Here is a 55036-nt window from a genome sequence, read left to right as displayed (position 1 = left end):
CCTCGCTTGCGGCTCCCTCCGCATCGCGATCCCGAGCCCCACCGAGAGCGCGGACCTCGGCACCCGTTCGGAACTGATCGCGCACAGCATCGCCTCCGTGCTGGAGACGCGGGAGGGGCATCGCTTCGAGGTGGAGGGCGACGATCCGAGCGTGGTCGAACGCGCCTGTTTCTTCGGTGAGACCGAAGCAGGCGAGTTCCTGTTCTGGGACGTGGTCGTCGGTGCGGACCAGACCGAGCGCCGGGAATACGAGATCTGGGTGATGGGCGCCGATCTCGAATCGGTGCGGTTCGGGGGCGCCGACCTCCCCGATCTCATGCGCCGGCTTCAGGGTCCTGCCGTGCGCGGCATTCTCGGCATGGGCGCCGAGCCCCTGCCCTCCAGCTTCCTGGGTCAGGTCTCGTGACGGAAGACGAGGTCCGGGCGTTCGTCGCGGCGTCCGCGGGCGGCCAGCGCCTCATCGGGATCGATCTCGGCACCAAGACGATCGGGCTCGCCCTGTCGGATGTGGGCCGGCAGATCGCCTCGCCCCTCGAGACCATCCGCCGGGTGAAATTCACGCCCGACGTCGCCCGCCTGCGCCTCCTGTGCGAGGCTCACCAAGTCGGCGGCCTCGTCATGGGCCTGCCCCTCAACATGGATGGCAGCGAAGGGCCGCGCGTCCAGGCCACGCGCTCCTTCGTGCGCAACATGAAGCCCCTGCTCGACCTGCCGGTGCTGTTCTGCGACGAGCGCCTGTCCACGGCGGCGGTGACGCGGGCGCTGATCGCGGCGGACGCCTCGCGGGCCAAGCGTGGCGAGGTCGTGGACATGCTGGCGGCGGCCTACATCCTCCAGGGATGCCTCGACCAGATCCGGGGTCTGCTGGGGGACGAGGAGCGCGAGGAGCGCGACGCGTACTGAGGGGAGCGGCGCGTCACGCCGCGGCCGGCGGCTCGTCGTCGCCGGGCTCGACCGGCGAATTGAGGATGTCCTCCAACTCGTCCACCAGCATGTCGATCTGGTCCTGGCTCGCCAGCACCTTGAGGGTCTGGCCGCTCTCGGTGGCGAGGGCGAGCTCGATTCCCGCGCCGGAGCGCGTGGCCAGGATGCGGGCGAGTTTGTGCGTGGCGCTCATGCGGGTCTCCCGTTCGGCTCAGTGTTGGATAGGTTCGGCGGCCAGCAGGGCCACCGCCACGGCCGGGCCACAGGTGGAGGCCCAGTCGGCGCCCTCCTCCGCGAGCGACGGCGCGATGAGGTCGGTGAGCGCCACGGCGGGGCGTCCCAGGCGCCGGGCCAGCCGCTCGGCCAGGAACCGCCCTGCCCCGCAGACCACGAGGGGCGCATCGGCCGCGATGTCGGGGCGCGACAGCAGGATCGCCGCCGCGTCGTGGAGGGGACGCAACTGGCACTCGGCGAAATGCGCCGCGAGGGCACGCCAATCGGCCGAGCTTCCCTCAGCATGGTCGCGGCCGATCATCCGGGCGAGGCGGATCTCGGTCTCGGGGATCGATTTGCCCTTCATGTCGGCGCTGTGCTGCTGGTCGGCCCCCTCGGGCAGGTCGCCGGTGAGCCGGTAGACGTCGGCCGTGGTGGCGAAGGTCTCGGCCATCAGGCTGGTGCGCCGGCCCTTGAACGGCGCGGAGGCCGTGAAGGCGAGGACGGGCGTCCGCACCACGCCGGAATAGACCAGCTCGCCCGTCTCCAGGCGCTCGGCGTCGCTGTAGCCGGTGGCGGCAGGACGGCCGTCCACGATGGGGATCAGGTCGGCGGTGGTGGAGCCGATATCGACGAGGAGCGCGTTCGCCGCGTGGCGGCCGACCAGGGCCGCCGTGGCGTGCCAATTGGCCGAGGCCACGTCGAGGGCGGCGCCCGTCGCCTCGCCAGGCGGGAGGAGCCCGGCCCGGCCACCATAAATCCGCACCGAACCGGCGAGATTCGCCCTCGCCCAGGCGGAGAGCTGCGCCACGCCATCGGTGCGGTCGGAGAAGCAATCGGTGAGTTCGCCCGTCATGGTCACCACATGGTCGGCCTCTCCGCGCGCCCAATCGGGCAGCTGCGAAAACGTCTCGTCGAGGGCGGGCAGGCCGCGCCAGAGACGGCAGGGTGCCTGCACCACCGCCTCGACCCGGCCGTCGCGAACCAGGGCCGCCTTGACATGGACCCCTCCGAGATCCCAGCCGATCACCGGGTTGTGCGTGGATGCGGCAGGCGTCACGGGCAGGTCCGTACAGGGAGGAACGGGATGAAGGACGGGTTTCGGATCGTTCCGGTGATCGACCTGCGCCACGGAGAGGTGGTGCGGGCCAGGGCCGGGGATCGCGCCTCCTATGCCCCGATCGTGACCCCCTTGGCAAAGGGATCGTCGCCCGGGGATGTCGCGCAGGGGCTGGTCGCCGCGATCGCCGCCCGCATCCTCTACGTCGCGGATCTCGATGCGATCATCGACGGCAGGCCTCCCGATCTCGGGAGCCTCGCGCAGGTCGCTCGCGCCTGTCCGGGTGTCCAGCTCTGGGTCGATGCGGGATTCTCCGGCGGCCCCGGCGTCGATGCGTTCCTGGCGGAGGGGTTGGGGCGTCCGGTGATCGGCAGCGAGAGCCAGCACGATGCCGCCCTGGTGCGGGCGCTCGGAGACCGCGCGGTCTTCTCCCTCGACAGTCGGGGCGCGGAGCGGATGGGGCCGGCGGAGCTCCATGACGAGCCGGCGTACTGGCCCTCCGAGGTCATCGTGATGACCCTGAGCCGTGTCGGTGCCGGGACCGGGCCGGACCTCGACCGCCTGTCGGAGATCCGCGAGATGAGCCCCGCGACGCGACTCTACGCGGCGGGCGGGGTGCGCGGGCCTGCGGATGTCGCCGCGCTGGAGGAGATCGGCGTCACGGGTGCCCTGGTGGCGACCGCGATCCACGACGGGACATTACGGAGGTAGCGGGCCGGAGACACAAAAAAACGAGGCGGCCGGAGCCGCCTCGTTTCATGTTTCATGTTTCATCGTCCGAGGAAGATGGAAGCCAGTCGCTGGAGCAGGCCCCGCGGTGCGGGCGGAGGCGCGCTCTGCCCAGGACTGTCCCCGATCTAAGCGTTCGACGCGAAGGGGTGCGAAGCGGAGTTGCGCTGCTCGGTGGCGTAGGCAGCGGTGGGCTCGCCCTTGACGGCGCGCTGGATCGACAGCTTCACGGCGTCGTAGTTGTACTTCTGGATCTTGGCGTCGTCGGCAGCTTCCCAGTGAATGAACACGCCGACCAGGATGAACAGGTCGTCGGCTTCGTCAGCGGGGATGATGCCTTCGGCAACGGCGTCCTGCACGGCCTTGGCAACGCCGTACTGGGCGGGGCCGAACATCTGGACGGCCTGACGGGCGTCGTTGATGGTGACCTTGTTGAACATCAGGGTGTTCGGCTTGCAGGGCAGGTTCGGCGCGATGACCGCGAGCAGGCTGGTGAAGCCGTGCTTGTTGTTCACGAGGCCGTTGCAGAAAGCCGTCTCGGCCGGCGAACCGCGCGGTCCGATGATGAGATCGATGTGGGCGACCTCGTTGCCATCGCCGACGAGAGCCTCGCCGACCAGAACTTTGTTGATCTTCGCCATGTGGGGTTTCTCCCAGGAGTCTTGAAAAAGCATGACCGCCCCGTAATTTGGCGCGGCCGAAAGCCATCCTTGTTCACGGCGTCCAGCCCCAATGGGACCGGACCGGTTTGCCCGGATCGCGGCGCGGACCCTACTCTGGGGTCTCTGCCGGAACAACCCTGCAAGGGGGGCGGATTCGAGCAAAATCTTTGCCGAACGGGGGCTTGAACGCGCCACGGCATCGATTATGGCGCCCCCCGTCGCCGCCGGAGGGCTGGATTCATTGGGTTTAGGTTTCAGCCGCCAGCAATCGGTCGGCGAAGAGGGTGGCCACCGTCATGTCCGCGCTGGTGCCCGGATTGAGGTTCCGGCCTTTCCACGAACGGTCCCGCACCAGGAGCTCGGTGACGGGGTGGTTGGCGAGATCGAGGGAGAGAAGCTCCGCCGCCTCGGCGCGCAGGGCGTCGGCGCGGGCCGCGCCGTGCTTGCGCGCCACGTGGCTGTCGGGAACGGCCGCGAGGTAGCCGAGGAACACCGCCGTCGTGCTCCAGGGGGGCGTGAGGCCCTTGCCGCGCGCCTCCGCCAAGGCGGGCAGGCCGATGCCGAAGATGTCGGCGAAGCCGGTGACGTAGGCGCGGGCGATCCGGTCGCGCGGGGCCGCCTCCGCCATGGCCGCGACGAGGCTTGCCGGGGCTTCCGGTCCGGTCACGTCGTGGCGTTCGGCCCGGCCGAGGCCGCCGGGATTGGCGGCGCGAATAGCGGCGAAGACGTCGGCCGCATCCGCCGCGTCGAGGGTATCGAGAACGTGGCTCAGCGCCCTGCGCAGAGGGCCGCCGCGCTCGGCGGCGAGCGCCAGGGGCGCGCACAGGAGGAGAATGCCGAGATTGGTGTTCTGGCCCACCGCGCCGAGGGTCGCCTCCATGGCGGTGCGCACGCGCCGGCCGATTCGCGCGCCGGGTTCCGCCAGATGGGGCGCGGAGACCTCCGCGCTCGTGACGAAATCCGCCACCGCCATGCGATGGCCGTCGCCGAAGACATGGACGTTGCCGGGCTTCAGGGCATCGAGCTCGGCCAAGCAGCACGCCCTGTAGGCCGCGGCGATCACGTCGGGCGAAAGCCCGCTCATCCCGATGCCGCCAGGAGCCGGGGGGGCCTTGCCGCCCGCACGGCGTTGAGGAAGCCCCGGGCCACGGCGGCCGCGACGTCGACCTCGGTGACCTGTTGCAGGCCCGACCAGGCCGGCATGGAATTGACTTCGAGGACGAGGTAGCCGCCCTCCCCGTCCTCAACGAGGTCGATGCCGGTGTAATCGACACCGATGGCGGCCGCCGCGCGTTCGGCGAGTTCGGCGGCCTTCTCCGGCATCGCCCAGGGCAAGGGCCGGCCTCCGCGATGGACGTTGGTGATCCAGCCGTCGCCCTCGCGGATCATGGCGGCGATGGCCCTGCCCTCGCAGACGAAGACCCGGTAATCGCGCCAGAGGCCGTCGTTCCGCGCGATGTAGCGCTGAAGATAATAGACCCGCGACACGGCCTCCTCGTCGGGCAGGTCTTCCGGCCGTTCGATGAGCTGCAAACCCTCGCCCTGTGAGCCGAAGAGCGGCTTGAGCACCAGCGGCCGGCCCGGTCCCGCCTCGCGGGCGACGCAGGCGGCGGCGGCCTCGCGGCTGGAGAACACGAAGGTGTCGGGGGTGGGGAGGCCGGCCCTGGCGACGAGGAGGCTCGTCATGGCCTTGTCCACCGAGCGCTCGATGGCGCCAGGGGAGTTCCAGACCGTGACCCCGGAGGCCACGAGGGCGTGGAGCACGCCGAGCCGCATGGTGGTGGCCTCGAAGGTGCCCCCGGCGATGGTGCGCAGGAGGACGCCGTCGGGCAGGCCGTCCGCGAAGCCCGGCACACGAAGCGGCTCGCCCGCGCCGGTGACCACCGCCACGTCGGCGAGCGAAAACAGCACCGGCTCGGCGCCGAGATGTTCCAGGGCGGCCCTCAATCGGGCCTTGTGCCAGTTGCCGTTGTCGGCCGCGAGCCCGATGCGCATGGATGTGGTCTCACACGGTGATCCGGTCCCGGCCCGGCCGGGATGACAGGCGTTCCCCTCGCCCCGCTTGCGGGGAGAGGGTCGTGACGACCTCGTCGTCGGCACGGCGAGGCGGCAGCCGAGGGTGAGGGGGCGTTCCCGGAAGAGCCTCGTTCGCAGAGACCCCCTCACCCTCGCTCCGGCTTCGCCCCCACTCATCGCAGGCACGACAAGGTGCCCGCGATCCTCTCCCCGCCCGGCGGGGAGAGGGGCTGGCGCTGCGGCTTTTCCGTTCAGATCAGCTGAAGGAGGCGTCCACCAGTTCCGGCATCAGCCGGCCACCGCGGAAACTCTTGCCGGTGGTGACGGAGGTGACGATGACCTCGGCCGGGCTGAAGAGCGCGCCGTCGATCTTGTAGAAATCGCCGTTCACCCGGCCGAAGATGTCGGCGAAGGGGGCGCCGTGGTCGGCCGAGGTGGTGGAGGGCAGCTGCTCGGCGAGTTGCTTGGCATCCGCCTCGTCAGCCTCGACGAAGAGCTGCACCCGGCCGCCATAGATGATGGCGTCGTTGGTGCGGCCCATGGCCTGGATGAAATCGGGATGCTGCGGCGAGAGCGGGGCCGAGCCGATTCCGTCCACGATCTTGTGCAGGTCGAAGCCCACGGTGTGGGCCTTGTGGAGGGCGACTTCGAGGACGCGGGCGACGACCTGTGTCGCGCCGGCCAGCGACTGGGTCGGGGCGTAGATGAAGGTCAGCGCGTCCGCCGACAGGCCGCAGGCCTCGGCGACCTTGGCGATGACGGAGGCGGGCGGTCCGCCGGCGGCCTCGAGCACCAGGGCGGTCCGGCTGGCGGAATCGCGGTAGCCGAGTTCGGTGTAGAGATCTTCCACCACCGAGACCGCGCGGCCGGGGCCGGAGCCCAGGGCGAAGAAGCCAGAATCGCCGGTCTCGTCGGCCAGAGACCAGCCGGCATACTGGCTGCCGAGGCAGGCGAGCACCGGGTCGGCGGAATGCACCACCACGGAATAGGGCCAGGCCGCGATCGGCCCGGTGGGGACGATCGACACGGTGCCGAGGCCGCCGAGGCAGATCTCGGCGATGCGCCGGCCGGCCTCGATGGAGCCGCGCACGGTGGCGCCGGCATCGACCATGCGTGCGCCGTTCTCCGTGGTGACGGCAAGGCGCAGGGCCTCGGCATCGGCCACCAGCTTCTCCACGAGGGGATTGGTGAGGGCGTTTAGGCTCGGCGTGGTCCGGAGCGTGGCGGGGGGATGGGTGGTCATCGGGCTTCCTCCGTCGGGGCGAGCAGGGTCCGCAGAGTGGCGGCCCGGACGCGCAATAGGTCTCGGGTGGCGGCCGAGTCCGGGCCTGCGGCGAACACGGTGCAGAGGGGAGCATCGCGTGGCACGCAGGTGCCGGATTGTGGGCGGTCGCGAACGAAATCCGGCCAGTCGAGGGGCGGCATCGGCGCGTAGCCGGCTGCCGCGTAACAGATTTCCGTGGCCGCCGCATCCACCGGTGCGGGTTCGATTCGCGGCAAAACGCCGAGGCTCGCGTCGATATGCGCGGCCAGGAGCGGCGTGTCGCGGCGGTCGAGGACGTCGAGGGTGGCTCCCGGGCGCGGGTTGATCTCGGTGAGCCACCACCCCTTCTCCGAGACGAGGAGGTCGGCGCTGGCGAGCCCGACGAGCCCGGTCTCCGCGACGAGTCCGGCGATGACCGCCGTCACCTGGGAGAGGGTCGCGGGCGACAGGGCCGGCGCCTCGTGGGCGGCGCGTTCCAGCGCCCCGGCATAGCGGAAGGGGCGTAAGGGAGACGGCGCGCTCCATTGCTCGGTGACCGCCACGATCGCCGCCTCGCGCCCGTCGGCGAGGAAGGCGACGGCGTGCGCCGTGCCGGCGACCCGCCGCTGAAAATAAGCGCCCGTCGGTGCCCTCCCCGCGCCGGCGAGGCGGATATGGCTGCCGCCGGACCCGCCGGAGCGCTTGAGCAGCCAGTCCGAGCGATCCGTGACGGCCTCCGACGTTACCGCCGGATGCGGGATCGCGAGGCGTTCGCATAGGGCCGCGAAGGCGAGCGGATCCTTCAGCACCCGGACCGTATCGGGGCTGGCGCCCAGAAGCCTGTGGCACCGGCCGATCCTCGCCATCAGGTCGGGCGCATTCTCGAAGCCGCTGCCGAGCACGATCCCGATCGGTGGCTTGTCCGCCATGGCGGCCAGGGCATCGAGCCCGGCGAGCACGCCCTCCCCCGCCAGCCCGTCGCCGAAACGACCGTCGGCAGGGCGATAGCCTTCGGCGAGGGTGAGCGTGTCGGCATCGCCGAAGAGGTCGAGGACATAGGGGCGCAGGCCCGACCGGCGCGCGGCCTGCGCCAGGGCGCGCCCGGACTGGGCGGCGATGAGGATCGCGTCGCCCCGGGGCGGCGGCCGTTCGGATGATGCTGCCATCGCGGCGATCGCTCGGGATCACTCCTACGCTGCTGTCACCACCCTGCCTCGTCCTGAGGCGACGAGCGAAGCGAAGGCCTCGAAGGAGGCTTCCAGTTAGCTCGGCGAAAGCTGGAGGCCTTCTTCGAGGCCCGCTTTCGCGGACACCTCAGGATGAGGTCATGGGCGGGATCGAGCTGGCGGGTGAGTGCCCGTCAGCCGGCCACCTCGACGGCGACCTTGTAGGCGTCGCGGAAGTCGAGGCAGAGGGGCTCGCTGGCGGCGAGGATCTGGCGGAACAGGCGCGACTGGGTCTGGTACTTGACGTTGCCGACCGCCAGCGCGCCGATGCCGATGCCCTTGCCGGTGGGCAGGGCCACGTCCTTGGCGTTGACGTCGATCCCGGCGATGCCGGCGGGCGGCACCGCGTTCACGTCGGAGGCGACCAGCAGCTTCGGCGCGGATTCGAGATCCGTCGCCGACAGGATCGGGACGCCGGCCGGGCCGGCCGAGAGGATCACGTCGGCCTCGGCGATGGCGGCGCGGCGCGCCTCGGCGGTGGAGCCGTCGACGGCGCCGACCTCGATGCCGAAGCGCCATTTCATCGTGAAGGCGATCTTGCTGACTCGCTCTTCGCCGTCATGCCCGACGAGGACGGTCTTGGCGCCTTCCAGAGCGCCGATTACCGCCGCCACATAGGCCACGACGCCGGCCCCGCCGAAGATGACGATGCGCTTGCCCTTCAGGTCGGTGCCGAACTTCGCCTTGAGGGCGCGGGTCACCTCGGCGACCATGGCGGCACCGGTGGTGAAGGACCCGGCCGGATCGGCGACGATGTGGTTGGCGAAGGGCGGCACCAGGGCTTTCTTGGCCCGGTCCATCATGTCGAGGGCGTCCTCGGCGTTCTTGCCGCCGATGAAGATGGTCGTGCGGGCGCCATCCTGGGGCGAACGGGAGAAGATCGAATCCTGCACCAGGGAGGTCACGTCCGGCAGGGTCACGTCGGTATAGGTCGCGATCGTCTCGAAGCCGGCATCCACTGCCATGTTCACGTCGAACGGGCTCATGTGCTTGAGGGGCGTCAGCATATGCAGAATCGAGCGGGCCATCGTGTCTCTCCCTCCGCAAGTGTCCGGCGCCATCGCGGCGCCGCCTCTCGCATGTGTACTGTCGGAACCGGCCGGGCCGGCTGCGTCAAGCGTCGCTGATGCGCTTGTTGTCTTAAAGTGGCGTGACCGAGGCGCCGGTATTGCGACCGCGCGCGATCACGAAACGCAAAGGCCCTGGCCGGTCGAGGGACGCCACGAGGGCGCGTGCCTCCGCTTCGGACGGCACCAGGGCGAAACCCGTCGGCCCCCACGAGCTCTGGCCGTAGCCGGCGATTCCCTGGGCGGCGATGGCGGCGAGCGCCTCGGCCACGGCAGGGCTGGCGTAGCGCCCGCCCTGGTGAGGCGCGAAGTGATCGCCGATGAGGCGCTGGATCGTTGTGATGCCGGCGCCGAAACCATCCGGTTCGGCGGTGGCTGCCGCCGGCAGGACCTGCATCAGCACGATCCGGCAGATCGCGGCGGCCTGCTCCTCGGGAAAGCGCGGGAGATCGCGAAACGCCTCGACCTCGCGGGTGCCATGCACGCCGGTCATGCTCTCGTCGAGGATCAGCACGATCCGCCACGCCTCCGGATAGGCGAGGCGCGCGATCAGCGGCGGCGGGCCGTTGCTGGCGTCACGGCCGCCATCCACGATGAGGCCGCCCTGGGTGAAGGCGGCCAGACCCACGCCCGAGCGGTTGCCGCGATCGAGGGCGTCGGCGAAGGCGTCGGGCGAGAAGGGGCGACCGTCGAGGGCGGCGAGCGCCGCCGCCACGCTGAGGGCGAGCTGCGTGCCCGAGCCGAAGCCGGCATGGGCCGGGATCGCCTCGTCCACCCGGATGGAGGCCGCTCCCCGAAGGCCGAGATGGCGCGCCGCGACCTCGGCATAGGTGCGGGCGCGGGCCGCCTCCGGCCCGATCACGTCGAGGGCGGGGGCCGCACGCGCGATGAGATCGATGGAGGGGGCGTCGACGGCGAGCCCGATGCTGCCGAAGCGCCGGCCGAGGCCCCCGTGCAGATCGAGGAAGCCGAAGTGAAGCCGCGCCGGTGCGCGCACCCTCACCGCACGGGTCCGTCCCGCCGTCTCGGCCGGCCGTTGATCCGGGATCTGGTCCACGTCGACCCCCTTCATGCGATAAGCCTTCATCCCTGCGCCGCGCGGGCCACGAGCCGAGCCGATCCGCCCCGGCGAGGCCTGACCGGAATTGCGACCGCATGGCGCTTGCCGGCGCGGGCTTCTCCCACGGAGGGCGGATCGGTCGCAAGCGTCGCCATACCATCAATCGTCGGGCTTCCGCAGGCCGGGGCTCCACCGGATGCCGGGAAGGTGCGGCGTGGCGGGACGGCAGAAGGGAGTCGACGGCGGTCGTTGGGGGGTTGCTTGCGGCGCCTCCGCGATGCAAACGTGCCGGCCCACTAGGAATGGACTGGCGCAGTCCCGCCGTGTGCGACGCTGAACACAGCGCGTGCCGGGCCCTCGTTCTCCAAGGTGTAGGCATGGCTGCCTGGGTAAAGGGTGGTGCGGCGGACGTGAGCGCAGCGGTGGAGGCCGCCGCCACGCTCCTCGCCGCAGCGAAGACTCCGATCGTCACGGGATTGAGTGCGGATACGAGCGCGGTGCGGGCGGCCTATCATTTGGCCGGACTCATCGGTGCCTCCGTCGATCCCGTCGGCGGCGACGGCCTCTATGCGGAGCTCGGCCCCCTCAGCCAGTTCGGCAATCTCAACACCACGCCGGCCGAGGCGATCGGCCGGGCCGATGCGGTGCTGATCGTCGGTTTGCGCCCGTGGGACAGGCCGATCGTGCAGGAGATCGCCGCTTCCGCGCCGGTGCGCGGTCGCGCCGCCGGTTCCGAGCGCACGCTGCTCTCCCTCGGTGGCCCCGGCGACGGCGCCACACGGCACGTCTCCTATCCGGCCGCGGCCGGCGGTCTCGCCGTCTCGGTGGCGCATCTGCGCGCCTACGTGAAGGGCAACCTCGCCGGCGAGGCGGCCTATGCCGATCTCGGCCGGCGCCTGACGACGGCCCAGTACGGTGTCGTCCTCTACGATGCCGCCGAACTCGGCGATCTCGGCGTCGAGATGCTGCAGGGGCTGGTGCGCGATCTCAACGATCTGACGCGGTTCTTCGCGCTCTCCGTCTCGGATGGGTTCCAGGGCCGCGCCGTGACCCAGCTCGCCTCATGGACCACCGGCCAGCCGCCGCGGGTCGGCTTCGGCCGTGACCTGCCCGAGCATGATCCCTGGCGGTTCGACAGCGCGCGCCAGGTGGCCGCCGGCGAGGCCGATGCCGCGCTCTGGCTCGCCTCCCTCCCCGCCCCGCGCCCTGACTGGCTCGCCGGTCTACCCTCCATCGCCATCGTCGGTGAAGGAAGCCCCGATGCCACGGGCGACGTCGCCGAGATCGTCATTTCGGTGGGCGTGCCCGGCGAGACCGCAGGTGGCGCCCTGTGGAACGAGCGCCGTGCGGCGATCACCTATTCACCTCCGGTTGGCCAGCCGGCCGACCTGACTGCGGCCGGTGTGCTCGCCGCCATCCAGAATCGCCTCACGCAGAAGAAGGGCGCCTCATGCTGATCCTGATCCAGGGCGGCCGGGTCGTCGATCCCACCGCCGGCCGCGACGGCGTCGGCGACGTCTGGATCGAGGACGGCCGCGTCGTGGCCCCGTCCGAGCGCAACCCCGACAAGACCATCGACGCCTCTGGCTGCGTCGTGATGGCGGGCGGCGTCGAGGTGCATTCGCACATCGCCGGCGGCAACGTGGTGATGAGCCGCCTGCTCCTGCCCGACCTCTATGTCAGCGAAGCTGCGCCCGAGGGCCATCCCTTCGCCCATGCCGGCGGCTCGGCCGCCTGGATCGGCGCGAACTACGCGCGGATGGGCTACACCATCGCCGTCGAGCCGGCGATGCCGCCGACGAACGCGTTGGCGACCCATCTCGAACTCGCCGACATCCCCCTGCTCGACCGCGGTGCACTCACCGTGATGGGCAACGACGACCAGCTCCTCGACTTGCTGCGCCAGCGCGAGGGCAAGGCGGCGGTGCGCGACCTCGTCGCCCTGTCGGTGGCGACCTCGCGCGGTCTCGGCGTCAAGTGCATCAACGCGGGCGGCGCCTCGGCCTTCAAGGACGGGATGCTCAATCTCAGCCTCGACGAGGAGATCCCGGTCTACGGCCTCTCCACCCGCAAGATCATGAACGCCCTCCTCGATGCGGTGGAGGAGATCGGCGTGCCGCATCCGCTGCATGTCCATGCCAACAACCTCGGTATTCCCGGCGCCGACGATTCCTTCGTGGCGACGATGGAGGCGGCGGAAGGCCGGCGCATCCACTTCGCCCATGCGCAGTTCTACGCCTACGGCGCGGTCGATCCGGCCAATCCCGGCACCGGCGGCTTCCGTTCGGCGGCCGAGCGCATCACGGAGGCGATGGAGAAACACCCCAACGCCACCTTCGACGTGGGTCAGGTCGCCTTCGGCCAGACGGTGACGATCTCGCTCGACGTCATCCGCCAGTTCGCCGGCCGCAAGGGCGCGAACCCGAAGAAGTGGATCATCACGGCGGGCGACGCGGAAGGCGGCGGCATCGTGCCGTTCCTCTACAAGCCGCGCGGCCCCGTGAGCTCCCTGCAATGGGCGATCGGCCTCGAACTGATGCTGCTCTCGGGCGACCCCGAGCGCACTATCCTCACCACCGACCACCCCAATGGCGGCCCCTTCACCGAATATCCGCGGATCATCCATCTGCTGATGGACAAGGAGGAGCGCGACCGCGAGATATCCTCCCTGCACAAGGTCATCGCCGAGCGCTCTGGCCTCTGCGGCATCGAGCGGGAATACACCTTCTCCGAAATCGCCCAGCTGACGCGCTCCGGCCCGGCCAAGCTCCTCGGCCTCGCCGATCGCGGCCACCTGCGCGAGGGCGCGCGCGCCGACGTCGCGATCTACCGCGACGAGAAGAACCGGACCGCGATGTTCGCCCGCGCCAAACTGGTGCTCAAGGACGGCCACGTCATCGTCGAGGATGGCGAGATCGTCGATTGGCGCGCGGGCCATACCCTGGAATTGACGGTGGAATCCGACAAGGCGATGGAGACGCGCACCGACGCTTATCTCGATGCCCGTTTCGGTGCCGGTCTCGACAGCTTCACCGTGCCGGACGAGGCCTTCCCCGTGAGCGATGTGTTCGAGGACGTGGCATGTCGAGCTTGAGAATGATGCCGGGCCTGATGACGACGCCTCGCGTGGGTACGGTGACCGAGCATGACTGACCTGACCCTCAACGGCATCCCGGTGATCGACACCTTCGCCGAGGCGTTCGACGTCGCCGGCACGGCGCTGATCATCACCAACGACACCGCCAAATGGGCGATGATCGCCGCGGTCACGATGACCGGATTCGCGACCTCGGTGATCGGCTGCGGCGCCGAGGCCGGGATCGATTGCGAACTCTCGCCGGAGGAGACTCCGGACGGACGCCCCGGTGTGCGGGTGCTGCTGTTCGGCTTCGAGCCGAACGGCCTCAAGGACCAGCTCCTCAAGCGCGTCGGCCAGTGCATCCTCACCTGCCCCGGCACGGCCTGCTATGCGGGTGTCGACGGGCCGCACAAGATCAAGCTCGGCGGCGCGATCCGCTACTTCGGTGACGGCTTCGCCGTGGCCAAGCGCCTGACCGATCCCGTCACCGGCAAGGCGCGGCGCTATTGGCGCGTCCCCGTGATGGACGGCGAGTTCCTGTGCGAGGATTTCGTCCGCGCGGTGGATGGCGCGGTGGGCGGCGGCAACCTGCTGTTCCTCGGGCGCAACCATGCCGAGACCCTCAAGGTCGCGGAGATCGCCGTGGATGCCGCTCGTTCGGTGGCCGACGTGATCCTGCCCTTCCCCGGCGGCATCGTCCGCTCCGGCTCGAAGGTCGGCGCGCGCACCAAGGGCATGATGGCCTCCACCAACGACGCCTATTGCCCGACCCTCAAGGGCCGGGCCGGCTCGGAACTCGCGGCCGAGGTCGGCGTGGTGCTCGAGATCGTCATCGACGGGCTCACCTCGCGCTCGGTGGCCGAATCCATGCGCGCGGCGCTCCACGCTTCCACCGAAGCCGGTGCCGCGCACGGGCTCGTCGCGGTGACGGCGGGCAATTACGGCGGCAATCTCGGCCGCCACCATTATCACCTGAAGGACCTGCTCTCGAAGGAGCCGGCGAGCGAGGCTGGAGCGGCATGAGCACCCTCACCCTGCGCCAGGAGCCGCCGGAGCGGCTCGATTTCCTCCACGTGACTCCGCTCTCGCTGAGCGGCCTCTCCGAGACCGAGGCGGCCAGGCTCCCCATCGGCACCAGCCGACGCGGCCTGACGCTGGGCGACGTCTTCGCCATCAGCCTCGACGGATCCGACAGCCTGACCATCGAGGGCGGCTCGTCCCGCTTCGACAGTGTCGGTGCCTCCCTGAGTGGTGGCTCGATCCGCGTCGTCGGCGATGTCGGCCAACGTCTCGGCGCCGGTATGGCGTCGGGATCGGTGACGGTCACGGGATCGGCCGGGCCCTATGCCGGCTCGGGCGCCAAGGGCGGCACGATCACCATCGAGGGCGATGCCGGTGATCATGCCGGCGGAGCGGTCTATGCCGCCAAGGCGGGGCTCGACGGCGCCACGCTGGTGATCCGCGGATCGGCCGGCGATTACCTCGGCGACCGCATGCGGCGCGGTCTGATCCTTGTCGGTGCCGCGGGCGCCAATGCCGGATCGCGGATGATCGCAGGTACGATCGCGGCCCTCTCGGTGGGCGACCATCCGGGCTACGGCATGCGGCGCGGGACGATCCTCGCCGGCGGACACGGTGCCCTGAGCCCGAGTTTCGTCGAGACGGGAACGCACGATCTCGTGTTCCTGCGGCTGCTCGCCCGGTCCCTGCGTGCCCTCAGCCCCGCCCATGCCGACCTCGCCTCCGGTGCGCTCAAGCGCTATTCCGGCGATCTCGCCACCCTCGGCAAGGGTGAGCTCTGGGTCACGGCCGGGCGATAGGCCCTTCGATTCCTCCCCGGCGGCGGCACGGCCCCCGTCGGGGAGACGATCCGCGAAGCCTTCAGGGGCATGGCTTCGATCGAGGTTGCCCGTCGGGCATTGCCGGAAGACCTGCCGCCTCCCGCGAGGGATGGGCGTCGCCGTCGGTTCACCGGGCACTCCCGCCAAACTCCGAGCATAGTCGGTCCGGGTAAGGCCCGCGACGGCCAAGCACCCAAGGCCAAGACCGATCACTGTCAGGACAGGTCGGACCTTGATGGAGCGGCCGTATTGCGGTGTTGCCTTGCTCCCCGAATGTCTCGGTCTCGCCTTGAGGCAGCGGCCGGATCACCAGGATGGATGGATCCTGCCGCGACGGGGCTGCGAATGCCGCAGCGGGCTGAATGCCGGCTTCGGACGCGCGACCACGGAATCGTCGGGCGCGCTTAACCTTCTGTTACCTGCATTTGCTTGCCGAGCCTTGCCGATGGAGCGACGCCTTCGCATCGCTCACCAGACGGGTAATCTTCGCATCGCAAGCGGGGACAAAAAGCTGTTCCTAATTCGCATGATGCAGAATTGTTCCGCTTAATAAATGCTTGCGGGAAGTGAAAGCCGGTCGTCACGGCAGTGTGATCTGGATCAGCCGCGAGGTGAGCAGGAAAGGCACCGGAAGTGCGCCAGAGCACGTCACTGGCCTCTCATTCCTCACTTGCGCCTAACCTTTACCCTTCGTTGACGGGTGCCGCTGTATTCGATGGATGTTGTTGCAGGAATGCGACAGACCTCACGCCCGTCCGAGCCTACAAGCACCTAGGCTTAATGCCCATCAGGACCAGACACACAATGAAAAGACTGCTTCTCGCTACGACCGTTCTCGCCGGCCTGACTGCTGTCGCTTCGGCCGCCGACCTTCCCCGTCGCGCCGCCCCGCCGGTCTTCGTCCCGGTCCCGGTCTTCACGTGGACGGGCTTCTACGCCGGTATCAACGCCGGTTACGCTTTCGACGCCGGCAAGGAAGGCCCGAACTCCTTCCCGGTGGCCAGCCGCTTCACCGCCGCCGGCGTCCCGCAGGTCGCCACCTTCAAGAAGGACGGCCAGGACGGCTTCTCCGGCGGTGCGCAGATCGGCTACAACTATCAGTTCACCCCGGGTTCGGGCGTTGTCGTCGGTATCGAAGCCGATGCTCAGTACCTCGATTTCGGCGCCAAGCGTCGTGACTCCGGTGTCGTTGCCGCTCCCGGCTTCGCCATCAACGACCCTCGTGGCCTCTCCAGCCTCGACTACTTCGGCACCGTCCGCGGTCGTCTCGGCTACGCCTTCGACCGCACCCTCGTGTACGGCACCGGCGGTTTCGCTTACGGCGCCGGCAGCAGCGAGCGTGACTTCGGCGGCTTCCGCGGCAACGACGACTTCCGCACCGGCTACGCCGTCGGCGGTGGTATCGAATACGCGCTCCCCACCGAGTCGTTCTTCAACTTCTTCCGCGCTTCCGCTGTGACGCTGAAAGTCGAAGGCCTGTACGTGAACCTCGATCGCGGCAACCGCAATCAGGGCGCCTTCATCATCAACACCGCCAACAACGCGGTTGTGCAGTCGATCAGCACCGGTCGTCGCGACGATGAGTTCGCCGTCGTCCGCGCCGGCCTGAACTACAAGTTCGGCACCTACTAGGATCGTCCATGATCGTCGCGCGGTCCTCACCGAGGATCGCGCGGCATCAGGATCGTCCACGTGAAAAACCCGGCCTCGCGGCCGGGTTTTTTGCGTTGACGGACCTCTCTCGCAATTCACCCTGGTCCGGACGTCCGGAGCGCAAGCGAAGGGTGATTTGGAGTTCATCGCGGGATGTGCCGCGTCTGCGACTTGGGGGAGGCGCCGCGCGGCTCTTCGCCACCGACTCCGTTGGCGCTCCACCCCTGGGAAGAGAGGCGGCTCGAATAGGCAGAACTCGCGCCCCGCCTGTCCTCAGATGTCGAGTGTCGCCTCGTCGGCGAAGGCGGCACGCTCGGAGATGAAGGCGAAACGGGCCTCCGGCTTGTTGCCCATCAGCCGTTCCACGGCATCACCGGTGGAATCCCGCGCCTCGTCGAGGACAGCCACGCGCAGGAGCGTGCGCTTCTTGGGGTCCATTGTGGTCTCCTTCAACTGCGCCGGCATCATCTCGCCCAGGCCCTTGAAGCGGCTGATCTCCACTTTGCCGCCCTTGAAGACGGTCTTGATCACGCGCTCCTTGTCGGCGTCGTCACGGGCATAGACCGTCTTGGCGCCGTGCTGGAGGCGGTAGAGCGGCGGGATCGCCAGGTAGAGATGGCCCTTGTCGATGAGCTTGGGCATCTGCCGGTAGAAGAAGGTGATCAGCAGGGATGCGATGTGGGCGCCGTCGACATCCGCGTCGGTCATGATGATGACCTTCTCGTAGCGGAGGTCTTCGCCCTTGTAGCCGTTACCCGTGCCGCAACCGAGCGCCTGGGTCAGGTCGGAGATGAGCTGGTTGGCGCCCATCTTGTCCCGACTGGCCGAGGCCACGTTGAGGATCTTGCCGCGTAGGGGCAGGATAGCCTGGCTGGCGCGGTCGCGCGCCTGCTTGGCCGAGCCGCCGGCGGAATCGCCCTCGACGATGAAGATCTCCGAGCCGGCCGTACCCGCCTTCGAGCAGTCGGCGAGCTTGCCCGGCAGGCGCAGCTTGCGAGTCGCGGATTTGCGCGCGACCTCCTTCTCCTGGCGTCGCCGCAGGCGCTCCTCGGCCCGGTCGATCACCCAGTCGAGGAGCTTGTTGGCCTGGGCCGGGGAGGCGGCCAGCCAGTGGTCGAACGCGTCACGGATCGCCGTCTCGACGATGCGCGAGGCTTCCACCGTGGCGAGCTTGTCCTTGGTCTGGCCTTGGAATTCCGGCTCGCGGATGAAGACCGAGAGCATCGAGGCGCAGGTCGCCATCACGTCGTCGGTGGTGACCGAGGTCATCCGCTTGGCCTGGCCGACGCGCTCGGCATGCTCGCGCAGGGCGCGCAGCAGGGCCACGCGCAGGCCGCTCTCGTGGGTGCCGCCCTCGGCGGTGGGAATCGTGTTGCAGTAGGAGTGCGAGACCCCGTCTTCCACCACCATCCAGGCGACGGCCCATTCGAGGGAGCCGTGGCCGCCGGGCTTCGTCACCTTGCCGGCGAAGACCGCGTCGGTGACGAGCTCCTTGCCGTCGAGGTCGCGGGCGAGATAGTCGCGCAGGCCGCCGGGGAAGCGGTGCACCGTCTCGGCCGGCACGTCGGCGATGCCCTCCAGCAGGGCGGGGGCACAGCGCCAGCGGATCTCGACGCCGCCGAACAGGTAGGCCTTGGAGCGCGCCATCTTGAACAGCCGGCGCGGATCGAACTTCAGCGCCCCGAAGATCTGCGCATCGGGGTGGAAGCGCACCCGCGTGCCGCGCCGGTTCTGCACCCGGCCGACGGTTTCCAGCGGACCCTGGACATGGCCCCGCGAAAAGGTCTGGCGATAGAGAACCTGGCTTCGGGCCACCTCGACTTCGAGGATGTCGGAGAGGGCGTTGACCACGGAGATGCCGACACCGTGCAGGCCGCCGGAGGTCTCGTAGACCTTCGAGTCGAACTTGCCGCCCGCATGCAGCGTGGTCATGATCACTTCGAGGGCGGATTTGCCCGGAAATTTCGGGTGCGGGTCCACCGGGATGCCGCGGCCATTGTCGGTGATGACGAGGTGGCCGGTCTCCTCCAGCTCCACCTCGATGTAGCTGGCATGGCCCGCCACCGCCTCGTCCATGGAATTGTCGATCACCTCGGCGAAGAGGTGATGCAGGGCGCGCTCGTCGGTGCCGCCGATATACATGCCCGGCCGGCGCCGGACCGGCTCCAGGCCTTCCAGCACCTCGATCGACGATGCGTCGTAGCCGGCTTCCGCCGCATCGACCGGTGCTCTCTCGAGGGGAGCGCGCGCCGCCGAAGCGGCCTTCGCGCCGCGCACGGGCGCCTGACCACCCGCGAACAGGTCGCTCGGCCGGCCGCCGGCGGGGGCCGGAACGGCCTGACGTGAGGTCTCGCGCTGAGTCATGGGCCAACCATACAGGAACGAAACGGAAACGTGAAGCGATGCCGCCCTCTTCGGCAGCCGCTCTCCCGGTGTTCCTGCGCAGCTTGCGCCGATTCCGTTAATGCTGTGTCGCCGGGGTACCGGAAGCGGGGGCTCGGCCACGCCTGCCCCCCTTGGCCGGAGGGGGCGATCGCGTCGCCCCGTCAGCTTCCGACCCGGCCACCGCCACGCCTGGTGATCGCGACGATGGCGGGGCGGGGCGGCATTCCGTCGATGAAATCCGGCCAGCGGGTGGAGGGCGCCTCGAAGGTGGCGGGCATGGCCTTCGGATCTTCCTCGTCGGCCTCGCCGGGATGCTGCACGGCGACGAAGAACGTGGTGTCGCCGGGTGTGAAGTAGGGGCCGCACATCTCGGCGCCGTTCGGCACCCTGAAGAAATGCTTGCCCGTGCCCCGTCCCTGCCCTTCCGTCTCCATCGCCCAGATGCCGTCGTTTCGCCCCGTCTTCGACGGCGAGTTCCCGTCGGTGGCGACCCAAAGCCGTCCCTGCCCGTCCACCGAGCAATTGTCCGGCATGCCGAACCAGCCGTCCTTCGTCGTCGCCGAGGAGAAGGTGGCGCCGACCGCCGCGATGGAGGGATCGCCGCATTTGACGAGGATTTCCCAGGCGAAGCCCGAGGCCGCGTGGTCGCCGTCGTCCGGGGTCAGTTCGACGATGTGGCCGAAGCGGTTGTCGGGCCGCGGGTTGGCGGCGTTCACGTCGCCCGCCTTGCGCTTCCCGTTGTTGGTCAGCATCACGTAGACCTTGCCGGTCTTCGGGTTGGCCTCGACATCCTCCGGACGGTCCATCTTGGTGGCTCCGAGGAGGTCGCTGGCGCGCCGGGCCTCGATGAGCACGTCGGCCTGGGCGGTGAACCCGTTCTCGGGTGTCAGCGGACCCTGTCCGAACACCAGGGGCATCCAGGCCCCGCGCCCGTCGGCATCGAACCGGGCGACGTGCAGCGTGCCGGAATCGAGGATATCGCGGTTGGCCGCCCGGTCGGCGAGGTCTACGGCCGCGTCGGTCACGAACTTGTAGACGTAGTCGAAACGCTCGTCGTCGCCCTGGTAGACGACGTACCGACCACTCTTCGAGACGATGCCGGCGGCGCCCTCGTGCTTGAACCGGCCCATGGCGGTGCGCTTCGTCGGGACGGAGGCGGGATCGAACGGGGCGATCTCCACCACCCAGCCGAAGCGATTGGGTTCGTTCGGTTCCTTGGAGAGGTCGAACCGCTCGTGGAAGCGGCCCCAGGCATAGGCGTTGCCGGGCAGGCCGAGACGCTTGTGGTTGGTCGCCTCGGCCGACCCCTCTGCGAGGGTGCCGGAGAAGTAATAGTTGATGTTCTCCTCGCAGGTGAGCCACGTCCCCCAGGGTGTGGTGCCGCCGGCGCAATTGTTGATCATGCCCTTCACCGCGCGGCCGGACGGGTCGTCGGTGGTCTTCAGCCGATCGGAGCCGGCCGCCGGGCCGGAGAGGGCCATCGGCGTCTCGACGGTGATGCGGCGGGCGTATCGCGACCCCGGCACCACGGCCCATTTGCCGTCGTTACGCTTCACCTCGATCACCGAGCCGCCATGGGCGGCCATCTCGATGTCGACGAGGTCGCGATTCATGCCCTTGAAGGCCACGGTCTTGATGTCCTGGCGGCCGAGGCCGGGAAACATCAGTTCCTCGTTGGTGTATTCGTGGTTGACCACGAGAAGGCCATGCGCGGCCGGATCGGCGGCGCCGGGCATCGGGAAATAGCCGACGAAGTCGTTGTTGTAGCCGAATTGCCGGGCCTGGGCCGCGGCACTCTGGTTGAGCGGGTCGAAGGCGGGCGCACCGGGCAGGACCGGATCGCCCCAGCGGATCAGGATGTCGGCATCGTGCCCCTCGGCCACGTGATGGTGTGCGTCCGATCCCGCCTCGATCTCCGTGAACGGGAACGGCGTCGCCTGTCCCTGCGCCGCCGCGGCCGGGCCGGCGGCGAGCGCGCGGGGCGTCACCACCGCCGCGATGGCACCGACCCCGAGCAGGCCGCGCAGCAGGTCGCGCCGGTCGAACCGGGTAGCGACCACGTCGCCGAAGGTGGCGTTCCGGCTCGGATTCGAACCGGCATCCTCGCCGTCTTCTGCGGCCTGCAAGCGGGTGCGCAGCGGCTCGGTCATGGTGAACTCGTTCCTTGGAATGGATCGAGTTCGAGTTAGGCGCGCCACATGGCGGGCGGATGACGCCGGCGTTCCGGAACCAACCCTGAGTTGGTGCGTTAGCACACATCGAACGTATCTATGGGAGAGCGACATGGCGCCGTCCGCAGCCTTGAGCATGGTGCGCCACGACGATCTCATTCGCGCATCGCAGGCGGCAGGCCGCGCCTTCTCGCCCATCGAGGATGGGCAGGATGAGGGCGCGGTCGCCTCGTCCAGGTTCCTGGCCCTCTCGGCCGTATCGCTGGCGGGGTTCATCGCCAGCTTCGGTATCTTCTTCGTCTTCATCTGAGGTCGACCGTCACGCCGCATCGGCGCGGGGCCTCGCGGCTTCGGGACGCCGTTCCGCGTTGACGACGACCATGGATTCTTCCTCGCTGTCCTGTGGCTCCCCCCAGAATTCTGCGACGCTCGGCCCGTTCTTCACCAACGGGTCGCGCAGGAAGTTCACGATCTCATAGGACCATACCCGACGCCCCATCCGCGTGTACCAGCGCATGGCGTGGCGTAGTCCCGCGTCGCGATGGAACACGACACGTGCGAGTGCACGCGGGCGAGCCTGGACCGCCACCTCGATGAACTTGAACCACAGCAGCACCCGCCACGGTGCCATGTGCCGGGTCGCCAGCACCTGATGCTTGTAGTCCCAACGGCGTCGATCGGTCTGGATCACCCGCCGATTCGCGGCGATGCTGAAATACGGCGTCCAGCGATGGGGCGTCACGTAGAGCATCTGGATCTGGTCGGGGTCGTAGGACAGGAGTTGGCGCAGGCCGCGCCAGTAATCCCGATCCGTCTCTTCCTCGAACCCGACGACCCAGGTCGCCATGGAGAGGATGCCATGGGCGCGAAGAAGGCGGATCGCCTCGCGGTCCGTGGTGGTGGCGCCGCCCTTCCTGATGCGCGCGAGGGTCGCCTCGTCGGTGCTTTCCAGCCCGAGGAGGAAGCGCGTCCAGCCGGCGCGCTTGTAGAGCTGCAGGATGTCGGCATCGCGCACGATGTCGTCGGCGCGGGTCGAGCCCACGAGGATGAGGTCCACATTCTCCGCGATCAGCGTTTCGAGGAAGACCCGCCACGCCTTCTTCGAGACGGTGGGGTTCTCGTCGGCGAAGTTGATGACCCGCACCCCGTGGTCGCGATGGAGCCGGGCCAGTTCCCTGGCAAACCTCACCGGGTCGCGATGACGCCAGCGGGTCCAGAAGCCACGCTGGCCGCAGTAGTTGCAGAGATGCGGACAGCCGCGTGAGAACTGCACGACGACGGCTCGCAGGCCGCCCCAATACTTGTAGCGGGCATGGTCGATGAGTTCCCAGCCGACGCGGTAGGCGTCGAGGTCGCGGATCACCGGCGCGGCCTGCGTGGCATGGGGACCGTCGCCGCTGCGAAAGGCGATGCCCGGCACGGAGGCGAGGGGCGATCCCGCTGAGAGCGCAGCCATCAGGCGGCGCGCCGTCTCCTCGCCCTCCCCGCGCACGATGGCGGCGACGTAGGGCTCGTCCCTCAGGATTTCGCGCCAGTGGTAGGTCGGAAACACACCGCCATAGACGATGGGGAGACCCGGCCGGGCGCTCGCCAGTCGAGATGCGAGGTCGGCGATGACCGGATGGCCCGAGGTCGAGCCGGAATGCCCGAACAGGACGGCATCGGGACGGAAGGCCAGAGCCTCCGCGACGATGGCGTCCGGGTCCATCGGGCCGAACTCCCCGTCGATCAGGCGCAGGTCGTGCCCGTCGTCGATGAGGGGGCCGCCGATGGCGAGAAGCCCCAGGGGCGGGAGATGGTCGTCGGGAATGCGGCTGCCGATGGCCGGGTGGGGTACGTTGACGAGGACGATGCGCATGGCTTTCCCTTTCTCCTGTCTCGATCCCCTCAGGCGGCGGCGGACGTGGCATCCAATCCGCCGAATCGCCGGTCGCGGCACCGGTAGGCGGCAAGCGCCTCTTCGAGGTCGGCGGCGCTGAAATCCGGCCAGTGGCGGCGCGTGAAGTGGAGTTCGGCGTAGGCGCTCTCCCAGAGCAGGAAATCGGATAGCCGCTGCTCGCCGCTGGTGCGGATCACGAGATCCACCTCGGGCACGCAGGCATCGCCCGTCACCAGGGCCGAGAAGGCGGTGCGGGTGATGCCGGGATCGCCGGCGCCAGCGAGGGCGGCGGCGAGGATGGCGTCGCGGGCGGAATAATCGACGGCGATCCGGAGATGCAGCGCCTTCCCCGCGAAGGTCGCGGCTTCCGCGCGGCCTATGGCGGCGGCGAGACCCTCGGGCAGACGGTCGCGCCGGCCGATCACGCTGAGCCGCACGCCGTTCTCCACCAATCTGGAGACCTCGTTGCGGAGATAGAGCCGGAGGAGCCCCATCAGGGCGGAGACCTCCGCTTCCGGCCGACGCCAGTTGTCGCAGGAGAAGGCGTAGAGGGTGAGGGTGCCGATTCCCTGCTTCGGCGCCGCCTCGACGACCCGGCGGATCGCCTCGACACCTTCCTTGTGGCCGAGCGCGCGGGGCAGGCCGCGCGCCGAGGCCCAGCGCCCGTTGCCGTCCATGATGATCCCGACATGCAGGCCGGGTGTCTGTTCACTTTGCATTACAAAGTTCCTTGGCAAAAAAAGACGGATTTCGGGCGTCAGGCCGGTCGGGCGACGAGGGGGAGGTTCGCGGTTTCGGCGGCCTTGGCAGCGTCCCGGACGACCTGTTCGAGGACGGCGAGGTAGTCGAGGAAACGCCTGCGCCCGGCCTGCGTCAGGTGGCAGGTGGTGAGCGGCCGCGTACCGCCCCGGCCCGTGCCATGACCTTTGCGGATCTCCACGAGGCCGGCCTCCTGCAGCACCTGGAGGTGGCGGCTGAGATTGCCGTCGGTGAGGCCGCAGAGCTGTTTCAGGTCGCCGAAGGCGAGGCCCTTCGGGGCCGCCATCAGCGAGGTGAGGAGGCCGAGCCGGGCCTTCTCGTGGATGACCCGGTCGAGGCCGTCATAAGCGAAAGGTGCCTCAGGCATCGGTCTCCTCCCGGGCGCGGTAGAGGATCGCCGCCATGAGGAACTGGCCGATGGCGAAGGGCATGCCCATGGTCCAGGGCGAGAGGGCATGGTCGGTACTGGCCAGCATCAGCACGGCGAGACCTGCCACCATGTACCAGGCGCCGGGCAGCGCGACGCCCTTCGGCAGGGACCGCACCGAGGCGAAGAGCCCGAGGCTGACGAGCACCTGCCACAGGCCGGGCAGCATCCAGAGGCTTTCCGGCGATACGCGCACCAGGACCAGGGCGAGCAGGGCGCCCGCCGCGCCCGCCGGCAGGAATTGCTCCACCGCGTTCACGATCGCCGTGTCGGTGAGCCCCGCATGGTCGCGCCGCGAACGGGCTCGCATCTCGGCGCCGATGAGGCCGGCGGAGGCCAGGGCGGTGGCGATCCAGCCGCCGAGGAACAGCAGCGGCTGCCCGGTCGGGTCGTCGAGCCAGGCATGCTGGGCCAGGGCGGTGCCGAGGGCGAGAACGCCCGTGGCGGCGATGGCGGAAGGGCCGAACCCGCAGAAGGCGTCGCCGCGGGCGAGCTGCGCGCGGATCGCTACGATATCGGCCAGGGCCTTGTCGAGATCGGACATCCGATGCTCCCGGATCAACTTTGTATCGCAAAGTAAGCCGATCCGATGGCCGCCCGCAAGTGCCTTCCGGCACGCGGGGTCATCGACTGCGGGTTTCCTTCAATCCTGCGCCAGCCGCTCGGCCAGGGTGGGCGACAGGCCGATGCTCTCGATGGACGGTGCCGGCTGCCCCGGCGGCAAGCCGCAGATCGCGGCGGCGAGGACCGCGCGGGTGCCCACTTCCACCGAGCACAGGACGGGCACCGGAACCTGCGGCTGGATGCGCTCGGCGAGGCCGGCGAGCGCTGCCCCGCCGAGGATCACCACATCCGCCCCGTCGCGGAGGGCGCAGGTGGTGCAGGCGGCGGCCAGATCCGCCAGGGCCGCTTCGGGGTCCCGTGCGATGCGGTCTCCCGTTGGGGCGATGGTGCGGATGCCGGCGAGTTTGTCGGACAGGCCGATCCCCGCCACGAACTCCTCCAGCATCGGCCCCCACAGGGCGCCCCCGGTGACGATGGCGAAGCGCCCTCCCCGCGCGGTGGCGGCAAGGCACGAGGCTTCCGCCATTCCCACCACCGGAAGGGGGGAGATCTCGCGGAGCGCCCCGAGCCCCGGATCACCGAAACAGGCGAGATAGACCGCGTCGCAGCCCTCCGCGTGCTCGGCCAGCGCGTCGAGGGCGGCATGGGCCGCAATCGCCGACGCGGCCCGGCTGGTGATGTAGCGGGCGCCGAAGCGCCCGGTGACCGGCACGAACTCGGCGGCGTCGCCCGCCACCCGCCGTGCATGCCGGGTGACAAGGTCGGTGACGGAGTCGGTCGTGTTGGGGTTGATCAGCAGGATGCGCAAAGGGAATCGGTCTCCGGTCAGGCCTTGGCCGTGACCGCCGTCTTACGCATCAGGACGAGATAGATCGAGAAGCCCAGGGCCACGCCGATGAACCAGCTGAAGTTCGCCAGACTCCCCAGGGCCGGGATGACGGCGCAGAGCACCGGCACCAGGGCGGAGGGAATGACGCTGTAGATGGCGGCGCGGTTGTAGCCGCCATCGTACCAATACGTGCCCGTCGGGCTCATCGTGTAGAGGTCGTCCACCACCACGTGCTGCTTCCGCACCACGAAGAAGTCGGCGATCAGGATGCCGAAGAGCGGGCCGATGAACGCGCCGAGGATGTCGAGCGTGTAATGGATCACGGCCGGGTTGTTGTAGAGGTTCCACGGGGTGATGAAGATCGAGGCCACGGCCGCGATCATGCCGCCCATGCGCCAGCTGATGTGCTGCGGCGCCACGTTCGAGAAGTCGAAGGCCGGCGAGACGAAGTTGGCCACGATGTTGATGCCGATCGTCGCCGTCATGAAGGTGAAGGCGCCGAGCACCACCGCGTAGGTGTTGTCGATCTTGCTCACTGTCTCCACCGGATCGATGATGAGATGGCCGAAGACCGGGAGTGTCGACGAGGTGGTGATGACGGTGAGCAGCGAGAAGCCGATGAAGTTCACCGGCAGGCCCCAGAAATTGCCGGCCTTCACCGCCGGGAACGACTTTCCGTAGCGTGAGAAGTCGCCGAAATTCAGCATCGGGCCGGAGAAGTACGAGACGACCAGGGCGACCGCGTTGATCATCACCGGCAGGGCGTCCCAGCCCTGGTACTTCACCTCGCCCAGCGTGAGGCCGACATTCGACACGCCGGCCTTGGCCACGAGGTAGATCGCCAGGGCGATCATCACCACGTAGACGGCGGGGCCGGCCCAATCGATGAACTTGCGGATCGCCTCCATGCCGCGCCAGAACACGAGGGCCTGGATCACCCAAAGGGCCATGAAGGCCGCCCAGCCGAGGCTGGACAGGCCGGCGAAGCCGAACTGGGTTACGTCGGCATAGGGTTTCAGCTCCGGATAGAAGCGCAAGGCCACGATCATGAAGGCGCTGGAGGCGAGGTAGGTCTGGATGCCGTACCAGGCGACCGCGATGAGGCCCCGGATGATGGCGGGGATGTTGGCGCCCTTCACGCCGAAGGAGGCCCGGCAGATCACCGGATAAGGCGTGCCCGTGACTTGGCTCGGCTTGGCCACGAGGTTGCAGAAGAATTGCACGATGAGGATGCCGACGAGCAGCGAGACCAGCACCTGCCAGCTCACGAGGCCGAGGGAGAACAGGCTGCCCGCCGTGATATAGCCGCCGACGCTGTGGACGTCCGACATCCAGAAGGCGAAGAAATTGTAGGTGCCCCAGGTCTGCTTCCTGAGGGGGGCCAGGTCCTCGTTGGTGAGGCGGTCGTCGTAGCCGGGCTTGATCACCACGTCGGCATGGGATGTGGGGACGGCGCCTCCGGACGCGGCCGGTTCGGTGATCGATGCGCTGTGTGACATGAGCCCGGTCCTCCTTCGTCGAGAGGGCCGAAGCCCATGTCCGATGGGCATCGGCCCAAGCAGGGCGTGTGCCAGCTTGGCAGTACTCCCGCTCACTCGGTCGATATCCCGTAGGGTGCGGTATGCACCGGATAAGCGAGGGTGCTCGGCCAGTGGTCGATTGACAAGACACCTCAAGGCTCTAAGTGTCCCGCAACGCGTGTGCGCGGCTGGTCTAGTGTTCGAGCGATCCTTTTCGAACGGACCTCGAAGCCTGGTTCACGACGATCTTCTCCGTGCGGACCCTTACGAGTTCCCGCGCGCAACGGTTCACATCAGCATATGTCTTTTGCCGACCTCGGATTGAGCGACAAGGTCCTCCAGGCCGTCACGGCCGCGGGCTACACGGACCCGACGCCGATCCAGGCTCAAGCCATCCCGCATGTTCTGGCGCGTCGCGACGTGCTCGGCATCGCCCAGACCGGGACCGGCAAGACCGCCGCCTTCACCCTTCCGATGCTCACCCTGCTGGAGAACGGCCGGGCGCGCGCGCGCATGCCGCGCACGCTGATCCTGGAGCCGACCCGCGAACTCGCGGCCCAGGTGGTCGAGAATTTCGATCGCTACGGCCTGAACCACAAGCTCAACGTGGCCCTGATCATCGGCGGCGTCTCCTTCGCCGAGCAGGATGCCAAGCTGATGCGCGGCGCCGACGTGCTGATCGCGACGCCCGGTCGCCTGCTCGACCATTTCGAGCGCGGCAAGCTCCTGCTCACCGGCGTCGAGCTCCTCGTCATCGACGAGGCCGACCGGATGCTCGACATGGGCTTCATCCCCGACATCGAGCGCATCGTGAAGATGGTGCCGTTCACGCGCCAGACCCTGTTCTTCTCCGCCACCATGCCGCCGGAGATCGAGCGGCTGGCGGACGTTTTCCTGCACAACCCGCAGCGGATCGAGGTGGCACGTCCGGCCTCCACCGCAACCACGATCGTACAGAAGCTGGTGGCCGCGGGCTCGGAGGGCCACGAGAAGCGCGACCTCCTGCGCCGGCTCATCCGCGGAGAGGCCGATCTCAACAACGGCATCATCTTCTGCAACCGCAAGCGCGACGTCGCGCTGCTGCAGAAGTCGCTGGCGAGCCACGGCTTCAACGTGGCGGCCCTGCACGGGGACATGGATCAGCGCGCCCGCACCATCGCCCTCGACGGCTTCCGCTCCGGCGAGGTTCCGTTGCTGGTGGCGAGCGACGTCGCGGCCCGCGGCCTCGACATCCCGGCGGTCAGCCACGTCTTCAATTTCGACGTGCCGCATCATCCGGAGGACTACGTCCACCGCATCGGCCGCACCGGCCGCGCGGGTCGTGCCGGCCATGCCTTCACCCTGGTGACCCGCTCCGACGAGCGCTCGGTGACCGCCATCGAGAGCCTGATCGGCCAGCCGATTCCCTGGGCGGAGGGCGATCTCGGCACCCTGGCCGAGCCGTCGGTGGATGTCGTCGAAGAGGGGGAGACCCGGACCCGCCACCGCGGACGCAGTGGCGATGCCGCGCGGCGCTCGCGCGGCGGCGAAGGCGGTCGCTCCGAGGCGGCCAAGCCCGAGGGACGGCGCTCGTCGTCCCGTGAGCGTCCGCCCGCCCGGCGTTCCGAGCCCGCACGGGCCGAGGCCGCCGTCGCTGCCCCCCCCGCTCACGAGGAAGTCGCCGATACGCCGCGTGAGGCCCCGCGCCGGCGCGAGCCGTCGCGTCCTCCGCAGGAGCAGCGCACCCCGGATCCGCGCAAGGCAGCCCCCGACCGTAGCCGCGACGAACGCCGTCCCTCACCCCGCCGCCGGGACGACGAAGAGGGTGACACGCCGCTCGGTCTGGGCGAGCATGTGCCCGCCTTCCTTCTGCGTCCGGTCGTTATCAAAAAGGCGAAGTAACGCGCGGGTCCGCAAACTGTTCCCGATACTTTAACGGGCTCTCCACCATCCATCCGCTAACATGCGCTCCCCGGCCATCGATGCCGGATCAGGGGGCGAACGGGGTCGATGAGTCACGGAAGCTACGGTGACAGGGAGAGAACCTTCGCTCTGGCCGACCGCGCCAACGTCCTGATGCGTGACTACGGTTCCTCGGCGACGCCCCAGGCCTATGCCGTCTGGTACACCTACGTGTCGGGCACGCAGCCGTTGATGAACGACGCGATCAAGGGGCTGACCACCGAGAACGGTAGCCTTTCGGATGCCGATATCGATTCCCTCTACGAGACCTATATCGACAGCCGCCGCCTCGTCGCCGCCACCGAGCGGATGAACGCGAACATGCTGGCCGAGATCGAGGGCATCATGGAAGTGATGGACCTCTCTCTGGGTTCGACGGCCCAATACGGCGAATCGCTTCAGGCCCTGTCGCACGACCTCGACGTATCCGACCAGAACCGCGCCCGCGTCCGCGAGATCATCACGACCCTGGTCTCGACCACCCGGGAAATCACCGCCAGCAACCGGACCCTCGAAGCGCGCATGCGGGAAAGCCGCAACGAGATCGAGACCCTGCGCGAGACCCTGGAAGCGACGCGGCTGGAGAGCCTCACCGATCCCCTCACCGGACTGTCCAACCGCAAGCACTTCGAGGAAAGCCTGCGCAAGATGGTCGACGGCGCCGCCAGCCAGGCGATCCCCTCCAGCCTGATCGTCATCGACGTCGATTTCTTCAAGCGCTTCAACGACGTCTACGGCCACCTCACGGGCGATCAGGTGCTCCGGCTCGTGGCCATCGTCATGCGCGAGCATCTCAAGGCTCGTGTCACCCTCGCCCGTTTCGGCGGTGAGGAATTCGGGATTCTCCTGCCCGAGACCAACCGTGCCGCGGCCGTCGCCATCGGCGAGAAGGTCCGTGCCAGCGTGATGGGGCGTGAACTGGTGAAGCGGACCACGGGAGAGTCCCTCGGGAAAGTGACGATTTCCCTCGGGGTCGCCACGTCGCGCCCGGGCGACACTGCCGTGTCCCTCCTCGAACGCGCCGACCAGTGCATGTTCATGGCCAAGCGCGACGGCCGCAACCGGACCGTGGACGATTCCCGCGTCGCGTTGGAGACGCTCACGGCCGTCGCTTGAGCGCCTCCGCGAACTGAGGCCGCTCTCGCTTCAGGCCGATGCGCGGAGCGCTTCGGGATTGGCAGGCGTGATCGCGACGGACTCGCCACAGCCGCAGGACGAGGTCTGGTTCGGGTTGTTGAACACGAACTGGGACGACAGCTTCGTCGTCTTGAAGTCCATTTCCGTGCCGAGGAGGAACAGGAGCGCCTTCGGGTCGACGAACACCGTCACCCCGCGATCCTCCACCATATCCTCGCCGGGGTTGCGCCCTTCGGCATATTCCATCGTGTAGGACATGCCGGCGCAGCCGCCGTTCTTCACACCGACCCTCAGGCCGGCGATGGGCTTCTCGGCATCGGCGATGATGGCCTTGATCCGGTCCGCCGCTGCGTCGGTGAGGGACAGGACCTTGAAACTCTTGAGCATGGGTCTCTCCGGCAGCCGGGTTCAAGGCCCGGGCGGTTGAGGATGATGGTACGTCGTTAAGATAAGGATGGCGGAGGCCGCGGTCCACTGTCGTCATGAGGCACCAGCCGGCGGTCTTCGGATTATGCTATCATCCCGGGCGGCCGAGGACGGATTTCATGGCACAGACGGCACGACGCCTGATGAGCGTAGAAGAATTCTTTGATTGGCAGCAACGCCAGGATTTTCTCTACGAACTCGTCGATGGCGTGCCGGTCCCGCACGTGAAAATGATGACGGGTGCCAGTGCGCAGCACGACCGCGTCACCGTGAACATCATTGCCGCTCTCCACGGCCAGCTTCGCGGAACGGGGTGTCGGCCGACGACGGACGATATCGGCCTGCGCACGGGGATCTCGACCTTGCACCGGCCTGCCGTGACCGTGGAATGCGGCGATCTCATCTTGGACAGCTACGAGAGCCGGACACCCAGACTTGTCGTCGAGGTATTGTCACCCTCGACGAGCACCATCGATCGCTTCCGGAAGCTGGAGGAGTACAAGCGTCATCCGACGATCGCTTACATCCTGCTCGTGGAGACCCGGTGGCCCAGCGCGACCTTGTATCGGCGCGACGGCGAGTCATGGATGACACAAGCCTTCGAGGCGATCGACGAGACCATCGATCTGCCGATCATCGGGGCAATGCTGCGGATGACGGATGTCTACGACAGCATGACGTTTGCCCCGCACCGCGAGGCACCGATCAGCTGAGGCGTGCTACCACATGTCGAGGGCGACGCGGGCTTCGTCCGACATCCGGCTCTGGTCCCACGGCGGATCGAATACCATCGTGACGCTGCAGGATTGGATGCCCGGCACGGCGGCGACCGCCGTCTCGACCCAGCCCGGCATCTCGCCGGCCACGGGACAGCCGGGCGCCGTCAGCGTCATGTCGATGGCGACCGTGCGGTCGTCGGCGATGTCGACCTTGTAGATCAGGCCGAGCTCGTAGATGTCGGCCGGGATCTCGGGATCGTAGACGCTCTTCAAAGCGGCGACGATGGCGTCGGTCAGCCGGTCGAGCTCTTCGGGCGGGATCGCCGAATCGCTGGCGATGGCGGGGGTGTTGGCTCCGCCGGTGATGGTCGAGTCGCTCATGGTGTGGATCCTCAGGCGAACATCATCTCGGCCTTGGCCAGTGCCTCGGCGAGGGCGTCCACTTCCGCATGGGTATTATACAGCCCGAACGAGGCGCGACAGGTGGAGGTCGCACCAAATCGTGTGAGGAGCGGCATGGCACAATGGGTGCCGGCCCGGATCGCGACGCCGTAGCGGTCGATCACGGTGGCGATGTCGTGGGCATGCGCGCCTTTCATCTCGAAGGCGATGACCCCGCCCTTGCCCTTGGCGGTGCCGATCATCCGCACGGAATTCATGGCTCCGAGGCGCTCCTGCGCGTAGGCGAGCAGCGAGGCCTCGTGCGCCGCGATTCTCTCGCGCCCGAGGGTCATCATGAATTCCAGCGCCGCGCCGAGGCCCACCGCCTCGATGATCGCCGGCGTTCCGGCCTCGAACCGGTGCGGCGGGTCGTTATAGGTGATCGTGTCCTGCGAGACGGTCCGGATCATTTCGCCGCCGCCCTGGTAGGGAGGCAGGCGCTCCAGCCATTCCTTCTTGCCGTAGAGCACGCCGATCCCGGTGGGGCCGTAGACCTTGTGGCCGGTGAAGACGAAGAAGTCGCAATCGAGCGCCTTCACGTCGATCTCCTGGTGGACCGCGCTCTGGGCGCCATCCAGAAGCACCGGCACGCCGTGAGCGTGGGCGATGCGGACGATCTCGGCCGCCGGCGTCACCGTGCCGAGCACGTTGGACATGTGGGTGATCGCCACCATCCTGGTGCGCGGCGTGAACAGTTTTTCGTACTCGTCGACGAGGAAATTGCCCGCGTCGTCCACCGGCGCCCACTTGATGACGGCTCCTCTGCGCTCGCGCAGAAAGTGCCAGGGCACGATGTTGGAATGGTGCTCCATGATCGAGAGGATGATCTCGTCCCCCTCCCCGATCTGGCCGAGCAACCCCATGGACGAGGCCACGAGGTTGTAGGCCTCGGTGGCGTTGCGGGTGAAGATGATCTCGTCGGTGGACTCGGCGTTGAGGAACTGCCGCGTGGTCTCGCGCGCGCCCTCGAACCCCTCGGTCGCGGCATTCGCCATGAAATGCAGCCCGCGATGGACGTTGGCGTAGCCGGTCTCCATGCAGTTCACCATGGCGTCGATGACCGCGCGCGGCTTCTGCGACGAGGCCGCGTTGTCGAGATAGACCAGCGGCCGGCCATAGACCTTCTGGGCCAGGATCGGGAACTCGGCCCTGATCGCCTGGACGTCGTAGGGGGTGTTCGGGACGGGTGCGTTCATGGCGCGTCTCCTGCAAAGAAGTCACTGAGGACATCGCCGAAAAGGCCGACGGCCAGGATGAGAACCAGGGTGAGCATGAGGATCGACCCGGCCATCGCGAACGCCATGGCTTTGGCGGAGGCGAGGCCCGTCGCCTCCGAGAGGCACAACCCGATATAGGCGAGCCCTAGGAAGAAGATCAGGACATTGCCTGCCGTACCCTGGTTCAGGGCCTCGAAAATCAGGGTCAGCCCGAGCGAGGGAAGCACCGCGACCCACGTCGCGAGAGCGACGCTGGTGCGCACCGTCGCCAAACTCGGCCTCTCGGAGGTCGCCCGCGCAAATGCCCAGGTGCCGACGCTGATGACGAGGTAGAGTGCAGCCACCGCTCCCAGGAACAGCGTAGTGTAGGATGCCATTCGTAGGGCGACGGCCGTGCCCGAATCGAGGGTTCCCACATGGTCTGACAGAAGGACGATGGGGGAAGTCTCGCTGAGATCCACCAAAACCACGAGACTGGTGCCGAGGACGAACAGGGCAAGCCGCCAGGGCTCCGAGAGACCGCCCTGCGCGAGTGTCTCCCGCATGGCGTCCCGCGCGTTCAGGGGGCCGCGCAGCAGGTGCCGCGCGGCCAAGCCCGGGGAATAACCTTGCTGCATCACCCTCGCGCCGCGAGCCACGCCTCGATCGTGCCGATCAGTGCCTCGCGCGCGCCCTCGTGGCTGACCGACTCGATGGCCGCCCCGAGGAAGGCCTGGACCAGCAGGCTCTCGGCCTGGGCCTTCGGCAGCCCGCGCTGCATCAGGTAGAACAGCAGGTCGTCGTCGAGTGCGCCGCAGGTGGCGCCGTGGCCACAGGCGACGTCGTCGGCGAAGATCTCCAGTTCGGGCTTGTTCATCATCTGGCCCTCGTCGGACAGGATGAGACAGGCCGACATCATCTTGCCGTCGGTCTGCTGGGCCGCCTGCTGGACGATGATCTTGCCCTGGAACACGCCCGTGGCTTCGCCATCCACCACGGTCTTGAACAGCTCGCGGCTGACGCCGCCCGTGGCGGCATGGTCGGCCAGGAAGGTGGTGTCGGAGAGTTGCTTGCCGTTCAGCATGGCCGCGCCGTTCACCACCGCGCGGGCATCGGCCCCGGCGAAGTTCAGGTAGACCTGATGCCGGGAGAGCACCGCGCCCACCACCACGTTCACGGTTTCCACCGCGGCCTCGGCGCCGAGCTTCACGGACAGGGTCGACAAGGCCACCGCCTCGCGGCCTTCCGCGTTCAGGCGGGCGTGCCGGAAGGTGGCGTTATCGGCCACCACCACGTCCATGGCATCGTTGGGCTGGTAGGCGATGCCGTCCGGCCCTTCGTGACTCTCCAGGATCAGCGCTTCCGCGCCCTCCCCCAGCGTCACCAGCACGCGGGTGGCGGTCGAGTAGGCTTCCGTGCCGGTGCCGATGAAGCGCAAGTGCAAGGGCGTCTCGACCTTGGCCCCGGCCTCCACGCTGATCAGCGCGCCGTCCGCCAGGAAGGCGGTGTTGAGCTGGTAGATCGGGTTCTCGGAGGCCTGACGAACGGGCGTCAGTTTCTCCAGAAGCGCGTTCCCGGTGGTCAGCGCCTCGTTGAGCGGCGTCACGGTGATGCCGGCCGGGATGCGGCCGAGATCCGACTGGTCGGCGATCAGGTGACCGTTGACGAAGGTGAGGCGCACGGCGTCGATCCCGGCAAAGCCCTTCGCTTCGGCCACCGCCGCCTTGGCGGTGTCGGCGGAGGGCATCTCGGCCGGGTGGGCGGCATCGCGGAACGCGGAGCGCAGGTCGGTGTATTTGAACGCCTCGACGCGGCGGGTCGGCAGGCCCACCGCCTCGAAATAGCGGAAGGCCTCCTCACGGGCGATGGACACGCCCGTTGGGTACTTCATCTTCGTGGCTTCGAAGAGCTTCGACAGGCCGGTCTCGGCCGCCGTGCGCAAGGGGGTGATGTCGGCCATATCAAGCGGCCTCATTCGTGCGGTACTCGGCGTAGCCGGAAGCCTCGAGCGCCTTGGCGAGGTCCTTGTCGCCCGACTTCACGATCTGGCCCTGCGACATCACGTGGACCACGTCCGGCACGATGTAGTCGAGCAGGCGCTGGTAGTGGGTGATGACGAGGAACGAGCGGCCTTGTGCGCGGAGCGCATTCACGCCGCCGGAGACGATGCGAAGGGCGTCGATGTCGAGGCCGGAATCGGTCTCGTCGAGCACGCAGAATTTCGGCTCCAGCAGGGCCATCTGCAGGATCTCCATGCGCTTCTTCTCGCCGCCGGAGAACCCGACATTGAGGGCGCGCTTGAGCATCTCCTTGTTGATCTCGAGCTTCTCGGCAGCAGCATTCACCTTGCGGATGAAGTCGGGGGTGGAGAGCTCGCCTTCGCCGCGCGCCCGGCGCTGAGCGTTCAGTGTCGCCTTGAGGAAGGTCATGGTGCCGACGCCCGGGATCTCCAGCGGGTATTGGAATGCCAGGAACACGCCGGAGGCCGCGCGCTCGTCGGGCGACATTTCGAGGATGTTCACGCCGTCGAGCAGGATCTCGCCGTCGGTGACCTCGTAGTCCTCCTTGCCGGCGATGACGTAGGACAAGGTCGACTTGCCGGAGCCGTTGGGGCCCATGATGGCGGCGACTTCGCCGTCCTTCACGGTGAGGTTGAGACCGTTGAGGATCTGCTTGTCCTCGATGGCGACGGTCAGGTTCTTGATTTCGATCATTGCAGCAAAGTCCGTTCTAAAACTTGAAACGCGGAGCGACCCTTCCCCGTCCACGGAGAGGAGCGTGCCTACGGAGCGGGCGGGTCGGTACGAAGTCCCGCAGGAGGGGGCGACCTCTCAGGTTCGCGCGCTCCCCTCATCCGGCCCGCTTCGCGGGCCACCTTCTCCCGCAGAGGGGAGAAGGGAAAAACCCGGCTCAGCCCACCGAGCCTTCGAGGCTGATCGAGATCAGCTTCTGGGCCTCGACGGCGAACTCCATCGGCAGCTGCTGCAGTACGTCGCGGACGAAGCCGTTGACGATGAGCGCGGTCGCCTCCTCGTTGGAGAGGCCGCGCTGCTGGCAGTAGAACATCTGGTCTTCCGAGATCTTCGAGGTGGTGGCCTCGTGCTCGAACTGCGCCGACGAATTTTTGGACTCGATGTACGGCACCGTGTGCGCGCCGCACTGGTCGCCGATGAGCAGCGAATCGCAGTTAGTGAAGTTGCGTGCGCCCGTGGCCTTGCGGTGTGCGGACACCAGCCCGCGGTAGGTGTTCTGCGAACGCCCGGCGGAAATACCCTTCGAGATGATCCGGCTCGTCGTGTTCTTGCCGAGATGGATCATCTTGGTGCCGGAATCGACCTGCTGCATGCCGTTCGACACCGCGATCGAGTAGAACTCGCCGCGGGAATTGTCGCCGCGCAGGATACAGGACGGGTACTTCCAGGTGATCGCCGAGCCGGTCTCGACCTGGGTCCACGAGATCTTCGAGTTGGCGCCGCGGCAGTCGCCACGCTTGGTGACGAAGTTGTAGATGCCGCCCTTGCCCTCGTTGTCGCCCGGATACCAGTTCTGGACCGTCGAGTACTTGATCTCGGCGTCGTCGAGCGCGACGAGCTCGACCACGGCGGCATGGAGCTGATTGTCGTCGCGCTTGGGGGCGGTGCAGCCCTCGAGATACGAGACGTAAGAGCCCTTGTCGGCGATGATGAGGGTCCGTTCGAACTGCCCCGTGTCGCGCTCGTTGATGCGGAAATAGGTCGACAGTTCCATTGGGCAGCGCACGCCCGGCGGGATGTAGACGAACGAGCCGTCGGAGAAGACCGCCGAGTTCAGGGTCGCGAAGAAGTTGTCGGTCACGGGCACGACCGAGCCGAGGTACTTCCGCACGAGGTCCGGGTATTCGCGGATGGCCTCGGAGATCGGCATGAAGATCACGCCGGCCTTCGACAGCTCGGCCTTGAACGTGGTGGCCACCGAGACCGAGTCGAACACCGCGTCGACGGCGACCCGGCGCTCGGGGGCGATGCCCTCCAGCACTTCGACCTCGCGCAGGGGAATGCCGAGCTTCTCGTAGGTCTTCAGGATCTCGGGGTCGATCTCGTCGAGGGACATCGCCGCCGGGCGCTTGGGGGCGGCGTAGTAGTAGATGTCCTTGTAATCGACCTTGTCATAGGAGACCCGCGCCCATTCGGGCTCCTTCATGGTCTGCCAGCGCTTGTAGGCGTCGAGGCGCCAGGCCAACATCCATTCGGGCTCGTCCTTCTTGGCCGAGATGAAGCGGATCACGTCCTCGGAGATGCCCTTGGCGGACTTCTCCATCTCGATCGTGGTCTCGAACCCGTACTTGTACTGGTCGAGGTCGATCGAGCGGACCCGGTCGATGGTTTCCTGCACTGCAGGCATTGCACGTCTCCTGACCTACACCGGCGTCAAGGGCCGGGGGTTTTCGCGAGAGGATGGCTTGGGTGGGCGGCGCTTCAGGCCGCCTGCCCTCGCCGTTGATATAGGGTTCCCACGTGCCGTTCGAAGGCCGTGAGGAAGCGTGAGCGGTCGCTTTCCGTGCTGTTCCAGCCGAAACTGACGCGCAGCGCCCCCGCAGCCAGCGCGGGGCTCACGCCCATGGCGGCCAGAACGGTGGAGCGGCCGACCTTGCCCGACGAGCAGGCCGATCCGGACGAGATCGCGATGCCGGCGAGATCCAGCGCCATCAGCGCGGTTGCCGCATCGAGGCCCGGCACGGAAAAGCACAGGGTGTTGGGAAGGCGCGGCGCGCCGCTCCCGAAGATGACGGCATCCGGTGCGATCCGAAGAAGAGCGCTTTCCATGGAGTCACGAAGACCGGCATCGACCCCCGAGAGGCCCGCCTGGGCGATCCGTGCCGCCTCGCCCAGCCCGACGAGGCCGGGCAGGTTCTCCGTACCGCAGCGCAGGCGAGATTCCTGGCCGCCGCCGCGCAGGAAAGCCTGCTCCAAGGTGACGCCTTCGGCCAGCACGATGGCGCCCGTGCCCTTCGGCGCGGCGAATTTGTGGCCGGACAGGGTGAGGGCATCGAGGCCGAGCCCGGCACAATCGAGAGGGATTTTCCCCACCGCCTGCACCGCGTCGCTATGGACGAGGGCGCGGCCATGCGCTTTGGCCAAGGCGACGATCTCGGCGAGGGGCTGGATCACGCCGGTCTCGTTGTTGGCCGCATGGATGGAGACCAGCACGGCCTCGTCGCGCGCGCGCTCCAAGCCTCGCTCCAAGGCGGTGAGGTCGATCAGCCCGGACGGCAGCACCGGCACGACCTCCACCGATTCCGGCGCGAAGCGGTGTCCCGCCAGAACGCAAGGATGCTCGGTGGCGCCCACCAGGAGGCGTGTGGGCGCGGGACGTCTGGCCTTGGTCAGTGCGCCGGACAGGACCGCATTGGCCGCTTCGGTGCCGCCGCTGGTGAAGACGACGCGGCCCCGGCCGGCCCCGACCAGGGCGGCGACGTGCTCGCGTGCCGCTTCCAGGGCGGCCTTCGCCGTCCGGCCCTCGCGATGGATCGACGAAGGGTTGCCCGGCAATTCCAGCGCCCGCGCGACCGCCGCCGCCACCTCCGGACGAACCGGCGATGTCGCGTTGTGGTCGAGATAGGCGCGCGAAACACTCATGCGTTGGTCAAGGTCCGAACCGACATTTCCTTGCTTTTGCCCCCCGTCATCATGCTAAGGCGCCGGAACGACACGTCTTCGCCAAGCGCCGAGCTTCGGGAGACGACCGATCCGAGATCTCTCGAAACGATCTAGTTTAGAATGATTCTAATAACCTAGAATTATTCTAAGAGCGTTTTTAAGAGTGCGGCGCAGCGAGTCAAGGCGCGTTGGCCGACAAGGATGGGTTGCCCTCGCACTGCGGCGCCAGGAGTTTTGGAAAGACCATGCCCGAAGTCATCTTCACCGGACCCGCCGGCCGTCTCGAGGGGCGCTACCAGGCGCCCAAGAAGAAGGGCGCGCCGATCGCGATCGTGCTGCATCCGCACCCCCAGTTCGGGGGCACGATGAACAATCAGATCGTGTACAATCTTTTCTACACCTTCGCCAATCGCGGCTTCGCGGCCCTGCGTTTCAATTTCCGCGGCGTCGGCCGCAGCCAGGGCAATTTCGACCATGGCACGGGTGAGTTGTCCGATGCGGCCTCGGCGCTCGACTGGGTGCAGTCGGTCAATCCCGAGGCGCGGGCCTGCTGGATCGCCGGCGTCTCGTTCGGTTCGTGGATCGGCATGCAGCTGCTCATGCGCCGCCCCGAGATCGAGGGTTTCATCTCGATCGCGGCCATGGCCAACCGCTACGATTTCACCTTCCTGGCCCCCTGCCCGTCCTCCGGCCTGTTCGTGCACGGCTCCGAGGACCGCGTGGCTCCCGCCCGCGAGGTGATGCCGGTCATCGAGAAGGTGAAGGTGCAGAAGGGCGTCATCATCGAGCATCAGGTGGTCGAGGGCGCCAACCACTTCTTCGACGGCAAGGTCGACGAGCTGACCCAGACGGTCGACACCTATCTCGACAAGCGGCTCGGCCCGAAAGATCAGGTGGGTTGAGACCGGCGAGCGGAATTGATCTGCCGTCCGCGATCCTCCCTCGAAGGCCGGCGTAGCGCCAAGCTCCGCCGGCTTTCATCGATTGGGAAGAAGTATGCCCGGCGATCGGCTGAGATAGCGCGAGCGCTGCCTAGCTCTTGATCAAGGCGGTGAAATCCGACCATTGCTCGACACGGAAGGCTCTGATGTCGCGTACCGATTGCTGGAACCAGCTCAGCCCCTTCAGAGCCGTGATGGCCGAGAACAGCTTGGCCAGATCCTCGTCCTTGCTGGTGTAGAGGCTGCCCTGCACCCAGTCGAAACCATGCCCGGAGAGGGTGGTGCGGATGTCGCTATAGGCTTGCGACACTCCTTTGGGATGCTGGGTCTGTGCCTCCGCGACCGCCAGATCGAACGCGATAGCGAACATCACCGCTCTCTGGGATCGTCCAGCACGTCGGCGAGTCGATAATCGATCTCCTCACCGGTCTCCAGCACGCGAACCCGCATCAGCCACTCGCCATCCGCAAGCGCATTGCCCACGCTGACGATCTCATAGACGGGACCGACCTGGCCGAACCGCCGCCACGTCCCGACGAGGCCCTGCGGGTTTGGAAGTGAAACGGGTGCCATATCGTTCATGGCGCCATCCTACAGCTTTTTGCGGACCGTCCAACGGGAAGAGCAGGCCCCGCGTCAGGCACCCGCCGCCTTGTGAATCACCGGCACCGCCGGCGCCCCCTCCCATTCCGAATGGCTCGGGATCGATTCGCCCTTCATCACGATGGTGAGCGGGCGAAGCCGCGCGTAGTCGCCGACCTTGGTGTCGTAGAGGACGGTGGAGAAGGCACCCACGGACACGCCCTCGCCCACCACCACCCGGCCGACCTTCATGATCCGGTCCTCGTAGAGATGGGTCTGGAGCGCCGAAGTCCGGTTGATCACCGAATAGTCGCCGATGGTGACGCAGTCGAATTCGGTGATGTCCGTGGTGAGCATGCAGACGCCCCGGCCGACCTTGACCCCGAGGAGGCGCAGCATCCAGGGCAGGAACGGCGTCCCGACCAGATGCTCCAGCAGCACCTTGCCGGCCAGGCCCCAGTACAGCACGGCCACGGCCTCGGTGCGCATGGCCCACCACGACCACATCGGCCGCATGCCGGGCTGGTAGACTCCCATCAGCAGCCATTTCACCCCGATCACGGTGAAGGACTGGATGAAGGCGATGGCGACGCTGACGACGACGAAGCTGATGGCCAGACCGGTCCAGTCCTGGGCGAGGATCGCGGGGTAGAAGTAGAAATCGATGGCCGAGATCGCCAGCGTGATGAACAGCATTGGCGAGAACGAGGTCGAGAACGCCTCGAAGATGCCACGCCGCAGCTTCGGTCCCAGACCCGGCTCGTAGGTCTGAGCGTTGGAACCGAGATCGACCTTCTGGCGCGAGGGCAGCTTGATCGGCGGCGAGCCGAACCACGTATCCCCCGGCGCCATCAACTCGTTGGCGGGCGGCTTCGACTTGATGCCCACCAGCATGTCGTCGGGAATCACCGCGCCCGGTGGCACCACGGCGTCGTTGCCGACGAAGACGCGTGCGCCGGTGCTCACGGGATGCATGTGCATCCAGCCCCGGCGGATCTCCTCCTCGCCGAACACCACCTCGTCTGCGATGAAGTTGCGCGCGCCGACATCCGCCAGATCGTAGCGCCCGGCGAGGTTGGTGGAGATCTCCGCCCCCTGCCCCATCCGCGCGCCCATCAGCCGGTACCAGGCCCGCATATAGACCGTGGCGAAGAGCGAGGAGAGCGTCTCCAGCGTCACCTCGGCGGCGAGCGCCACCGCCCATTTGCGCAGGTAGAAGCCGCTATGGATCGAGTAGGTGCCCGACGAGACCCGCGGCAGGACGAGCCAGCGGATGCCCGCGATGAGGAGCACCGTGCCCGCCGTCATCAGCATGGCGGTGGGCCAGGTCAGCAGCGGCAGGTACCAGTGGTAGTCGATGTCGGTGATGTCGCTGAGCGAGTCGCTGAGCTGGTCGAAGATGTAGAAGGCCGGGAAGATCGGCAGCAGGCCGACGGCCGGGATCGCGGCGAGCAGGAAGGCGTAGACGGCCAGGAACCCGGCGCGCCTACGGGGCGAGGCCTGGGCGGCCTCGGGTAGGTCTGCGGGGTCGGCCATGCCGACCTTGCGGCCGGGCGAGCCGTCCCATTGCTCGGCGCGTCCCACCACCGTGCCGGTGGGAATCGTCGTCAGATCGGCGATCTCTGCGAAATCGCCGATGGTCGTCTCGGGGCCGATGACGCAGGAGGTGCCGATGGCCACGTCCGCGCCGATGCTGACGGGGCCGATGACGAGTTCGTTGCCCACCACCTCGGCATTGGCGATGACGAGGCGGCCGCCGAGCGAGGCTCCTTCCCCGACGGTGAGGAGGTCGGGCGCGCCGACCTCGATGTCCGAGATGAGGGCGTCCGCGCCGATCTTCGCGCCCAGCAGGCGCAGGTAGATGGCGATGGCGGGCGAGCCCTGGAGCCATTTCACGTGGACGAGCGGGGTCAACCGCTGCGTCAGCCACCAGCGATAATAGTAGACGCCCCAGAGCGGGTAACGGCCGGGCTTGGTGCGCCCTAGGATCAGCCATTTGGCGGCCACCGCGATGGAGGCGGTGACGGCGTTGATGCCGATATAGACGAGGAGCAGCACCGCCATCTCGCCGAAGAAGCCGAGCGAGCCGCCGGTGAGCAGCAGGTAGGTGACGAAGATGCCGAGCCATTGCGAGGTGGCCAGCGCGATGACGAAAGGCAGGGCGAGGGCCTGCGCGGTTCCGCAGAGGACGCGGCGGAGGAGCGGCGGCGCTACGAATCCGAGGTCGCGCACCGCCATCTGCGTGCCGACGCCGCCGGTGCGCTCGATCAGCGCCTCGGACATGGCCCGGAGGGTGCGCCGGGTATAGACGTCCTGCAGGGTGATGGCGGCCAGCGCGGGCGCCTCGCGCACCGCGCCGACGAAGCGGGCGGCCAGAAGCGAGTGTCCGCCGAGATCGGTGAAGAAGTCGGCCTCGAACGGGATCGGCTGGTTGCCGAACACCTGCTTGGCTGCGGCCAGCATCGCCGCCTCGGTCTCGTTGTCGGGCAGTTCCTGCTCGCCCGACAGGTCGGCGACCGTGAGGGTCGCGATGCGCAGGGCCTTGCGGTCGACCTTGCCGGAGGTGAGGCGGGGCAGCACCTCCACCACCTCGAAATGCCCCGGCACCATGTAGGGCGGCATCTGCTCGGCGAGGGTGTGGCGCAGGGCGGCCTTGTCGAACTCCGTTCCCCGTTCCGGAATCAGGAAGGCGACGAGCCGGTCGACACCGTCGTCCTGGCGCAGGACCACCGCCGCCTGATTGATGCCGGCCTGCGCCTGGATGCGGGATTCGATCTCGCCGAGCTCCACTCGGAAGCCGCGGATCTTCACCTGGTCGTCGATGCGGCCGTGAAAGAGGATCCGCCCCTGCGCATCGAGGGAGACCGCGTCGCCCGAGCGGTAGAGAACCGGATCGGTCCCATCGGAGGCGAACGGGTTGGCGACGAATTTCTCCGCGCTCAGTTCCGGACGCTGGAGATAGCCCTTGGCGACGCCCGGGCCGCCGATGAGGAGCTCGCCCTGCTGGCCGGGCCCGAGCAGTTCCAGTCCCTCGCTCGCGACATAGACGGAGTAGTTCGGGATCGGGCCGCCGATGGTGACGGGCTCGCCCGGCCGCATCTCGGCGGCGGTGGCCACCACCGTGGCCTCGGTCGGCCCGTAGGTGTTGAACAATTGCCGGGAGGCCGTGGCCCAGCGGGCCACCAGGGGCTCCGGCAGGGCCTCGCCGCCCAGGAGCACGAGGCGGACGCTCGGCAGCGTCTGAGACAGCATGGCGAGCAGCGTCGGCACCGTGTCGAGGACGGTGACGCGGTTCTGCGTGAGGATGTCGGGCAGCGCCTCGACGTCGCCCATCATGGCCGGGCTCGCCACGAACAGCGTCGCGCCGACGAGGTAGGGAACCCAGATCTCCTCCATCGAGAGATCGAACGCCACCGAGGCGCCCTGGAACACCACGTCGTCGGGCCGCATGCCGTAGAGGGCGTTCCCCGAGCGCAGGAAGTGGCAGATATTGGCGTGGCTGATGACGATGCCCTTGGGCAATCCCGTCGAGCCCGAGGTGTAGATCAGATAGGCCGGATGCGCGGGGGTGAGGCCGGCGCCGCGCGGATCGGGGCGCGGCGCATCCGCCGGCACCTCGGCGAGAAGCGCCTCCGTCGTGAGGGACGGGGTTCCCGTGGGCGCCTGGGGCGCGAGGGCGGTCGAGACCAGGAGCAGCTTGGCTTGCGCGTCGTCGAGGCAGACCGCCACGCGGTCGGCGGGAGCCTCCGCATCGAAGGGGAGCCATGCGGCTCCCGACATCGTGATGCCGATCTGGGCGATCAGCAGGTCGGGGCCGCGCGCCATCCAGAGGCCGACGACGTCGCCGGGGCCGATGCCGCGATGATTCAGGCCACGGGCGATGGCGAGCGCGCGGGCCTCGACCTCCGCATAGGTGAACTTCGGATGACGGCCGGCCGCGTCCCGGCTCGCGCCGTCCACGATGGCCGGATGGTCGGGGCGCAGGCGGGCGCTGTCGGAAAAAATCTCTCCCAGAACCTCGTCCCGGATGAGGTCCGGGCGGCTCTCTCCGCGCAGCACGGCCTTCCGCTCCGGCGCTCCGGCGCCGCTATGCGACCCGATCTCGCCCCGTTCGGCCTTGTCCACAAGCGACTCCGCCCGAGGCCGGGTCGTCTCGGCGAGACTGCTCATCCGATGCTCCGCTGCCGGCCCCGCCGCTGCGAGACCGTCCTTTTGGCCGGGTTAGGCGCCCGGATCGTGCCGAAATCGCGGCGCCCCACTGTGGTCGCGCCCGCTTAGCACGTTTGCCGAGCCGCCTAGAACCGGTCTTCGCGGAGAAAGCGGATCAGGCCCAGCGCCAGCGGGACTGGTCGAGGACGAGGACGCTGCCCTGGCGGATGCCCATCCGGGGGGCCTCGCGGATGCTGGTATAGCCGAGGATCACCAGGATGGCGCGGGCGACCCCGCCATGGGCGACGATGACCGCCGGCCGCTGCAGGTCCGCGATCGCCGGCCTGACCCGGTCCACCAGCATGGCATAGCTCTCGCCATGCTCGCCCGGCGGACGATAGCCCCAGCGGTCCCGGTCGCGTGCCAGGGCGCCCCGGCTGTCGCGCCGGCGGATCTCGGCCCAGGTCGAACCCTCCCAGGTGCCGAAGTTGATCTCCATCAGGCGAGTGTCGACGGCATAGGCCTTCGGCGCGAGATCGAGGCTGGCCCGGAGCACCTCCATCGTCTGTCGCGTGCGCGTGAGCGGGCTCGCGACGAACGCGGCCTCGGCGAGGCTGGCCCCCGCCACGGCCTTCAGCCGTTCGGCCACGCTTTCGGCCTGGCCCAGGCCCGTGGCGTTGAGAGGCACGTCGCGCTGACCTTGGAGGCGGCCCTCCGCGTTCCAGTCGGTCTGGCCGTGGCGGATGAAATACACCGTCATGCGCGCCGGCCGTTCGTGGCGGGGCGCCGCGCTTGTCCGGAACGGGCACGGCCGCGGATCGTTGTCGCGCTCAAGGTTGCTCCAGGCGTTACAGGCATCGGCACACTGCTTTCCCGGAGCGGCGGTGCGCTGGTGCGGTGCCCGCGGCATCGATTGAATATCGTATAAGGCGAAATGTGATCATGGCGAAGAAGCGCGGCAAGCGGCATTCGGGCCAATCGGACACCACGAGGGCGCGCAAGCCCAAACCGCTTAGCCCACGTCCGGAATCGGACCAGCCGCCCTCCTCCGCCGCCTGGGCCCGTTCGGTGATGCGCCATGCCAAGCGCGAAAGCCCGGTCGACACGGCCGCCCTCGCCTCCTGCGCGGCAGCCGGCATCGTCACCGTGCAGCCGGGCGAGGCGTTGGATCTCGCCGCGATCGACGCCAATGCCGATGGCGGGCTCGACAAGGAGGCGTCCAAACAGGCGCTCCTCGTGGAGCATGGCCGCATCCAGGCGTTGCAGGAGCGGCTCTATGCCGAGCATCGGCGCAGCCTTCTCGTGGTGCTCCAGGCCATCGATACCGGCGGCAAGGACGGCACCATCCGGTCGGTCTTCGAGGGGGTGAACCCGCAAGGGTGTCGGGTGTGGTCGTTCAAGGTCCCGAGCGCGGAGGAGCGCGATCACGACTTCCTCTGGCGCTACCACGCCAAGGTGCCGGGGCGCGGCATGATCGGCGTGTTCAACCGCAGCCATTACGAGGATGTGCTCGTGGTGCGAGTGAAGTCCCTGGAGCCGGAGGGGGTATGGCGACCGCGCTACGACCTCATCAACGATTTCGAGCGGATGCTGACCCTGTCGGGCGTCACCGTGCTGAAGTTCTTCCTTCACATCTCGAAGGACGAGCAGAAGGAGCGCCTGGAGGCGCGGATCGCCGATCCCGAGAAGCATTGGAAGTTCGATGCGGCCGACCTCGTCGAGCGCCAATCCTGGGACGCCTATCAGGGCGCCTTCACCGATGCCCTGAGCCGCTGCTCCACCTCGCACGCGCCCTGGCATGTGGTGCCGGCCAACCGCAAATGGTACCGCAACCTCCTCGTCGCCCGCACCATCGCCAACACCCTGGAAGCGATGGATCCGCGCTATCCGGACGCTCAGCCGGGCATCGCCGAGCTGACGGTGCCGGATTGACCTGATCCGACCGCGCGACGATGGTTCGTGCGTCGGGAGCCGGTGCTTGAGAATGCGCGCATGCTGACCGTCCGCGACGTGGCGGCCTCGGGATACCGCTCCCTGCGGTCCATCCGGTTTCCGGTGGAGGCCCTCTCGGTCTTCATCGGGGCCAATGCCGTCGGCAAGACCAACCTCTACCGGGCGCTCGAACGCCTGCAGGCCGCCGCCGCCGGCACGCTGGTGCGTGATCTCGCGGCGGAGGGCGGGATGGACTCGGTCGTCTGGGCCGGACCACGCAGCGGCAAGGGGCCGGTGCGGGTGGGGTGGTCCGTCGAGCTCGGCGACGAGGCTGCGTCCGTCGCCTACCGATACGAGATCGAGGTCGGTCTGGTGCCCCAGTCGGAGGACGGCCCCAGGGGGGCCGCCTTCCTGCTCGAACCGCAGATCAAGCGGGAGCGGCTCACCGTCCTGTCGGGCCGGCGGCCGGCGGCCATGCTCGAGCGTGACGGGCCTTCCGGCTTCGTGCGCGGCGATGACGGCCGCAAGCGCTCTCTCGGCACGAGTCTCCTCGCCACGGAAACCGCGCTCGCGGCACTTCAGGACGCGGTCGCGTTTCCCGAATTGCATCTCGTCCGGCATGCGCTGCTGGATTGGCGCTTCCACCACGATTTCCGCACCGACGCGGCCTCGGCCCTGCGCCGGCCCTGCCTCGCCGTCACCACGCCGACTCTGTCGTCGGACGGATCCGACCTCGCCGCCGTGTTCGCCACCCTCCGGCACATCCGCGAGGACACCGTCGATCTCGACGGGGCCGTGGGCGATGCCTTCCCCGGGGCGCGCCTCGTCATTCCGTCGCCCGGCCGCGAGGCGAGCTTCGGGATGGTCTTCCCCGATTACCCCGAGCGCGTGTTCGAGGCCGCCGAACTGTCGGACGGGACGCTTCGCTATCTCGCCCTCGCCGGGGCCCTCCTCGCCTACCGGCTCCCGCCCTTCATCGCCCTCAACGAGCCGGAGACGAGCCTCCACCCGGACCTGCTCGATCCCCTGGCACGGATGATCGTGACCGCGTCGCGTCGCACACAGGTCTGGCTGGTGACCCATTCGGAGCGGCTGGCCGACGCGATCGAGGAGCAGGGCGGTGTGTCGCCCCGCCGGGTGTTCAAGCGGGACGGGGCGACCTGGATCGACGGGCTCAAGCTGTCGGGAGAGTTCGCGGAAGCCGACGACGCTTGACGGGGGCTCTCATGCTCAGCCGGTCATGCCCTGTCGCCGTGGTCGGGCCGCCAGCGCCGGAGAGATCCCGGCAGCGACCGCATCATTGTCCCGCCGATCCTGTCGGCATGGCGCTGGTAGAGGATGCCGAGGCCGATCAGGCCGAGACCGATGAGCGACAGGGCGAAGGGGAAGAGCAGCGAGTCCCTGAAGACGCGGTTCGCCAGGTCGCCGAGATAGAGTGCCACGCCAATGGCGCCGAACACCGCGTAGATCCGCCGAGACAGGAAGATGGCGAGGCCGATGAGCGCAACGTTCAACAGGGCATAGAGCGCCTTCGCCACCTCGCTGTCGGAGGATTGCCACGTCAGGGCGCCCCAGAAGGTGAGGATGCCGGAAAGATGGAGCCAGAACGCGTAATCCGTCCGCTTCTGGCGCAGGTCCACCGCCCAGGCGAAGGCGATGAGGGCGAGGCCGAACCAGAGCGAGATCGTCCGGCGGGTTTCCCAGTCGAGATCCGGCCCCGTGGCCCAGAGGCCGATATCCATGGACAGGAACCACAGGGCCACCGCCGCGATCAGGGTGATGAAGCCGAAGCGTGTGGCGCGCAGGGCGATGGCCGAGGCCACGAGGGTCGCCGCTTCCATGGGCACCCAGCCGCCCTTGATCCAGGTGAAGACGTCGCGATAGGCGCCCGGCCGGCCCTGTTCACCCCAGCCCCAGCTCTCCTGCAGGCCGTAGACGGCGAGCGGCGTCATGGCCACGGCGCAGGCGATGAGGAGACCGCCGGGGACCGGCAGGTCGTGCGCGATGCGGAGGTGCCGCCCGGCGGCGACGAAGGCCGCCGCGTAGATCAGGGCGGTGGCGGTGAGAGCCGGTCCGCCCATCATCCCGAAGGCGAGGGTCGAGAACAGGCCCATGGCGCCGATGACCACCAGGGCGCCGGCATACCAGAGCACGTGGGCGAGATCGAAGGAGACGGCCCCTCCCGGCCGTGTGGCATAGAAGGCGGAAAGCGCGCGTGCCTGTTCGGCGGTGATGATCCCGGCGGACGCCGCATCATCGAAAGCGGGACGGGTCTTCATGGGGACAGGGCCTCGGCGGGACGCGGCCCCGGAGCGGGTCGGTCCCTCGCCTTATCCGCCGGGGCAGGCCGGCGCGGCGCGCTCCCGCACGCGGCCCGCCTCACTCCTTGCTGTCGAGCCTCAGATCCGGCGCGTCCGGGTTCTTCATGCCGACCACGTGGTAGCCGGCATCCACATGGAGGATCTCGCCGGTCATGCCGCGCGACATGTCCGATATCAGGTAAGAGGCGGTCTCGCCGACCTCCTCGATGGTCACCGTCCGCCGCAGGGGCGCGTTGTACTCGTTCCACTTGAGGATGTAGCGGAAGTCGCCGATGCCGGAGGCGGCCAGGGTCTTGATCGGGCCGGCCGAGATCGCGTTGACGCGGATCTTCGAGGGGCCGAGATCGGCGGCGAGATAGCGCACCGAGGCTTCCAGCGCCGCCTTGGCGACGCCCATGACGTTGTAATGCGGCATCCATTTCTCGGCGCCGTAATAGGTCAGCGTCAGGAGAGAGCCACCGTTGGGCATCAGCTTCTCGGCGCGCTGGGCCACCGCCGTGAACGAGTAGCACGAGATCATCAGCGACTTGGTGAAGTTCGCCTCCGAGGTCTCGACGTAGCGTCCCGTCAGCTCGTCCTTGTCGGAGAAGGCGATGCAATGGACGACGAAGTCGATCCCCTGCGGAAAGACGCGGCCGGCTTCCGCGAAGACGGCGTCGATGGAGGCGCCGTCGGTGACGTCGCAATGGCCAACCACATGGGCATCGAGCTCGCGCGCCAGGGGCTCGACCCGCTTCTTCAGGGCATCGCCCTGGTAGCTGAAGGCGAGCTTGGCGCCGTGGGCATGGGCGCTCTTGGCGATGCCCCAGGCGATGGACCGGTTGTTGGCGACACCGAGCACCAGACCGCATTTTCCGGCGAGCAAGCCGCCGACGTGATCGTGTACCGGGTTCGTGTCCGCCATGAGTCACCTGAGCCAGAGGCCGTCGCGCGCCGGAGCGCACCCGTCCGGACCTGGGGGGAAGCGCTCGCGCCGAGGCATCCTTAGCGGAGGTGCGCCGGGGACGGAAGTCCGCGCCTATGCCTGTCCAGAGGCGGTGCGCGCCGCCCGGCGCCCGTTAGCATAGGCGAGGAGGGTCTCGTCCTCGCTCGCCGGCAGCGAGATCGCCGTGGTGGCGAACAGGTCGCCGCGGGTGCCGTCCTTCTTCGGCAGGCCCTTGCCCTTGAGGCGGAAGGTCCGGCCCGAACTCGTCATGGCCGGAACGCGCATCTCCACCGCGCCGGTGAGGGTGGGCACGCGGATCGGGCCGCCGAGGATCGCATCTTCGAGGGCCAGATCCACGGAGGTGCGCAGATCCGCCCCCTCCACGGTGAAGCGCGGATGCGGCAGGATGCGGATGGTCAGCAGGGCGTCGCCCGGCGAGGAGCGTGGACCGCCCGGGTTCCCGAGGCCGCGCAGGCGGATGGTTTGCCCGTCCACGACGCCCTTGGGGATCACCACGTCCACGTCGCGTGAGCCCAGCGAGATCCGCAGCTTCTCCTCGCTCGCCACCTGCTCCAGGGTCACGGAGAGTTCGGCGGCGAGATCTTCACCCTTCATCGGTCCCCTGGCGCCGGGACCGCCACCGGCACCGCCCCGGAACGTGTCGCCGAACAGGTGCGAGAAGATGTCCTCGCCGATCCCGCCGCCGCCCGCCCGGTTGCGTGCCGCGCTCTCGAAGTCGAAGCCCGCCGAGCGGGCGCCACCCGGACCGCCGCCGAAGCCACCGAACCCGTCGAAGCCGGCCGGCGCGCGGGGCTTGCCGTCGGCATCGATCTCGCCACGGTCGAACTGGCCGCGCTTGGTGGCATCGCCGAGGATCTCGTAGGCGCTGTTGGCCTCCGAAAAACGGTCCTTGGCCTTGGCGTCGTTCTTGTTGGTGTCGGGGTGGTAGGCCTTGGCGAGCTTGCGATAGGCCTTCTTGATGTCGGCCTCGCTGGCGCCCTTGGCCACACCCAGCACGTCGTAGGGATTGCGCATCGTCTGTTATTCGGTCTCGGTGCCGCACGGGGCCGGGCTCATGCCCGCCCCTGTCGAAGTCTTCCGCTATGTGGAATGGATGTTGCTTCTATGCAACGGTCATCCGGCAGGATTCGACGGTTCGATCCACGCGTCAACCCGCCGCCACGCCGGACGATCCCAAAGGCGGCACGATCTTGCCAACAGCCGAGCCGTTCTCGGCGTCAGGCCTTGGCTTTGGCCGTGCGGATACGGGTCAATTCCCATTCGCCCCCCGAAGGCTTGCAGCCGGTACCGCGCACGAAACGACTGCGCGATGGCGCGATGACCGAGGCGAGGAAATCCCGGCAGATCAGGTCGTTGGCGACGTAGGGAAGGCCCGTCGGGTTGACGGAGCCGCGCAGGGACGAATCCGGGTTGTCCCACTTGACCGGACGACCGTTGCCCTGCGGATCGAGGGCCACCGCCAGGGCCGCGTGCGCCCGGCGCCAATCCTCGTCGGACATCTCGCTGCCGAAGCTCTTCGGGCGCTTGTCGATGCTCCCCGTGACCAGGGGCTCGGGGACCGTCACGTCCGGTTCCGACTTGCTCTCGCTCTGGAAGGTGAGGATCGGAATGCCGCAGCCGGCGAGCGACAAGGCCAGGGCCACGCTGCCCGACGTCAGCACCGCCGCGCACCGGGCGCGGGCCAGACGGGGTGCGACGACGGCACGGATGGAGACGGGTTGGGCTTTACTCTCGCTCCGACGCATTACACCTGTTCTCACGACGTGACCCGAACGACGACAAATCGTGTCCCACGTCGGTGCCCCCGACCCGGATCTCACTCACAGGATTACGCCTTGGATCGGTTAAGGATCGATGAGCCGGCCACGCCCGGCAGTGTCTCACCCGCCGCCTCCCCCCTCGGGGCCGGTGGAGACTTCACGCTGTCCACAGACCCCTGGGGACTGTTTTCCGCCTGGATGGGCGAGGCCGAGCGTGCGGAGCCCGAGGATCCCAACGCCATGGCACTCGCCACGGCCGGCTCCGACGGCCTGCCGGACGTGCGCATGGTGCTGCTCAAGGGAGCCGATGAGCGGGGCTTCGTCTTCTATACCAATGTCGATTCCGCCAAGGGCGAGGAACTGGCGCAGAACCCGCAGGCCGCCCTGGTCCTGCATTGGAAGAGCCTGCGCCGGCAGGTCCGCGCGCGCGGACCCGTGAGCCACGTGTCGCTCGAGGAGGCGGATGCCTATTTCGCGAGCCGCCGCCGCGAGAGCCGGATCGGTGCCCATGCCAGCCGCCAGTCCCGGCCGCTGGCCGACCGCGCCACCCTGGAAGCGGAGGTCGCCGCCCTGTCGGCCCGCTACGAGGACCAGCCGGTGCCGCGCCCGGAGAACTGGACGGGGTTCCGCATCGCCCCGGTCTCCATCGAGTTCTGGCAGGATGGGCCGTTCCGGCTCCACGACCGCGTCCGCTTCACGAGGGACGGCGGCGGCTGGCAGGGGGCGAGACTCTATCCGTGAACCGCCATCGGCCGGGAATGGGCGTTGTCTCGACCGCTTCCAGCCTTGCTGCGCCGCGGGATCGACCCTGGATTTCCCGGCTGGCGCAGCTTAGACCTGGGCTGTCCACCGCCCCCGGACCCTGAAGGAACGGCCTTGGCCATATCGAGCAATGAACGCCGCCGCGTCATGCTGCTGACGGGCGCAAGCCGCGGAATCGGTCACGCCACGGTCAAGCGCTTCTCCGCGGCCGGGTGGCGGGTCATCACCTGTTCCCGCCATGCCTTCCCCGAGAATTGCCCCTGGGAGATGGGACCGGAGGATCACCTCCAGGTCGATCTCTCGGACCCCGAGGATACGATGCGCGGTGTGGCTGAAGTCGCCGGCCGTCTCGCCGACGAGGGCGGCCTGCTCCATGCGCTGGTCAACAATGCCGGCATCTCGCCCAAGGGCAGCAACGGCGAGCGCCTCGGCGCCATCGCCACGGAATTCGGCGACTGGCGCAAGGTGTTCCAGGTCAACGTCTTCGCGCCCCTGCTCCTGGCACGCGGCCTGTGCGAGGAACTGACCCGCGCCAAGGGCTCCATCGTCAACGTCACCTCGATCGCGGGGTCCCGCGTGCATCCCTTCGCGGGCGCGGCCTACGGCACGTCGAAGGCGGCGCTCGCCGGCCTCACCCGCGAGATGGCCAGCGATTTCGGCCCCCTCGGGGTGCGGGTGAACGCGATCTCGCCGGGCGAGATCGATACGGCGATCCTCTCGCCCGGCACCGACAAGATCGTGGCCGGCATCCCGCAGCGGCGCCTCGGCACGCCCGACGAGGTGGCCAAGGCGATCTACTTCCTCTGCACCGAGGCCTCCTCCTACGTGAACGGCGCCGAGTTGCACATCAACGGCGGCCAGCATGTCTGAACGAGGTGCGCTCTCGGCGTTCCTCGCGGTCTCCATTCTCGTCGCCTCGCTCCTGGGCGCGCAGCCCGTCCGGGCCGATCCGGTCGTGACGATCCTCGACCTGCCGTTCAGGGCGCGCGCCATGCGCGGCCCCGGCAGCGAGGTCTCCCTGGCTGTGGCGACCTCGGGCCTCCTTCCGCTCGCCCGTCCCAAAGGGTTGAAGGGCGAGGTGGTGGAGGATGTGTCCCTGGCCGTCCTGTGGGGCGACGAGGGCGGTGCCGCCCTGACCCTCGCCGACCGCAAGGTCGCCACCACCCTTCTCGGTGTGGAGGCCATCGACGGGCTCGCGGTCTCCGAGACCCCGCGCGGTGCCGTTGCCGGCACCCGGCGCGCGACTCTCGGTCCGCTCAGTGCCCACCTGTCCGACCCCGTCCGCCCCAATGCCAGCGAGTTCGAGCGTGCCGGGACGCTCACCATCCGCGAGCGCCAGCCGGTGGGGATGAGCGCCGATCCGAAGCCCGTCCCCATCGTGACCACCGCGGTCACCGCCGGTCACGGCGCTGCCTTCGCCCTGCGCCGCCCCATAGCGATCCTCATCGACGGCCGGCCGGTCATCGTGGCGGTGACGGCGCAAGAGGGCGGATCGGCTCTGGTCGTGGTCGGCAAGCCTTCGGCAGGGTTGGGCAAGCCTTCGGCGGAGCCCGGCAAGCCCTCGGCGGAGTCCACCAAATCCCCGGCGGAGCCGGACAAGGCATGGGCCATTCTCGCCCGGAGCCCGGTTCAGGCGGTGGGGCCGGGTGGACAGTCGCTGACACTCGCGGCGATCGGCGATGTCTCGAAAGCCGGTCAACCCCGGATCGCCGCGGTGGCGGCGCCCGACGGGGCCGGCATCCTCCAGCTCTGGGCCTACGAGGCCGGAGCCCTGCGACTGGTCGGCGAGGCCACCGGCTACACCACCCTGTCTCCGGGCGAGGGCGGGGCCGACCTGTCGGCCGTTCTCGATGCCGATGGGGACGGTGTGGCCGAACTCGCCTTGCCGGTGGCGGATCGGAGCGCCCTGGCCATCCTGTCCCTGAAGGACGGCATCCGCGAGGTGAAGCGCATCCCCTTGCCCGGCCTTGCCGCCTTCGGCGTCGCGGCAATCGGCCACGGCCCTCGCACGCGCCTTCTCGTCGGCCTCGCCGACGGGCGGGTGGCGCTCATCTCTCCGTAACCGAGAAACGTCGAGCCCCATGAGCGAAGCAGCGAGCGAGGACGGTTCCGACGTCCGGCTCTTCCCGGCGCGCCCCTTCTTAGGCGCGTCCATCGCCGTCATCCGCGACGGGCGGGTGCTGCTGGCCGCCAGGGCCAACGAGCCCCTGCGCGGGGTCTGGACGCTTCCCGGCGGGCTGGTGGAGCCCGGCGAGACCCTGGCGCAGGCGGCGCTGCGGGAGCTCGGCGAGGAGGTCGGCGTCTCGGCCGTGGTCGTCCGCTCCCTGACCCCGACGGAGATCATCCTGCGGGCCGAGGATGGCCGGGTGCGCCACCATTACGTCGTCCATCCCCACGCCGCCCTCTGGACCGCCGGCGAGCCGGCCCCCGGCCCCGAGGCCCTGGACGTGCGCTGGGCTCTTCCCGACGAGCTCGCCGATCTCGCCACGACGCCCGGATTGCGGGAGACGGTGGACGAGGCCTTCGCGCAGGTCGCTGGCCTGGATGGCGATACGCAATCCCGATGAGACCGACGGGCTCCTCGTCTCGACCGGTAAACGGTGTAAACCTGCCCGATGAGGTTCGCGGCGGAGGACGGGGTGTGGCTGTGACGTGGGTGAGGCGATGCCTGTCGCCCGTGCTGATGTTCGCCACCCTCGCGGTGGGCATGCCCGATCTCGCTTCGGCTCAGCAGCGCCCCAACCCGGCGCGGCCCGCGCAGAAGGCCCCGGAGAAGGACAAGGAGCCCCCTGCCCCCTCCGAGCCGCCGCCCGCTCCCTACGACCGGGACCTGATGCGGC

The 55036-nt window shown here is 68.4% G+C and carries 52 protein-coding genes and 1 pseudogene (1 of these 53 cut by a window edge); 20 read left to right on the top strand and 33 right to left on the bottom strand.

What is annotated here, in order from left to right:
* A protein-coding gene (locus tag MBTS_RS17385; protein ID WP_056149350.1) for an SMI1/KNR4 family protein crosses the window boundary here: on the top strand, positions 1 to 406 show its 3' portion. The gene continues 134 nt to the left of window position 1, outside the view; the window shows 406 of its 540 coding nt (coding positions 135-540); its start codon lies beyond the left edge, outside the window; it ends in the stop codon at positions 404 to 406.
* Complete coding sequence (gene ruvX, locus MBTS_RS17380; protein ID WP_056149348.1) at positions 403 to 903, top strand: Holliday junction resolvase RuvX; 501 nt, start codon at positions 403 to 405, stop codon at positions 901 to 903. The genes MBTS_RS17385 and ruvX overlap by 4 nt, the downstream gene beginning before the upstream one ends.
* 13 nt (positions 904 to 916) lie before the next feature.
* Here ruvX and MBTS_RS17375 read toward each other — a convergent pair whose 3' ends face one another.
* Positions 917 to 1117: a hypothetical protein gene (locus MBTS_RS17375; protein ID WP_018043476.1), complete on the bottom strand. Its 201-nt coding sequence runs from the start codon at positions 1115 to 1117 to the stop codon at positions 917 to 919.
* An 18-nt stretch (positions 1118 to 1135) separates the two neighbouring features.
* Positions 1136 to 2197: a hydantoinase/oxoprolinase family protein gene (locus MBTS_RS17370; protein WP_056149346.1), complete on the bottom strand. Its 1062-nt coding sequence runs from the start codon at positions 2195 to 2197 to the stop codon at positions 1136 to 1138.
* Positions 2198 to 2224: 27 nt separating this feature from the next.
* On the opposite strand from MBTS_RS17370, the gene MBTS_RS17365 reads away from it, so the two are divergent.
* Positions 2225 to 2908 (top strand): HisA/HisF-related TIM barrel protein, encoded by a 684-nt coding sequence (locus MBTS_RS17365; protein WP_056149345.1) that lies wholly within the window; start codon positions 2225 to 2227, stop codon positions 2906 to 2908.
* A gap of 146 nt (positions 2909 to 3054) precedes the next feature.
* On the opposite strand, the gene fae is transcribed toward MBTS_RS17365, so the two are convergent.
* The 7 genes from fae to MBTS_RS17330 all read right to left on the bottom strand — a co-directional run bounded on the left by fae (position 3055) and on the right by MBTS_RS17330 (position 10197).
* Positions 3055 to 3567 carry a formaldehyde-activating enzyme gene (fae, locus tag MBTS_RS17360; RefSeq protein ID WP_018043473.1) on the bottom strand — a complete coding sequence of 171 codons (513 nt, stop codon included), beginning with the start codon at positions 3565 to 3567 and terminating at the stop codon, positions 3055 to 3057.
* A 268-nt stretch (positions 3568 to 3835) separates the two neighbouring features.
* Positions 3836 to 4672 carry a triphosphoribosyl-dephospho-CoA synthase gene (locus MBTS_RS17355; protein WP_147832772.1) on the bottom strand — a complete coding sequence of 279 codons (837 nt, stop codon included), beginning with the start codon at positions 4670 to 4672 and terminating at the stop codon, positions 3836 to 3838.
* Positions 4669 to 5583, bottom strand: a complete 915-nt coding sequence (locus tag MBTS_RS17350) for an ATP-grasp domain-containing protein (protein WP_147832771.1) — start codon at positions 5581 to 5583, stop codon at positions 4669 to 4671. The genes MBTS_RS17355 and MBTS_RS17350 overlap by 4 nt, the downstream gene beginning before the upstream one ends.
* A gap of 277 nt (positions 5584 to 5860) precedes the next feature.
* Positions 5861 to 6847, bottom strand: coding sequence for a methenyltetrahydromethanopterin cyclohydrolase (mch, locus tag MBTS_RS17345; protein WP_147832770.1), 987 nt, complete (start codon positions 6845 to 6847; stop codon positions 5861 to 5863).
* Complete coding sequence (locus MBTS_RS17340; protein WP_147832769.1) at positions 6844 to 8013, bottom strand: ATP-grasp domain-containing protein; 1170 nt, start codon at positions 8011 to 8013, stop codon at positions 6844 to 6846. Before MBTS_RS17340 ends, mch begins: the two co-directional genes overlap by 4 nt.
* Before the next feature lie 194 nt (positions 8014 to 8207).
* Entirely contained in the window at positions 8208 to 9101 is an 894-nt protein-coding gene (locus MBTS_RS17335; RefSeq protein WP_056159087.1) for an NAD(P)-dependent methylenetetrahydromethanopterin dehydrogenase, read from the bottom strand.
* Between the two features lie 112 nt (positions 9102 to 9213).
* Positions 9214 to 10197, bottom strand: a complete 984-nt coding sequence (locus MBTS_RS17330; RefSeq protein WP_373321285.1) for a beta-ribofuranosylaminobenzene 5'-phosphate synthase family protein — start codon at positions 10195 to 10197, stop codon at positions 9214 to 9216.
* 380 nt (positions 10198 to 10577) lie between these two features.
* Between MBTS_RS17330 and MBTS_RS17325 the strand changes: the two genes are divergently transcribed.
* The 5 genes from MBTS_RS17325 to MBTS_RS17305 all read left to right on the top strand — a co-directional run bounded on the left by MBTS_RS17325 (position 10578) and on the right by MBTS_RS17305 (position 16752).
* Positions 10578 to 11657 (top strand): molybdopterin-binding domain-containing protein, encoded by a 1080-nt coding sequence (locus MBTS_RS17325; protein ID WP_147832767.1) that lies wholly within the window; start codon positions 10578 to 10580, stop codon positions 11655 to 11657.
* A complete protein-coding gene (locus MBTS_RS17320; RefSeq protein ID WP_147832766.1) occupies positions 11651 to 13294 on the top strand; it encodes a formylmethanofuran dehydrogenase subunit A in 1644 nt (547 codons plus the stop codon). Before MBTS_RS17325 ends, MBTS_RS17320 begins: the two co-directional genes overlap by 7 nt.
* A 51-nt stretch (positions 13295 to 13345) precedes the next feature.
* Positions 13346 to 14302: a formylmethanofuran--tetrahydromethanopterin N-formyltransferase gene (gene fhcD / locus MBTS_RS17315; protein ID WP_056149327.1), complete on the top strand. Its 957-nt coding sequence runs from the start codon at positions 13346 to 13348 to the stop codon at positions 14300 to 14302.
* Positions 14299 to 15099: a formylmethanofuran dehydrogenase subunit C gene (locus MBTS_RS17310; RefSeq protein WP_147832765.1), complete on the top strand. Its 801-nt coding sequence runs from the start codon at positions 14299 to 14301 to the stop codon at positions 15097 to 15099. Before fhcD ends, MBTS_RS17310 begins: the two co-directional genes overlap by 4 nt.
* A gap of 825 nt (positions 15100 to 15924) precedes the next feature.
* A complete protein-coding gene (locus MBTS_RS17305) occupies positions 15925 to 16752 on the top strand; it encodes an outer membrane protein (RefSeq protein ID WP_147832764.1) in 828 nt (275 codons plus the stop codon).
* Positions 16753 to 17046: 294 nt separating this feature from the next.
* Here MBTS_RS17305 and parE read toward each other — a convergent pair whose 3' ends face one another.
* Together parE and MBTS_RS17295 are read right to left on the bottom strand one after the other, a co-directional pair.
* Entirely contained in the window at positions 17047 to 19137 is a 2091-nt protein-coding gene (parE, locus tag MBTS_RS17300) for a DNA topoisomerase IV subunit B (protein ID WP_238253905.1), read from the bottom strand.
* A gap of 182 nt (positions 19138 to 19319) precedes the next feature.
* The gene (locus tag MBTS_RS17295; protein ID WP_192216106.1) at positions 19320 to 21308 is read right to left on the bottom strand and encodes a PhoX family protein; all 1989 of its coding nucleotides are present in this window, start codon (positions 21306 to 21308) and stop codon (positions 19320 to 19322) included.
* Between the two features lie 133 nt (positions 21309 to 21441).
* On the opposite strand from MBTS_RS17295, the gene MBTS_RS17290 reads away from it, so the two are divergent.
* Positions 21442 to 21639: a hypothetical protein gene (locus MBTS_RS17290; RefSeq protein WP_043764315.1), complete on the top strand. Its 198-nt coding sequence runs from the start codon at positions 21442 to 21444 to the stop codon at positions 21637 to 21639.
* 9 nt (positions 21640 to 21648) lie between these two features.
* Here the strand turns inward: MBTS_RS17290 and bchE are convergent, their stop codons facing one another.
* The 6 genes from bchE to MBTS_RS17260 form a co-directional block, all read right to left on the bottom strand.
* Entirely contained in the window at positions 21649 to 23187 is a 1539-nt protein-coding gene (gene bchE / locus MBTS_RS17285; protein WP_192216105.1) for a magnesium-protoporphyrin IX monomethyl ester anaerobic oxidative cyclase, read from the bottom strand.
* A gap of 29 nt (positions 23188 to 23216) precedes the next feature.
* Positions 23217 to 23927 (bottom strand): di-trans,poly-cis-decaprenylcistransferase, encoded by a 711-nt coding sequence (locus tag MBTS_RS17280; RefSeq protein WP_192216104.1) that lies wholly within the window; start codon positions 23925 to 23927, stop codon positions 23217 to 23219.
* A 38-nt stretch (positions 23928 to 23965) separates the two neighbouring features.
* On the bottom strand, positions 23966 to 24334 hold the full coding sequence (locus tag MBTS_RS17275) for a transcriptional regulator (protein ID WP_192216103.1): 369 nt from the start codon (positions 24332 to 24334) through the stop codon (positions 23966 to 23968).
* Entirely contained in the window at positions 24327 to 24938 is a 612-nt protein-coding gene (locus MBTS_RS17270; protein ID WP_147833342.1) for a hypothetical protein, read from the bottom strand. Before MBTS_RS17270 ends, MBTS_RS17275 begins: the two co-directional genes overlap by 8 nt.
* 99 nt (positions 24939 to 25037) lie before the next feature.
* Complete coding sequence (locus MBTS_RS17265) at positions 25038 to 25766, bottom strand: aspartate/glutamate racemase family protein (protein WP_018043454.1); 729 nt, start codon at positions 25764 to 25766, stop codon at positions 25038 to 25040.
* A 17-nt stretch (positions 25767 to 25783) separates the two neighbouring features.
* Positions 25784 to 27286: an NCS1 family nucleobase:cation symporter-1 gene (locus MBTS_RS17260; protein WP_147833341.1), complete on the bottom strand. Its 1503-nt coding sequence runs from the start codon at positions 27284 to 27286 to the stop codon at positions 25784 to 25786.
* A gap of 321 nt (positions 27287 to 27607) precedes the next feature.
* On the opposite strand from MBTS_RS17260, the gene MBTS_RS17255 reads away from it, so the two are divergent.
* Together MBTS_RS17255 and MBTS_RS17250 are read left to right on the top strand one after the other, a co-directional pair.
* A complete protein-coding gene (locus MBTS_RS17255) occupies positions 27608 to 29188 on the top strand; it encodes a DEAD/DEAH box helicase (RefSeq protein ID WP_056149308.1) in 1581 nt (526 codons plus the stop codon).
* A 108-nt stretch (positions 29189 to 29296) separates the two neighbouring features.
* Positions 29297 to 30364, top strand: a complete 1068-nt coding sequence (locus tag MBTS_RS17250) for a GGDEF domain-containing protein (protein WP_018043451.1) — start codon at positions 29297 to 29299, stop codon at positions 30362 to 30364.
* A 30-nt stretch (positions 30365 to 30394) separates the two neighbouring features.
* Here the strand turns inward: MBTS_RS17250 and MBTS_RS17245 are convergent, their stop codons facing one another.
* On the bottom strand, positions 30395 to 30772 hold the full coding sequence (locus MBTS_RS17245) for a HesB/IscA family protein (RefSeq protein ID WP_018043450.1): 378 nt from the start codon (positions 30770 to 30772) through the stop codon (positions 30395 to 30397).
* A gap of 158 nt (positions 30773 to 30930) precedes the next feature.
* Between MBTS_RS17245 and MBTS_RS17240 the strand changes: the two genes are divergently transcribed.
* Entirely contained in the window at positions 30931 to 31524 is a 594-nt protein-coding gene (locus MBTS_RS17240; RefSeq protein WP_238253906.1) for a Uma2 family endonuclease, read from the top strand.
* A 6-nt stretch (positions 31525 to 31530) separates the two neighbouring features.
* Here MBTS_RS17240 and MBTS_RS17235 read toward each other — a convergent pair whose 3' ends face one another.
* From MBTS_RS17235 to MBTS_RS17205, 7 genes are all read right to left on the bottom strand, one after another.
* On the bottom strand, positions 31531 to 31911 hold the full coding sequence (locus tag MBTS_RS17235) for an SUF system Fe-S cluster assembly protein (RefSeq protein ID WP_018043448.1): 381 nt from the start codon (positions 31909 to 31911) through the stop codon (positions 31531 to 31533).
* An 11-nt stretch (positions 31912 to 31922) separates the two neighbouring features.
* Complete coding sequence (locus tag MBTS_RS17230; RefSeq protein WP_018043447.1) at positions 31923 to 33167, bottom strand: cysteine desulfurase; 1245 nt, start codon at positions 33165 to 33167, stop codon at positions 31923 to 31925.
* Positions 33164 to 33826, bottom strand: a complete 663-nt coding sequence (locus MBTS_RS17225) for a hypothetical protein (protein ID WP_192216102.1) — start codon at positions 33824 to 33826, stop codon at positions 33164 to 33166. Before MBTS_RS17225 ends, MBTS_RS17230 begins: the two co-directional genes overlap by 4 nt.
* On the bottom strand, positions 33805 to 35127 hold the full coding sequence (gene sufD / locus MBTS_RS17220; protein WP_056149301.1) for a Fe-S cluster assembly protein SufD: 1323 nt from the start codon (positions 35125 to 35127) through the stop codon (positions 33805 to 33807). Before sufD ends, MBTS_RS17225 begins: the two co-directional genes overlap by 22 nt.
* A gap of 1 nt (position 35128) precedes the next feature.
* Complete coding sequence (gene sufC / locus MBTS_RS17215; RefSeq protein WP_056149298.1) at positions 35129 to 35881, bottom strand: Fe-S cluster assembly ATPase SufC; 753 nt, start codon at positions 35879 to 35881, stop codon at positions 35129 to 35131.
* A 196-nt stretch (positions 35882 to 36077) separates the two neighbouring features.
* On the bottom strand, positions 36078 to 37547 hold the full coding sequence (gene sufB / locus MBTS_RS17210) for a Fe-S cluster assembly protein SufB (RefSeq protein ID WP_026175872.1): 1470 nt from the start codon (positions 37545 to 37547) through the stop codon (positions 36078 to 36080).
* Positions 37548 to 37621: 74 nt separating this feature from the next.
* Positions 37622 to 38782: a cysteine desulfurase family protein gene (locus tag MBTS_RS17205; protein WP_192216101.1), complete on the bottom strand. Its 1161-nt coding sequence runs from the start codon at positions 38780 to 38782 to the stop codon at positions 37622 to 37624.
* Positions 38783 to 39048: 266 nt separating this feature from the next.
* On the opposite strand from MBTS_RS17205, the gene MBTS_RS17200 reads away from it, so the two are divergent.
* Positions 39049 to 39705: an alpha/beta hydrolase gene (locus MBTS_RS17200; protein WP_018043440.1), complete on the top strand. Its 657-nt coding sequence runs from the start codon at positions 39049 to 39051 to the stop codon at positions 39703 to 39705.
* Positions 39706 to 39835: 130 nt separating this feature from the next.
* Here the strand turns inward: MBTS_RS17200 and MBTS_RS17195 are convergent, their stop codons facing one another.
* The 4 genes from MBTS_RS17195 to MBTS_RS17180 all read right to left on the bottom strand — a co-directional run bounded on the left by MBTS_RS17195 (position 39836) and on the right by MBTS_RS17180 (position 45235).
* A complete protein-coding gene (locus tag MBTS_RS17195; RefSeq protein WP_056149294.1) occupies positions 39836 to 40114 on the bottom strand; it encodes a virulence factor in 279 nt (92 codons plus the stop codon).
* Positions 40114 to 40326: a DUF5397 family protein gene (locus tag MBTS_RS17190; protein ID WP_056149292.1), complete on the bottom strand. Its 213-nt coding sequence runs from the start codon at positions 40324 to 40326 to the stop codon at positions 40114 to 40116. The genes MBTS_RS17195 and MBTS_RS17190 overlap by 1 nt, the downstream gene beginning before the upstream one ends.
* Positions 40327 to 40380: 54 nt before the next feature.
* Entirely contained in the window at positions 40381 to 44496 is a 4116-nt protein-coding gene (locus MBTS_RS17185; RefSeq protein WP_210322842.1) for a Pls/PosA family non-ribosomal peptide synthetase, read from the bottom strand.
* Between the two features lie 154 nt (positions 44497 to 44650).
* Positions 44651 to 45235, bottom strand: a complete 585-nt coding sequence (locus MBTS_RS17180; protein WP_056149290.1) for a histidine phosphatase family protein — start codon at positions 45233 to 45235, stop codon at positions 44651 to 44653.
* Positions 45236 to 45417: 182 nt separating this feature from the next.
* Between MBTS_RS17180 and MBTS_RS17175 the strand changes: the two genes are divergently transcribed.
* Both MBTS_RS17175 and MBTS_RS17170 read left to right on the top strand, forming a co-directional pair.
* Positions 45418 to 46407, top strand: a complete 990-nt coding sequence (locus MBTS_RS17175) for a polyphosphate kinase 2 family protein (RefSeq protein ID WP_192216100.1) — start codon at positions 45418 to 45420, stop codon at positions 46405 to 46407.
* A gap of 60 nt (positions 46408 to 46467) precedes the next feature.
* Entirely contained in the window at positions 46468 to 47622 is a 1155-nt protein-coding gene (locus MBTS_RS17170) for an AAA family ATPase (RefSeq protein ID WP_147832100.1), read from the top strand.
* Between the two features lie 23 nt (positions 47623 to 47645).
* Here the strand turns inward: MBTS_RS17170 and MBTS_RS17165 are convergent, their stop codons facing one another.
* From MBTS_RS17165 to MBTS_RS17150, 4 genes are all read right to left on the bottom strand, one after another.
* On the bottom strand, positions 47646 to 48686 hold the full coding sequence (locus MBTS_RS17165) for a hypothetical protein (protein ID WP_192216099.1): 1041 nt from the start codon (positions 48684 to 48686) through the stop codon (positions 47646 to 47648).
* Positions 48687 to 48786: 100 nt separating this feature from the next.
* A complete protein-coding gene (fabI, locus tag MBTS_RS17160; protein WP_018043432.1) occupies positions 48787 to 49632 on the bottom strand; it encodes an enoyl-ACP reductase FabI in 846 nt (281 codons plus the stop codon).
* 114 nt (positions 49633 to 49746) lie between these two features.
* The gene (locus MBTS_RS17155; RefSeq protein WP_147832098.1) at positions 49747 to 50688 is read right to left on the bottom strand and encodes a DnaJ C-terminal domain-containing protein; all 942 of its coding nucleotides are present in this window, start codon (positions 50686 to 50688) and stop codon (positions 49747 to 49749) included.
* 203 nt (positions 50689 to 50891) lie between these two features.
* Positions 50892 to 51419 carry an RT0821/Lpp0805 family surface protein gene (locus MBTS_RS17150; protein ID WP_082473321.1) on the bottom strand — a complete coding sequence of 176 codons (528 nt, stop codon included), beginning with the start codon at positions 51417 to 51419 and terminating at the stop codon, positions 50892 to 50894.
* A 90-nt stretch (positions 51420 to 51509) separates the two neighbouring features.
* On the opposite strand from MBTS_RS17150, the gene pdxH reads away from it, so the two are divergent.
* The 5 genes and pseudogenes from pdxH to MBTS_RS17125 all read left to right on the top strand — a co-directional run.
* The gene (gene pdxH, locus MBTS_RS17145; protein ID WP_373321276.1) at positions 51510 to 52175 is read left to right on the top strand and encodes a pyridoxamine 5'-phosphate oxidase; all 666 of its coding nucleotides are present in this window, start codon (positions 51510 to 51512) and stop codon (positions 52173 to 52175) included.
* A 168-nt stretch (positions 52176 to 52343) separates the two neighbouring features.
* Positions 52344 to 53066, top strand: coding sequence for an SDR family NAD(P)-dependent oxidoreductase (locus MBTS_RS17140; RefSeq protein ID WP_056149277.1), 723 nt, complete (start codon positions 52344 to 52346; stop codon positions 53064 to 53066).
* Positions 53059 to 54258 (top strand): hypothetical protein, encoded by a 1200-nt coding sequence (locus MBTS_RS17135; RefSeq protein WP_192216098.1) that lies wholly within the window; start codon positions 53059 to 53061, stop codon positions 54256 to 54258. Before MBTS_RS17140 ends, MBTS_RS17135 begins: the two co-directional genes overlap by 8 nt.
* A 19-nt stretch (positions 54259 to 54277) precedes the next feature.
* A complete protein-coding gene (locus MBTS_RS17130; protein WP_056149273.1) occupies positions 54278 to 54763 on the top strand; it encodes an NUDIX hydrolase in 486 nt (161 codons plus the stop codon).
* A 74-nt stretch (positions 54764 to 54837) separates the two neighbouring features.
* Positions 54838 to 55036, top strand: a pseudogene (locus MBTS_RS17125) (TIGR02301 family protein); the annotation flags it as partial.

Origin of the sequence: Methylobacterium bullatum (assembly GCF_014845095.1) — a bacterium.
GTDB classification, from domain to species: domain Bacteria; phylum Pseudomonadota; class Alphaproteobacteria; order Rhizobiales; family Beijerinckiaceae; genus Methylobacterium; species Methylobacterium bullatum.
This window is presented reverse-complemented; position numbering and strand designations above follow the sequence as displayed.

What these genes read in the sequence shown, in the direction of transcription:
- MBTS_RS17375 (WP_018043476.1), bottom strand. Translation starts at nt 1,117, where the DNA reads ATGAGCGCCACGCACAAACTCGCCCGCATCCTGGCCACGCGCTCCGGC.
- MBTS_RS17365 (WP_056149345.1), top strand. Translation starts at nt 2,225, where the DNA reads ATGAAGGACGGGTTTCGGATCGTTCCGGTGATCGACCTGCGCCACGGA.
- fae (WP_018043473.1), bottom strand. Translation starts at nt 3,567, where the DNA reads ATGGCGAAGATCAACAAAGTTCTGGTCGGCGAGGCTCTCGTCGGCGAT.
- MBTS_RS17355 (WP_147832772.1), bottom strand. Translation starts at nt 4,672, where the DNA reads ATGAGCGGGCTTTCGCCCGACGTGATCGCCGCGGCCTACAGGGCGTGC.
- MBTS_RS17350 (WP_147832771.1), bottom strand. Translation starts at nt 5,583, where the DNA reads ATGCGCATCGGGCTCGCGGCCGACAACGGCAACTGGCACAAGGCCCGA.
- mch (WP_147832770.1), bottom strand. Translation starts at nt 6,847, where the DNA reads ATGACCACCCATCCCCCCGCCACGCTCCGGACCACGCCGAGCCTAAAC.
- MBTS_RS17340 (WP_147832769.1), bottom strand. Translation starts at nt 8,013, where the DNA reads ATGGCAGCATCATCCGAACGGCCGCCGCCCCGGGGCGACGCGATCCTC.
- MBTS_RS17335 (WP_056159087.1), bottom strand. Translation starts at nt 9,101, where the DNA reads ATGGCCCGCTCGATTCTGCATATGCTGACGCCCCTCAAGCACATGAGC.
- MBTS_RS17325 (WP_147832767.1), top strand. Translation starts at nt 10,578, where the DNA reads ATGGCTGCCTGGGTAAAGGGTGGTGCGGCGGACGTGAGCGCAGCGGTG.
- MBTS_RS17320 (WP_147832766.1), top strand. Translation starts at nt 11,651, where the DNA reads ATGCTGATCCTGATCCAGGGCGGCCGGGTCGTCGATCCCACCGCCGGC.
- fhcD (WP_056149327.1), top strand. Translation starts at nt 13,346, where the DNA reads ATGACTGACCTGACCCTCAACGGCATCCCGGTGATCGACACCTTCGCC.
- MBTS_RS17310 (WP_147832765.1), top strand. Translation starts at nt 14,299, where the DNA reads ATGAGCACCCTCACCCTGCGCCAGGAGCCGCCGGAGCGGCTCGATTTC.
- MBTS_RS17305 (WP_147832764.1), top strand. Translation starts at nt 15,925, where the DNA reads ATGAAAAGACTGCTTCTCGCTACGACCGTTCTCGCCGGCCTGACTGCT.
- parE (WP_238253905.1), bottom strand. Translation starts at nt 19,137, where the DNA reads ATGACTCAGCGCGAGACCTCACGTCAGGCCGTTCCGGCCCCCGCCGGC.
- MBTS_RS17295 (WP_192216106.1), bottom strand. Translation starts at nt 21,308, where the DNA reads ATGACCGAGCCGCTGCGCACCCGCTTGCAGGCCGCAGAAGACGGCGAG.
- MBTS_RS17290 (WP_043764315.1), top strand. Translation starts at nt 21,442, where the DNA reads ATGGCGCCGTCCGCAGCCTTGAGCATGGTGCGCCACGACGATCTCATT.
- bchE (WP_192216105.1), bottom strand. Translation starts at nt 23,187, where the DNA reads ATGCGCATCGTCCTCGTCAACGTACCCCACCCGGCCATCGGCAGCCGC.
- MBTS_RS17280 (WP_192216104.1), bottom strand. Translation starts at nt 23,927, where the DNA reads ATGCAAAGTGAACAGACACCCGGCCTGCATGTCGGGATCATCATGGAC.
- MBTS_RS17275 (WP_192216103.1), bottom strand. Translation starts at nt 24,334, where the DNA reads ATGCCTGAGGCACCTTTCGCTTATGACGGCCTCGACCGGGTCATCCAC.
- MBTS_RS17270 (WP_147833342.1), bottom strand. Translation starts at nt 24,938, where the DNA reads ATGTCCGATCTCGACAAGGCCCTGGCCGATATCGTAGCGATCCGCGCG.
- MBTS_RS17260 (WP_147833341.1), bottom strand. Translation starts at nt 27,286, where the DNA reads ATGTCACACAGCGCATCGATCACCGAACCGGCCGCGTCCGGAGGCGCC.
- MBTS_RS17255 (WP_056149308.1), top strand. Translation starts at nt 27,608, where the DNA reads ATGTCTTTTGCCGACCTCGGATTGAGCGACAAGGTCCTCCAGGCCGTC.
- MBTS_RS17250 (WP_018043451.1), top strand. Translation starts at nt 29,297, where the DNA reads ATGAGTCACGGAAGCTACGGTGACAGGGAGAGAACCTTCGCTCTGGCC.
- MBTS_RS17245 (WP_018043450.1), bottom strand. Translation starts at nt 30,772, where the DNA reads ATGCTCAAGAGTTTCAAGGTCCTGTCCCTCACCGACGCAGCGGCGGAC.
- MBTS_RS17240 (WP_238253906.1), top strand. Translation starts at nt 30,931, where the DNA reads ATGGCACAGACGGCACGACGCCTGATGAGCGTAGAAGAATTCTTTGAT.
- MBTS_RS17235 (WP_018043448.1), bottom strand. Translation starts at nt 31,911, where the DNA reads ATGAGCGACTCGACCATCACCGGCGGAGCCAACACCCCCGCCATCGCC.
- MBTS_RS17230 (WP_018043447.1), bottom strand. Translation starts at nt 33,167, where the DNA reads ATGAACGCACCCGTCCCGAACACCCCCTACGACGTCCAGGCGATCAGG.
- sufD (WP_056149301.1), bottom strand. Translation starts at nt 35,127, where the DNA reads ATGGCCGACATCACCCCCTTGCGCACGGCGGCCGAGACCGGCCTGTCG.
- sufC (WP_056149298.1), bottom strand. Translation starts at nt 35,881, where the DNA reads ATGATCGAAATCAAGAACCTGACCGTCGCCATCGAGGACAAGCAGATC.
- sufB (WP_026175872.1), bottom strand. Translation starts at nt 37,547, where the DNA reads ATGCCTGCAGTGCAGGAAACCATCGACCGGGTCCGCTCGATCGACCTC.
- MBTS_RS17205 (WP_192216101.1), bottom strand. Translation starts at nt 38,782, where the DNA reads ATGAGTGTTTCGCGCGCCTATCTCGACCACAACGCGACATCGCCGGTT.
- MBTS_RS17200 (WP_018043440.1), top strand. Translation starts at nt 39,049, where the DNA reads ATGCCCGAAGTCATCTTCACCGGACCCGCCGGCCGTCTCGAGGGGCGC.
- MBTS_RS17195 (WP_056149294.1), bottom strand. Translation starts at nt 40,114, where the DNA reads ATGTTCGCTATCGCGTTCGATCTGGCGGTCGCGGAGGCACAGACCCAG.
- MBTS_RS17190 (WP_056149292.1), bottom strand. Translation starts at nt 40,326, where the DNA reads ATGAACGATATGGCACCCGTTTCACTTCCAAACCCGCAGGGCCTCGTC.
- MBTS_RS17185 (WP_210322842.1), bottom strand. Translation starts at nt 44,496, where the DNA reads ATGAGCAGTCTCGCCGAGACGACCCGGCCTCGGGCGGAGTCGCTTGTG.
- MBTS_RS17180 (WP_056149290.1), bottom strand. Translation starts at nt 45,235, where the DNA reads ATGACGGTGTATTTCATCCGCCACGGCCAGACCGACTGGAACGCGGAG.
- MBTS_RS17175 (WP_192216100.1), top strand. Translation starts at nt 45,418, where the DNA reads ATGGCGAAGAAGCGCGGCAAGCGGCATTCGGGCCAATCGGACACCACG.
- MBTS_RS17170 (WP_147832100.1), top strand. Translation starts at nt 46,468, where the DNA reads ATGCTGACCGTCCGCGACGTGGCGGCCTCGGGATACCGCTCCCTGCGG.
- MBTS_RS17165 (WP_192216099.1), bottom strand. Translation starts at nt 48,686, where the DNA reads ATGAAGACCCGTCCCGCTTTCGATGATGCGGCGTCCGCCGGGATCATC.
- fabI (WP_018043432.1), bottom strand. Translation starts at nt 49,632, where the DNA reads ATGGCGGACACGAACCCGGTACACGATCACGTCGGCGGCTTGCTCGCC.
- MBTS_RS17155 (WP_147832098.1), bottom strand. Translation starts at nt 50,688, where the DNA reads ATGCGCAATCCCTACGACGTGCTGGGTGTGGCCAAGGGCGCCAGCGAG.
- MBTS_RS17150 (WP_082473321.1), bottom strand. Translation starts at nt 51,419, where the DNA reads ATGCGTCGGAGCGAGAGTAAAGCCCAACCCGTCTCCATCCGTGCCGTC.
- MBTS_RS17140 (WP_056149277.1), top strand. Translation starts at nt 52,344, where the DNA reads ATGCTGCTGACGGGCGCAAGCCGCGGAATCGGTCACGCCACGGTCAAG.
- MBTS_RS17135 (WP_192216098.1), top strand. Translation starts at nt 53,059, where the DNA reads ATGTCTGAACGAGGTGCGCTCTCGGCGTTCCTCGCGGTCTCCATTCTC.
- MBTS_RS17130 (WP_056149273.1), top strand. Translation starts at nt 54,278, where the DNA reads ATGAGCGAAGCAGCGAGCGAGGACGGTTCCGACGTCCGGCTCTTCCCG.